Consider the following 41,871-nt stretch of genomic DNA (forward strand, 5'->3'; position numbering starts at 1 on the left):
GCCCGCGGTCGCTGCCGAGCAACAACAAGTCAGCCGTTCCGCCGGCAAGCTCAAGCTGGATCAGGACACCGATTTGTCGCAGCTGCTAAAGATGCGCGATCCGGTGACTAAAACCAGGCCGAGTGAACCTGAAAACTACGCGGCTTCCGCCGCGAAACAAGACCTCGACGGTATCGCGAATCGACACGACCAGTTATTCGAAATCTATGATGCGGATGTGGCACTGATATCCGACATCGATGGCGATGGTTATCACCACGCCATCAACGTCTACTTTGACGTGGATGTCAGTTATGACAGCGCCGCGGTTTACGCCAAGCTTTATCTTAGTCGTGAAGGCGAACCCTGGAGTCAGTACTACACCACCGATCTGTTTACGATTTACGGCGATGATGTAGCCGACGCCTACGAGGTGGAAACCGAACTGCTCGAGGGGTACCCGCCTGGGTATTACGATGTGCTGGTCGAGATTTACAGCCTGGACCATGCCTACATGGTGGCCAGTGAAGTGCTCGACTATTACTACCTCGGCAGAGACGTCATGATCGAGGATCGCTCCTGGGATGAACCTTACGAGGATTATCATTCCCACGGCGCCGGCAGTATCGCATCCCTCCTCTTGTTTTTCCTGATCATCCAGGTCGTGATCGCAGCCAGGGGAGCCCTCGCGTTATCCCCCTGTAAAAAAAGCGAAAAATATAATAAGAAAAGGCTTCCCTGAGCTGCGGTCCATTATCAGTATGTCATCCCGCGGTTAAGCCGCGGGATCCATTCTTTCGCGATGAGATTGAATCAGATTCCGGCTTTGGCCAGAATGACTGCAGGGGGACCATTATTTCGGGACTTCGCGCTGGAAACGTTCACTTAACAATTGCACGATTGCCTTGTAGTCATCTCTGCTGGCCCATCCCAGTGAAATGATCTTTTCCTTGACCTTACCGTCCGTGAGCACAGTCAACGTGACCGAACGTATCGAACCCTCGGCTCGATAAATATTCTCGGCGGGGTAAAAGCTGCCGCAATACAGGCCCTTTTCATCGAGCACCAGGCGGGGTGCAGTCCAACGCTTGCGTGCATAATGCAGCGCCATCAAGCTGGTGATAGCGAATACGATGTAGTGCGGCAACACCGGTGGCCAGGCCCAGACGCCCAGCAGGTAAAGCAACACCGGCGCAAACGCAATATTCAGAGCCATGTGAATCAGGCGAGGTTTACTCGAGTAATAAAGATGCGTTGCCTCGTCACTCATTGCAGTCGCCACCTTAGTTGCTCAAATCCGGCGCAGCCTGCAGGTGTCGGGATATACCTTAATCGCGGGCACCTGGTTCTGGCCCAATTCGCGTTGCAGGTTCTCCCAGTAACGCGGCGTCAGCAGGTCGCCATGGATTTTACGAAAAATCTGGCGTTGTTCCCTGTCACGAATACACAATCCGGCTTCAATTTCCTCTGGAAGGAAAATAATCCCGTCCTCGAAGTACCAGTCAGGTATGTCTTCCTCACCATCGATGCGATCGAGGTTACTGCGTATCTTGACGTCGACGAAGTCTTCCAGCGCGTCGTAGTCGAACAGGTAAACCTTGAGAAAATGGCTGACACCATAATTGCGAGCGTCAAGATCCTTGTTGAAGATATTAGCAGCAGCATTGTTCTTGATGCAGTCACCGAGACTTTCGACGACGATGCGGACCTCTCTGTCGCCGGCATTTTCGAGAAAAACCGGCAGTGGCGTCATGCGCGGTTGTACGATCAGGTACTTGAACACAACCGTATTTGTCTGTAGCGATACGGTGTCGCTCGCTTCGACCAGTAATTCATCAAGCAGACTTTTCGAGAACAGCGCATTTTCGAGTGCAATGTTGAAGTAGATAATGTTGTCGAGCATGCTGCCGGTGCGATTGATTTCGTGCACACGGCTATATTTTTCCTTGACCGAGTCGATGCCTTCGAATTCGCCCCACTTGTATCCGTCGGTCGGGTGATTTCGAATTACTTTCAGGTTATAGGCCGAATTCGGTCCGGCAAAGCCGATTGCAACCGTGCCGCGTTCCCCGATCGCAATTTCGAATACGCCGCCACTGGTCTCAAGCTCCTGCTTGATTTCCTGCATCACGGCAACCTTGCCGACATGGTTGTAGCCGATGGTCGAGTAATTTAGACCGAGGGCGCGATGCGGCATCAGCGAATGCAGATAGGCGCTCAGTTCATGGTAGTAGCGCGTGGTGACATGAAAATTTGCCAGGGTCGAGCTGAACAAGTTGTGCGCGAGATGCTCGTCGAGAATAACCGCGTCGCAATAGATACCTTCCGGACCGTTTAACAGTGCGATCATCAGTGGTGCGAAATCCCCGTCCACGAATTCTATTCTGCCAACCAGATAGGCACCGCGATTACGATAAAAACCGGCATCGATCATTTCCAGGTTTTCGATAATGCTGCCACGACGACTGGCGAAGCGATTAATGCGCCCGGTGATCGCCGAACTATCACTTGAAATATCGCGGTAGGGTATTGAAAATCCGGGCACTTCGTTGAGGATTTGTTCGATCTGGACAGGGTCGACCTGATCCCTGACGGAAAAGTGTTTCAGCAAGGCCACCGGGTACTTATCGTTGCTTTCGGCGAACCCGAGTGATGAGTATTCTACCGGCTTCCACTCGTCCCGATACACGATACGCCGGATCGAGTGCATGAACGCGTAGGCAACGTCGGACTCGTACCGGTTCTCGACCATGCGCCAGAAATGGTCCTCGAGCTGGTTCAGAAAGCTGGCGTCCACGGAAATATTGGGCTGAATCGCCTGCAGGTAGGCTCCCATGCGGTGAATATAAGAACTATACAGCGACAGACGATGACGACTTAACCAAATCGAGGTGCTGTGATGCTGTTGTTCAAACGCGGCCTTGGCCTGGTAGGGCACTTCGAGAAACTCCCGGTAAAACCGCTCAAACTCGCCGAGCACCCAGTCGGCCGTAATCCGAATGCGGTTCTCTCGATTGCTCGCGCCGATCAGTCGGAAAGTGAACTGTTCCAGGTTCATGCCTGCGCTTGTCTTCCCGCCCCGGATCTGCTGTCTGTTTTAGTCGGGAAAATCATCGAAGTGGTTAACCAGGTTTCCGATGCCGGGAATCGACACCTGGATTTCGGTACCGGGTTTCATCGTGCGAGCACCGACCGAGGTGCCACAGCAGATCAGGTCACCGGGAACCAGGGTCTGGTACTCTGAAATCATCGCGACAATTTGCTGCGGGCTATAAATCATGTCGCTAACAGGATAATCCTGGCGGGTTTCGCCATCCTGGATCGCAAGTATATTGAGTTCACCCGGATCGATATCCGTGGTGATACAGGGACCGAGCGGGGTGAAGCTGTCGAAACCTTTACTGCGGGTCCACTGTTGAAAGGCCTTGTCTTCGAACAAAAACTCGATCGCAGTCACGTCGTTGACACAGGTATACCCGAAGATATGCTCATCCGCCTGTGCGGCTGTAATTTCGCGGCATTGACTGCCTATGACGATACCAAGCTCAGCCTCGAAGATGACGCGACCGCTATGGCCGCGTGGGCGATAAATGGTTTCACCAGGACCGATAACACTGGATACCGGCTTCATGAAGTAAAGCGGTGTCGTGGGAATGGCTTGACCTTCCGCCTCGGCACGTTCGTGGAAATTATTCCACAACGCGAGAATCGAATTCGGTTTATAGGGTGCAAGCAGTTGAACTGCGGATAGCGAGACAGTTTCTCCGCTTAACACCGGCTGCTCGAACAGATCATTGCTGCAGATGGCAATAGTGTCGCCATCGAGCATGCCCCGGTGTGTTTTATCATTCCAGTTGAAGCGTACCCAGCTTGTCATAACGTTTTTTCCAAGTCTTTGATCGAGAGGGCGCGCAATCTAACACAGGATTGGCTGAATTTAAATTTGGAATAAGCACGAATAAGCCGCGAGATGAAACCAATGATAAAAATATTGTATATGCATTAATACGATAATTAATCCCGACAATATGACTGTCACCATGGACGCCAGCATAATCTTTGACGTAGAATGCGCCGGTTTTTTCTTCCCTGAAATCTGTGAGGTTAATGATGAAAGTTTGCGTAGTGGGAGCGGGCGCAATCGGTGGCATGATGGCGGCGAAGCTGGCGCAGGCGGGTCACGAGCTGTCGGTTATCGCGCGCGGCGCGCATCTCGATGCGATTCAGACCAACGGTTTGAAATATATTGAAAACGACGCAGAGCTGGTCATTACCGATATTTTTGCGACCGCCGAGATGGCAGAAGTAACCGGTCAGGACCTGGTTTTGCTGGGCGTCAAGGCACACCAGATCGAACCGATCGCCGACAAGCTGATGGGCATGCTTTCTGACACCGGAGTTATCGTAACACTGCAAAACGGTATTCCCTGGTGGTACTTCCAGAAACTACCCGGCGACTACCAGGACCGCATTGTACGCACCGTGGATCCCGACGGCGCCATCGCTGCTGCAATCGATCCCGACCGGGTCATCGGCTGTATCGCATTTCCGGCGGCGACGATCGATGCACCCGGTGTGATCCGGCATATCGAGGGTAACCGGTTTCCGGTTGGCGAGCTCGATGGTTCCGAATCCGAGCGGGTGCAATCGATTTGTTATGCTTTCGTCGAGGCCGGATTCAAGTCATTCGTGCTGCCCGATATCCGCTCGGAAATCTGGCTCAAGCTGTGGGGCAACCTGTCCTTTAATCCGATCAGTGCGCTGACGCACGCAACGCTCGTGGATATCTGCCAGTTTCCACAAACCCGCGCACTGGCGACACAGATGATGACTGAAGCACAGCAGATTGCCGAAAAACTCGGTGCCAGTTTCCGGGTTTCGCTGGACCGGCGTATCGATGGCGCGGAGAGCGTCGGCAAGCATAAAACTTCGATGCTGCAGGATCTCGAAGTCGGCAAAGCCCTCGAAATCGACGGCATGCTGGGCGTGGTGATCGAGTTGGGAGAACAAACCGACACGCCGACGCCCGCGATCAACACGGTGTTCGCGTTGGTCAGCCTGCTCAACAAAACCGCTCAGGACGAAGGAATCAAGATAGTGGGCCAGCCGGCCTGATTAAATTAAATCGATGCTTTGAACGCGGGCATCAACGTGACATCATTAAAGACGTGCCCCGGGCGGCGCGTTTTTTTTTGCAAATAGAATAATCTGGAATACGATATACCAAAATTTTTCCGAGGCGGGGTAGCGAAACGATGAAAATACACGAGTACCAGGGCAAGGAAATACTGCGCGAATACGGGGTTGCAGTTCCCATTGGGAAAGCCTGTTTTTCGGTCGATGATGCGGTTGCTGCTGCCGAGTCAATGGGGGGTGACAAGTGGGTCGTGAAGGCGCAGATCCATGCCGGCGGGCGCGGTAAAGGCGGTGGTGTGAAGCTTGCCGACAGTCTCGACGAAGTCCGCGCGCATGCTGACGATATCCTCGGAATGACGTTGATTACCCACCAGACCGGGCCCGAAGGCAAGGAAGTCAAACGTCTGCTGGTGGAACAGGGTGCGCCGATCAAGGATGAACTCTATCTCGGCCTGGTGGTGGATCGTGCAACCCAGCGCGTCACCGTGATGGCGAGTTCGGAAGGTGGTACCGAAATCGAAACCGTGGCCGAGGAAACCCCTGAATTGATTCACAAGGTCTCGATCGATCCGAAGTCCGGAATTACCGAAGCTGAGGCCGAAGGGCTTGCCAGCAAGATTGGCATTCCCGCCGAACTGGTAAGTGATGCCGGAAAATTGATCCAGGCGCTCTACCAGGCGTTCTGGGATAAAGATGCCTCGCTTGCGGAGATCAATCCACTAGTCGTCACCGAAGACGGCCGCGTAATGGCGCTCGATGCCAAGATGAACTTCGATGAAAGCGCCATGTACAGACATCCGGAGCTCGAGGCGTTGCGTGATCTCGATGAAGAGGATGCGGATGAAATAGAAGCTTCCAAGTTTGGTCTGAATTACATCTCGCTCGACGGCACAATTGGTTGCCTGGTCAACGGTGCGGGTTTAGCGATGGCGACGATGGATATCATCAAGCTGTACGGCGCATCGCCGGCTAATTTCCTCGATGTCGGCGGTGGTGCCACCACCGAGCAGGTGACCGAGGCCTTCAAAATTATGCTCAAGAATTCAAATCTCAAGGCCATCCTGGTTAATATCTTTGGCGGTATTATGCGTTGCGACGTGATCGCCGAGGGCCTGGTTAATGCTGCGCGTGAGGTTGACCTTTCGGTACCTCTCGTCGTACGCCTCGAGGGCACCAACGTCGAAAAGGGACAGAAAATTCTCGCCGACTCGGGTATTTCGGTCATCAATGCGACCACCATGGCCGACGCGGCCGAGAAAGTGGCTGCGGCCGCAGCAGGAGCCTAAGCATGTCGATTCTGATCAATAAAGATTCACGCGTCGTCACCCAGGGTATTACTGGCAAGACCGGCACGTTCCATACTCACCACTCGATCGAATACGCTTATGGCAAGCAATGCTATGTAGCCGGGGTAACGCCCAAAAAAGGCGGGCAGGTAGTCGAAGGTGTGCCGGTTTATGACACCGTGGCCGAGGCCAAAGCCGAAACCAATTGCAATGTCTCGGTGATTTACGTACCGCCCCCGTATGCCGCAGCCGCAATCGACGAGGCGGTTGAAGCCGGAATCGAGGTGGTGATCTGCATTACCGAAGGCATTCCGGTCAAGGATATGATTCTGACCCGCGATCGCATGCAAGGTTCGAGCACGATCCTGGTGGGCCCGAATTGCCCGGGTGTGATCACGCCGGAAGAGTTGAAAATCGGCATCATGCCCGGTTACATACACAAGAAAGGTCGCGTCGGCGTGGTGTCGCGTTCGGGCACGCTAACCTACGAAGTAGTGGATCAACTGACTAAACTGGGGCTCGGGCAATCCACCTGCGTCGGTACCGGCGGTGACCCGGTCAACGGGCTCAAGCACCTCGACGTAATGAAGATGTTCAATGACGACCCCGACACCGACGGCGTTGTCATGTGTGGTGAAATCGGCGGTACCGATGAAGAAGCCTGCGCCGCATGGATCGCAGACAATATGACCAAGCCCGTGGTCGGCTTCATCGCCGGTGTTACCGCGCCTCCGGGCAAGCGCATGGGGCATGCCGGGGCGATTATTGCCGGTGGCAAAGGCACCGCTGATGAAAAAATCGCCGCGCTCGAAGCCGCCGGCGTCAGCGTAACGCGAAATCCGTCGGATATGGGCAAACTGATGCAGGAAGCGCTGCAAAATTAATGTGCCGATGAAAATAACTTTACAGCTGCCGCTTTGGTGGTTTAAGGTTGCGATTGGTATATTGTATACCAGAAAATAATAGATTAAGGCCCGATTCAATTAAGGGCTGGATAATCACGAAAATGGTTCGTCTCTGCGTTTAAAAAGTGGTATACGGATCGGCCCGGGACTGAATACCGGTTTCGGGTAGTCAGGTTTTTACCCAAGGATCTGGCAAAGGGTGTCTCTGAAATCTCCAGTGCAGGGACATTTAGTTTGGATCGCAATCGATCCTTATAATTTTGAGGAGCAATTTAATGTTAAAAACACAACACACTCTCAGGAAAGTGGTCTGTGCGCTGGGCGTCAGTGCCATTCTCGCGGGTATGCCGGTTCTCGGACATGCCTGGGAACCGCAGAAACCGGTTGAATTCGTCGTCATGGCGGGTAAAGGCGGTGGTGCGGACAAGGCGGTCAGGCTGCTGCAAAGTATTATTGCATCGGAAAATATGGCGCCGGTACCGTTTACCCCCGTCAACAAGCCGGGTGGATCGGGTGCAGAAGCCCTGGTTCATCTAAACGGTAAGAAAGGTGACAACCACACCATCATGTTTACCCTGAACAGCTTTTACACCACACCTCTGCGTCAGCCGGGACTTGGCGTCGATATCTCGACTTTTACGCCGATTGCGCGCATGGCCGAAGATACCTTTCTGCTGTGGGTCCATTCCGACCGTGACGATATCAAGGATGTTGCTGATTTTGTCAGGGCGGCCAGGAGCAAGGGTAGCGACTGGATTATGGCCGGAACCGGCAAGAACTCGGAAGACAACCTGTTAACCGATTTCCTCAACACTGCCTACGACCTGAACATGAAATACGTCCCTTACAAGGGTGGCGGCAAGGTCGCGAAGGAACTGGCAGGAAAGAACGCCGATTCGACCGTGAATAATCCTTCCGAGCAGCTGGGCTTCTACGAAGCCGGTACCACCAAGGCGCTGGCGGCATTCACCGATGATCGTTTACCGCTGTTCCCGAATGCACCCACCTTCAAGGAAATGGGCTACGACATGGTTTACTACATGCAGCGTACCGTGGTTGGCGCGCCCGGCATGAGCAAGGAAGCGGCGGACTACTACCGTGATCTTTTTACCAGGGTGTTCAATTCAGCGAAATGGCAGGAATACCGCACCAAGAAGAGCCTGCAGGGTGACCTGCTAACCGGTGATGCGCTGATGGCCTACTGGAAGAGGGAACGGGACGTGCACGAAGCCATGCTAAAGAAAATGGGCGCTATCAAGTAGGCCCTGGCTAAAAAATCAAAAGGTAGATAGGGGGGGCCCGATCATGACAGTTAGAACCGCCGAATTGTTGATGGCAATAATGATGGGGGTCTTCTCTATTTACCTGATGGTTAAAAGCGCCGAGCTTCCGATCGGCTGGATCGAAGAAGAGGGGCCCGGTGGCGGCACCTGGCCTTTTTGGCTCTCCGCCATCATGCTGGCCTCATGCGTCGGGATCCTTTTCAACTGGGTCCGCAAGAAGGGCCCAATCGCTACCTCGACAAAAACTTATATCGAAAGCCATGTGCTTGGTGATGTCGCCGCGGTAGCGGCTGCGCTAATTGTTACGGTCGCGCTGTTCTCCGTTATCGGTATTTATGGCGCGCTACCGTTATTTTTGATCTTTTATATCCGTTTTCTGGGTAAGCACTCCTGGGCGCTAACGGCGACCCTGACCGTGGCGATACCCGTGCTTATCTTTTATTTCTTCGAAATTACCCTGAAGATTATTCTGCCCAAAGGGATTACCGAACCCCTTTTCCTACCTTTGTACAAGATCTTCTTGTAAATGTTCTTTAATCCTGGACTCAGAGCAGAGGCAGTAACATGTTAGAAATTCTAGGACTACTGGCGCAAGGTTTTGTCATCGTTTTTGAACCGCAAAACCTGTTGCTGATAATCGCCGGCTGTGCGCTCGGGCTGTTTATCGGCGCGATGCCGGGGCTCGGTTCGGTCAACGGTGTTGCTATACTTTTACCGCTGACTTTCCTGGTGCCGCCAACCGGTGCGATTATTTTCCTGGCCGCGATTTACTACGGGGCCATGTACGGCGGCGCAATTTCATCGATCATGCTCGGAATTCCCGGCGCCTCGACCGCGGTCGCGACCACCTTCGACGGCCGCCCGCTGGCGAAACAGGGCCTGGCGGACAAGGCCCTGATCGGTGCCGCAGTCGCCTCCTTTGTCGGCGGTTCGATCTCCGTCGTGTTATTTACTTTTTTCGCACCGCCGCTGGCCCACGTTGCGCTGGTGTTCGGTGCCCCCGAAGAGTTCGCGCTGATGATGCTTGCGTTTGCAACCTTTGTTGGCCTGGGTGGCGATGATATTTTCAAGACCCTGTTTTCGATTTGCATCGGCCTGGTATTAAGCGCAGTTGGATTCGATATCATCTCCGGCGAACCGCGCCTGGTATTGTGGGATATCACCGGCTTCCTGCACGGGGTCAATTTCCTGGTGCTCGCGATCGGTATTTACGGCATCGGCGAGATGCTGTGGACGGTCGAAGAACACGCGCTCGGCGGTGGCAAGAGCATGCTGTCGGAAGCGACCGTATCGGTGAAGCGGACCGTTTCAGCGCTGAGAGAACTGGTTGTAACCTGGAAATCAACCGTGATGGGTTCGTTCCTGGGGTATTTTGTCGGCATCCTGCCGGCCGCCGGCGCCACCCCCGGTTCGCTGATGGCTTACGGCATCGCCAAGCAGATTTCGAAAGAGCCGGAAAAATTCGGCGAGGGTGCAATCGAAGGCGTTTGCGCGCCGGAAGCCGCCAACAACGCGGCCAGTACCGGTTCAATGCTGCCGATGCTGACGCTCGGAATCCCGGGCTCGCCGACCACCGCAATACTGCTCGGCGGCATGGTTATCTGGGGTCTGGAGCCCGGCCCGCGTCTGTTTGTCGATCACAGCGAGTTCGTTTGGGGGCTGATCGCGTCGCTCTATGCCGCCAACCTGTTTACGCTGCTGATCAACATCGCCTTTATCCCGGTGTTCATCAAGGTGCTGAAAACCCCGTTTACGATCCTGGCGCCGATCATTTTTACGCTGTGCCTGATCGGTGGCTATGCGCCGACCCAGGACATGCACGACGTCTGGTTGATGATCGTGTTCGGTATCGTCGGTTACCTGATGCGTAAGCTCGATTATCCGCTCGCGCCCGCGGTGCTGGCGATCGTACTGGGACCCCTGGCGGAACCCGCGCTGCGCCAGTCGCTGATTATCAGCGAGGGCTCGTTCATGATTTTCTTCGAACGGGTCTACGCCGGCCCGATCATGGTTGTCGCGCTGATCCTGTTGTTTCTGCCGTTGTTCAAGAAAGCCTACGTTAGGATCCGTAAGCCTCGGGCGGCAGCGGAATAGGTGGTCCGGATCATGTTAAGCGCAATCAACAGGGCCTCACGATGAGCTTAAGTGGCATTGTTCCGCTCGAGCCATCCAGGGGGCTCAAGACCCGGGTCTACGAGGCGCTGCGTGAATTGATCGGGCACATGGATATTTACTCCAGCAAGGATCCGATCCGATTAGACGAGCGCGCCCTCGGCGAACAGCTGGGCGTAAGCCGCACACCGGTGCGCGAGGCAATCTCGCGGCTCGAACAGGAAGGTATCGTCGAAAACATAGCGCGTCGCGGTGCCTTCGTGGTGCGCAAGAGCAAGCGTGAAATACTCGATATCGTCGAAGTCTGGGCCGCGCTCGAAAGCATGGCCGCTCGCCTGGCAAGCAGTCGTGCCAGCGATGATGAGATTTCGCAATTGCGCAAGAATTTCGCTTCTTTTGACGGTGAAGAGGCGCGCGCGCACATCGATGAGTACTCGGATACCAACATCGAGTTTCATCAGACCATTATCAGGCTGGGCCATTCCGAGTTGATCACGCAGATGGCAGACCAGCTGTTTTTTCACATGCGCGCGATTCGCGCGAGCACCATCAAGGATCGCGACCGTGTAGCCCAGTCAATTATGGATCACACTCGCATTATCGAGGCGATCGAAGAACGGGACGCCTACCATGCCGAGCAGCTGGTCAGGGACCATGCGCTCGAACTGGCGAAACATATTGAACGCTATGTCGATTACCTGGATTAACGAATTTTATCGAGCCACCAAGCTTGGCTCCAGGTAACAAACCACGGCCTGGTCACAATGATTTTCGAACCGGCTAATTAAATCAAACGAGGTAGAGAGAAATGTCAACAGTAGCTGAAAAACCACCGGTATCGGATACCGCCACGGATACCCTGAAGGTAAAAACCAAGGATGGATCGGTTATATCCGGTGGTCACCTGGTCGCCAAGGCCCTGAAGGCCGAGGGCGTCGACACCATATTCACGCTGTGCGGCGGACATATCATCGATATTTACGATGGCTGCCTGGACGAGGGTATACGCATTGTTGACGTGCGCCATGAGCAAACCGCCGCGCACGCCGCTGATGGTTATGCGCGCCAGACCGGCAAGCTCGGCTGTGTCGTTACCACCGCCGGGCCGGGTTGCACCAATGCAGTTACCGGTGTTGCCACCGCGTTTCGCTCGGAAAGCCCGATTCTGCACATCGGTGGGCAAAGTTCTTTAAGCCAGCACAAGATGGGCTCGCTGCAGGATCTGCCGCACGTCGACATGATGACGCCGATCACCAAGTTTGCTTCGGGAGTATTCTCAACCGAGCGCGTTGCCGACATGGTATCGATGGCGGCACGCGAATGTTTCAACGGCGCCTATGGTCCATCCTACCTCGAAATTCCGCGAGATATCCTGGACCGTGAAATTCCAATCGAGTCAGCCGTTATCCCCGAACCCGGTTCATACCGGGCATCGGTCAAATCGATCGGCGATCCGGCCGATATTGAAAAGCTCGCGGATATCCTGGTCAAGGCCAAACGTCCGGCGGTGCTGCTCGGGCAGCAGGTCTGGGCATCGCAAGGGCAAGAGGCCGCGATCAGTTTCGTGCGCTCGCTCGATATTCCAGCCTACATGAATGGCGCCAGCCGGGGTATGCTGCCGCAGGGCGATCCGCATCACTTCGATCGCACCCGCAGCGATGCATTTAAAGAGGCCGACGTTATCTTGATCGTCGGTACGCCTTTCGACTTCCGCATGGGCTACGGCAAGCGTATATCCAGCGCGGCGACGCTGGTGCAAATCGATCAGAGCTATGCCACCGTCGGCAAGAATCGTGACATCAGCCTTGGATTAGCCGGCGATCCCGGTTCGATCCTGGCTGCCGTGGAGCAGGCTGCCTCCGGTCGCATCGACGATGGTGCCAAACAGGAGCGCCAGAAATGGATGGCCCGGTTGCGTGATATCGAGGCCACCAAGCTGGAAAAACTGATGCCGATGTTTACCACCGATCAAAGCCCCATTCACCCTTATCGTCTTGCCTACGAGATCAATGAGTTCCTCGGCAAAGATACGATTTACATCGGTGATGGCGGTGACATCGTGACCATTTCCGCACAGGCGGTGCGCCCGCGCAATCCAGGGCAGTGGATGGATCCGGGTGCGCTGGGATCGCTGGGTGTCGGCACCGGCTTCTCGATGGCGGCCAAGCTCGCGCATCCGAACAAGGAAGTTGTCTGTCTCTACGGCGATGGCGCTTTCGGCATGACCTCCTTTGACATGGAGACCGCACAACGCTTTGGCGCACCTTACCTCGCCGTGATCGGCAATAACTCGGCAATGAACCAGATTCGTTACGGGCAACTCGCCAAGTACGGCCAGGACCGCGGCGACGTCGGTAACAAGCTCGGCGATGTACCGTTTTCAAAGTTCGGTGAAATGATCGGCGGTTATGGTGAAGAAGTACACGAAGCCAAAGATATCCAGCCCGCGATGCAGCGCGCGCGTGAAGCGATTGCCAAAACCGGTAAATGCGCGGTCGTAAATGTCTGGGTTGACCCGAATGAATACGCGCCGGGTACCAAGGCGCAAACCATGTACAAGTAACAGATTTCAGAAACAATCGAACGTTTATCAGAGGTAAGTAATGTCGAAGGCTCTAGACCATATAAAAATCCTGGATTTCACCCACGTCCAGTCTGGCCCCACTTGTACCCAGCTGCTCGCGTGGATGGGTGCCGACGTGATCAAGGTGGAACGCCCCGGTGTCGGTGATGCAACCCGCAAGCAACTGGTTGACGTGGAGGGTTCAGACAGTCTCTATTTCACGATGCTGAATCACAACAAGCGTTCGCTGACGCTGAACTCCAAGACGGAAAGCGGCAAAGAGGTACTGGAGCGGCTGGTCAAGACCTGCGACGTGCTGGTGGAAAATTTTGCCCCCGGCGCGCTCGATCGCATGGGTTTCAGCTGGGAGCGTATCCAGGAACTGAACCCGCGCATGATCATGGCGTCGGTGAAAGGATTCGGACCCGGACCATACGAAGACTGCAAGGTTTATGAAAACGTCGCGCAGTGTGCGGGTGGCTCAGCCTCGACGACCGGTTTCCGCGACGGTCTGCCGCTGGTAACCGGCGCTCAGATCGGCGACTCGGGAACCGGACTGCACCTGGCATTCGGTATTTGCGCCGCGCTACTCCATCGTGAAAAAACCGGGCGCGGACAGCGCGTGCTGGCGCCGATGCAGGACGGCGTATTGAACCTGTGCCGGGTCAAGTTGCGCGACCAGCAGCGTCTCAAGGCCGGGCCGCTCAAGGAATACTCGCAATACGGTGAAGGTATTCCGTTTGGCGAAGCCACACCGCGTGCCGGTAACGATTCCGGAGGCGGTCAGCCGGGCCGCATCCTCAAATGCAAGGGCTGGGAAACCGATCCCGATGCGTACACCTACTTCATCACCCAGGCGGCGGTATGGCAGAAAATCTGCGACGTGATCGGCAAACCCGAATGGAAGGAGCACCCGGACTACGCCACCCCACCGGCGCGCTTGCCTCATCTGAATGAAGTTTTCGGTGCCATCGAGGAGTGGACCATGACCAAGACCAAGTATGAAGTCATGGAAATCTGCAACCCGCTGGATATCCCGGTAGGGCCGATCCTGTCGATGAAAGAATTGGCCGAGGAACCGTCGTTGCGTGAAACCGGCACTATCGTCGAGGTCGACCATCCCGAGCGTGGGCCCTACCTGTCGGTGGGCTGCCCGGTCAAATTGTCAGACAACGATGTTGTCGTCGAACGCTCACCGCTACTCGGAGAACATTCGGACGAGATTCTGAGCGAGGTGCTCGGCTACAGCGCGGATGAAATCGCCGCTTTAAGAGAAGCAGGCGCCGTTTAAGCAAAGTGCCCGGCGCGATCACTGCCGCGCCAGCACAAAGGAGAGAGAAATGAGATTAATCGTTCATGGCCAGCAGGCGTATGGCAAGTCTGTACTCGAAGCCATCCTGGACAAGGGGGTGGACGAGGTGGTTGCAGTTTACAGTGCGCCCGACAAGGAGGGCAGGCCGCTGGATCCGCTGAAGGAATACGCACTGGAGCAGGAATTACCCGTTTACCAGCCTGAATCCTACCGAAATCCCGAGATCTGGGAGCAGCTGGCAAGTCACGAAGCAGATTTGTGCGTGATGGCCTACGTCCTGTTGTTCGTGCCTGAAGAGGCGCTTAACGTGCCGAAATACGGATCGATCCAGTACCATCCATCATTGCTGCCCTGGCACAAGGGGCCGAGCTCGATCAACTGGCCGATCATCATGGGCAAGGAAAAAACCGGCCTGTCGATCTTCTGGCCGGACAATGGCCTCGATACCGGGCCGATAATGCTGCAAAAGGAAGTCGATATCGGGCCCGACGATACGCTGGGATCGATTTACTTCGACAAGCTGTACCCGCTTGGCGTTGACGCCATGCTCGAGTCAATCGAACTGGTTCGTGGCGGCAATGCGCCGCGCGAGGTTCAGGATCCCGACGCAGGCAGCTACGAAGGCTGGTGCCGCAAGGAAGACGTCCACATCGACTGGAGCAAGGGCACGGATGAAGTTTATAACCTGATTCGCGGGGCCAATCCGCAGCCAGGCGCCTGGACCACTTTTAACGGCAGCGAGCTCAAGATTTTTGACAGCCGCAAAGCTGACGGCAGTGGTGAACCGGGCAGCGTACTCTCGATCGACGATGGCGGTGCCGTGGTGGCGACCGCGGACGGCGCCATTCGCGTTATGAAAGTTCGCGCCGATGCAGGCAAGGTGCCGGTGCCGGAATACGCGGCATCTGCAGGTCTCGAAACGGGCTCGAAACTGGGCAGCTGAAGTCCGTGCGCTTGCCGTAAAAATACATGAAGACCGGTGTACCGGTCTGAGGATAGAAGCATGAGTGACATCGAAATTGCGCGCGCGGCCGCGGACAAGATTCATATCAATGACGGTGGCCTGATTCAGGGTCTATTCTAAATGCGAGGTAAAGTCGAATGATCAAGAATATCCTGGTACCTCTGGATGGAACAGAACGCAGCGCAGACGTGCTGGATACCGCGATGGTTATCGCCAGGCGGTTCGACGCACACATCAAGGCAGTGCACGTACGAGAACATACCAGTGAACCGTACATGTTCAGTGGTATGCCGGCGGCCTACCGCGAGGAGTTCGCCCGCATGAGTAGCAAGGCCGTGGACTCGGTAGTTGATACGGTACGCGAGCAGTTCAAGAATTTTTGCACTGTGGGCAAAGTCAAGGTAACCCGGAAACCGTCGAAGTCTGCCGGCATAACTGCCTCGTTGCACATTCTTGAAGGTGATGCGGAATCTGTGCTCGATCGGGAATCTCGCCTGGTCGACGTGATCGCGATGTCCCGACCAACGAAACACCGAATCGGTGGACCTGCTGTTGGTCAACTGCACGAATCACTGATGATGCATTCGGGTAGACCGGTGCTGATCGTGCCCCCCGCTCCCGAGTGGCAGGCGCATCGTGTCGAACACGCCGCGATCGGCTGGAACGATAGCGTCGAAGCGAGCAGGGCGCTGGCCCTGACCCTGCCGTGGTTGACGCAAATGAAAAAAGTCTCGGTGCTGGTATCAAAGAAACGCGAAGCGGGTGTCGGTGAAGTAGTCGATTATCTGAAGCAACATGGTTGCAGGGCCGATTATCATGTAATAGGTAAAAAGGGCACCAACGTCGGTAAAAACATGTTGGGTACCTGCGCCGATATCGGTACCGAATTCCTGGTGGTTGGCGGATTCAGCCACACCCGAACCCGCCAACGGCTGTTCGGCGGTGTCACCAGTTACTTGTTGAGCAATACCGATATCATCACCGTGATGGCGCATTGATGCTTGGTTGTGGCGCAATCACATGTTTTTGCTCGCTCCTCCTTGGGTTAAACTTTGCCCCGCTCGACAAGAGCGGGGATACTTGTTAAGCACTGCCTAACTCGAGAGGATTTATATGTCACAGCCTGAGCCCAATTCCGACCCGGTTGACAATCGCAAGCAGCGCCGCCGCGGCAAGACTAAGGGCAGGGTGGTTGATCTTAACGCGCTGCTCGAAGTGCAGAGCCTACTGGGTGACGAATCACGTGCGCGCGACCTGTTGATCGAACACCTGCACAAGATTCAGGACAACTACGGGCATTTGTCAGCCGCACACCTGGTAGCACTGGCCCACGAAATGCGCCTCGCCACCACCGAGGTCTACGAAGTAGCAAGCTTTTACCATCATTTTGATGTGATTCGGGAAGGCGATATTGCGCCACCGTCCTTAACCGTGCGCGTCTGCGATTCGGTCAGCTGCGAAATGGCCGGTAGCGAATCCCTGATCGCCGCACTTGAATCCTCACTAGGTGACGGTGTGCGCGTGCAGCGCGTTCCCTGTGTTGGCCGTTGTGACAAGGCGCCGGTCGCGGTGGTCGGTCAGTACACGGTCGACAATGCAACCGATGACGCGGTTAAATCCGCCGTCGACGCCGGCAATACCACCCAATCCATGCCGGATGACAGCATCGATTTCGATGCCTATCGGGCGAGTGGCGGTTACCAGTTGTTTGACAGGTTGCTCGGCGGCGACATCAGCGGTGACACAATTATCGAGGCGCTCGAGGGCACGCAATTGCGGGGTCTCGGTGGTGCCGGCTTTCCGGTTGGGCGCAAGTGGGGGATCCTGCGCGATCAACCCGCGCCGCGCCTGTGCGCGATCAATATCGACGAGGGTGAGCCGGGGACCTTTAAAGACCGCTTCTATATGCTCTCCGATCCACACCGCTTTCTCGAGGGCATGCTGATTGCAGCCAGGGTTATCGGAATCAACGCCTGCTATATTTATATCCGCGACGAATATCCATCGGTCATTCAGATCCTCAAACTTGCGGTCGATGACCTGGTTAAAAAATCCGGCTACGAACTGCCATTGATAGAAATACGGCGTGGCGCGGGTGCCTACATCTGCGGTGAAGAATCGGCGATGATCGAGTCGATCGAAGGCAAGCGCGGCATGCCGCGATTACGTCCGCCTTACGTTGCCGAGGTGGGACTTTTCGGTCGGCCGACGCTCGAGCACAACTGTGAATCGCTGTTCTGGATTCGCGACATAATCGAGAAGGGTTCCGAATGGTTCGATTCGCAGGGCCGCAACGGACGCAAGGGCGTGCGCAGTTTCTCGGTCTCGGGTCGCGTAAACAAACCCGGCGTGCACCTCGCGCCAGCAGGCATAACGATCAAGGAACTGATCGATGAATACTGTGGCGGCATGCTCGATGGGCACCAGTTCTATGGTTATTTCCCGGGCGGTGCCTCGGGTGGCATTTTGCCGGCCAGCCTGAACGATATTCCGCTCGATTTCGATACGCTGCAGGAATATGGTTGCTTTATCGGTTCCGCCGCGGTCGTGGTGTTGTCGGACCAGGACAGCGCCAAGCAGGCGGCGCTGAACTCGCTCAAGTTTTTCGCGCACGAATCCTGCGGCCAGTGTACGCCTTGTCGGGTTGGTTGCGAAAAAGCGGTCAGCATCATGGAAACCGGCAACTGGGATATCGAGCAGCTGAACGATCTGTCGACGGTGATGGTCGATGCCTCGATCTGTGGTCTCGGGCAGGCGGCACCCAATCCCATACTGTCAGTCATAAAATATTTCCCGCATGAGCTGGGAATCGAGGAGAATCCATAATGGCTGCCAATCCTGATTCTATCTTTGAGGCCATCGAATTCACTTTAAACGGGGCTTCGGTAGAAGGCCTGCCGGGTGAAACCATCCTGCAGGCAGCACAACGCACCGGCACCGAGATTCCGCATCTTTGCTACACCGATGGATTGCGCGCCGACGGTAACTGCCGCGCCTGCATGGTCGAGATCGATGGCGAACGCGTGCTTGCGCCGAGCTGTTGCCGCAATCCAACCCCGGGGATGGTGGTTCATTCAGATAACGAACGCGCGCAAAAATCGCAGAAGCTCGTACTCGAACTGCTGCTTTCCGATATGCCCGAGCAGTCGTATACGCTTGAAAACGAGCTGACTTACTGGGCCGACAAGCTCGAAGTCACGAATCCGAGATTCAAGCCGCGCCATCAACCGGCCGCGGATTTGTCGCATCCGGCGATCGCAGTCAACCTGGATGCCTGTATCCAGTGCACACGCTGCCTGCGCGCCTGCCGCGAGTCTCAAGTCAATGACGTGATCGGCCTGGCACGGCGCGGGCATTATGCAGAGATCGTGTTCGATATCGGTGACCCGATGGGTGAGTCTTCTTGTGTGGCCTGCGGCGAATGCGTTGCCGCCTGTCCCACCGGCGCGCTCAGCAATGCGAATGGGGCGCACCTGATCGAGGCTGACCGTAAAGTCGACTCGGTTTGCCCTTACTGCGGGGTCGGGTGCCTGCTGACGTATCACGTTAAAGACGACGAAATTGTGCGTGTCGAAGGACGTGACGGACCAGCCAATTTCAACCGTCTGTGTGTCAAGGGACGTTATGGTTTCGACTATATCAATCATCCGCAGCGTTTACTCAAACCGTTAATTCGCAAGGAAGGCGTGCCCAAGGGTTTGAACGAATATTTCGATCCGGCTGATCCGTCGAAGATGTTTCGTGAAGTCAGCTGGGATGAGGCCATGCAACTTGCGACGAGCGGACTGAAGCAAATCAAAAATGAACATGGTGGCGCCGGGCTGGCCGGCTTCGGCTCGGCCAAGGGTTCAAACGAAGAAGCCTACCTGTTCCAGAAACTGGTACGCGTCGGTTTCGGCACCAATAACGTCGATCACTGTACCCGGCTGTGCCATGCATCCAGTGTCGCGGCACTGCTCGAAGGTATCGGTTCCGGCGCGGTCTCAAACCAGGTCGAGGACGTCAAGCATGCCGAGGTGTTCATGGTTATCGGCTCCAATCCGACGACCAATCATCCGGTTGCCGCGACCTTTATGAAGAATGCCATCCGGGACGGCAAGAAATTAATTCTGCTGGATCCGCGCAAGACCCAGATTGCGCGTCACGCGACCCACCATCTGCAGTTCAACGCTTCGACCGATGTGTCGCTGCTGAACTCGATGCTGCACGTCATCATCGAGGAAGGGCTCACCGACGAATCTTTCATCAAGGAGCGCACCACCGACTACGAGGAACTGAAGGCCAACGTCGCCGATTTCAGCCCCGAGAAAATGGCGCCGGTAACCGGAATCGACGCCACGACACTGCGCGAAGTTGCGCGCCTGTTTGCAACTTCGAAAGGGTCGATGATTTTCTGGGGGATGGGAATTTCGCAACATATCCATGGTACCGACAATTCGCGTTGCCTGATCGCGTTGTCGATGATTACCGGACAAATCGGTCGCCCCGGTACCGGCTTACACCCGCTGCGTGGGCAGAACAATGTGCAGGGTGCTTCCGATGCCGGGCTGATACCGATGGTTTTTCCCGACTACCAGCGTGTTGACAATGCTGAAGCGCATGCCTGGTTTTCGAAATACTGGAATGCCGAGCTCGACGATAAGCCCGGTTTGACCGTGGTTGAAATCATGCACGCGGTGCTCGAGGGACAGATCAAGGGCATGTACATCATGGGTGAAAACCCGGCGATGTCAGACCCGAACCTGAACCATGCACGTGCCGCGCTGGCGGCGCTCGATCATCTTGTCCTGCAGGACATGTTTCTGACCGAAACCGCGGCCTTCGCCGACGTGGTGTTACCGGCGTCGGGCTGGGCCGAGAAAGATGGCACGGTATCGAATACCGACCGCCGCGTACAACTCGGCCAGGCCGCAGTGCCACTGCCGGGTGAAGCACGCCAGGATCTCTGGATCATTCGCGATATCGGCAAGGGGATTGGTCTCGACTGGGACTATAGCCATGTGTCAGAGGTCTACGACGAAATGCGCGGCGCGATGGCGAGCATCACTGGAATTACCTGGGAGCGCCTGAACGAATCATCCTCCGTTACTTATCCCTGTGCCGACGAAAGCGATCCTGGCCAGGGTGTTGTTTTCGTTGAGGACTTCCCCACCGCCAACGGTAAGGCGAGGCTGGTAGCGGCAAAATCGATTCCGCCGGATGAGCTGCCCGATGAAGAGTTTCCGCTTATTCTGATCACCGGGCGACAGCTCGAGCACTGGCATACCGGTTCGATGACGCGCCGTGCAGCAATACTCGATGCAATCGAACCGGTGCCGGTGGTTTATGTCAATGGACAGGATCTTGAAAGCCTCGGCGTCGAAGCGGGTGCCGAAATCATTGCCAGGTCACGCCGCGGTGAATTGCGAGCCTACGCGCGGCCCGACGGGGCGCTTAAACAGGGCGAGGTATTTATTCCGTTCTGTTTTCACGAGGCGGCAGCAAACCTGTTGACCAACGAGGCGCTCGATCCGTACGGCAAAATTCCCGAGTTCAAGTTCTGCGCGATCAAGCTGGAGGCAGCTTAGCTAATCCTGGTTTGACAGGATTATCTTGCCGAAGTGGCCACCCTGTTCCATCAGTCTGTGGGCATCAGCGGCGTCCTTGAGTGCAAAGCGTGCATCGATCACCGGCTCGATTGTCCCGGCTGCGAATAACGGCATCACTTCCGTTTCGAATTGATGGATGATGGAAGCCTTCTCGGCAACCGGGCGGGAGCGCAGCACCGAACCGATAATGCGTTGGCGCTTGACCATCATGGTGGCAAGATTCAGCTCGGCTTTGATGCCACCCATGACGCCGATCAACATCAGGGTGCCGGCGAGCGCGAGGGATTTCATATTGGATTCAAGGTACTTTGCCCCGATGTGATCCAGGATAACGTCGACTCCGCGTCCCTCGGTGAGGCGCTTGATCTCGTCTGCGAACGACTGTTCACGGTAATCGATGACGTGGTCGGCTCCCTGTGCCGAGACACGTTCCAGTTTGGCGCTTGATGCCGTAACAAAGATCCTGGTTTCCGGGCTTAATGCCTTACAAAGTTGAATGGCTGCGGTTGCAACGCCACCACCACCGCCATGAATCAAAACTGATTGCCTGCCCTGCAGCTCACCGAGCATGAACAGGTTCAGGTAGGCCGTAATATAGGTTTCACAGATGCAGGCGGCCTGCTCGAAGCTGACCGATTCCGGAATCGACATGCAGTGATCCTCGCGTGCCAGCGCGTACTCGGCATAACCACCGCCGCCAACCAGTGCCACCACGCGTTCACCCGGTTTGAAACGGGAAGTGTTTTCGCCACTGGATTCAATCACCCCGGCCACTTCGAGTCCCAGAATTTCAGAATCTCCGGGCGGAGGGGGGTAGTTTCCCTGGCGTTGAATGACATCGGGGCGATTAACTGACGAATTGCTAACCTTGATCAATACCTGGTCTTCAGCGGGTGCGGGTGTTTCGACCTCGCTCAATTGCATCATTTCGGGGCCGCCAAACTTGCGCAACGTAATCGCTTTCATGGGAATTCCTGTATTAACTGGAGATTTGTATTTGCCGGGCAGACGCCCGAATTTTATCCTAATTCAGGCATAGGGTCCTAATCGTTGACCTGATCCACTTAAGGTTATCCATAAAAATTTCCAATATTGCCAAACAGAACCTAGTTTTGTCCCGGCAGCTATATATACTCGACGATGCGGCGCCTTCGGGCGGTTTTTCAGAACGAGAATTCGGGACTTATTTTATGAGCGATCGCGTAGATATTAGTGGTCTCAGCATAGACCGCAGACTGTACGAACTGGTGGATGAAATCTCGGTCGGCACGAGGGTTGAAGCCTCGTCATTCTGGCAATCAATGGCTGACATCGTGGCGGAACTCGGTGCGCAAAACGCAGATTTGTTGCAAAAGCGTAATGATTTACAGACCCGGATTGATGACTGGCATAATGCCAATCCTGCCCCTTTTCAGCTTGATCAGTACAAAGCTTTTCTGCAGGAGATCGGTTACCTGGTTCCCGAGTCCGATTCTTTCAAGGTGACCACTGACAATGTCGACGACGAGATTGCCGTGATCGCCGGTCCGCAGCTGGTGGTGCCGGTCGACAATGCGCGCTATGCACTCAATGCCGCCAATGCGCGTTGGTACAGCCTCTACGATGCACTCTACGGTACCGATATCATTCTCGAGGTCGACGGATGTAAGAAGACTGCGAAGTACAACCCGGTCAGAGGGCAACAGGTTATCCGTTACGCGCGCGACTTTCTGGACCAGGCGGTGCCGCTGGCGACCGGCAGTCATGCCTACGCGGTGCGTTACAAGGTTGTATCGGGAAAGCTGGTCGTGGTCATGGGTGACGGCAAAGAAACCGAGCTCGGCTGGCGTGAATGTTTTGTCGGGTATCGAGGCGAGCCCGAGCAGCCGAGCGCTGTGCTATTACGCAATAATGACCTGCATATCGAGTTGTTGATCGGTGAGGGTTATTTTATTGGCCAGGGGGATCTCGCCAACATCTACGATATCAATCTCGAATCCGCGGTAACCACGATCCAGGACTGTGAAGATTCGGTCTCTGCTGTCGATGCCGATGACAAGGTCAGGGTTTATCGTAACTGGTTTGGATTGATGAAAGGCAACCTCACGGCCGAGGTTGTGCGCGCAAAGGAAACCATCGAGCGCAGCCTGAATCCGGACCCCGAATTTATCGCCCCGGACGGTTCAGCTTTTAGTTTACCCGGTCGCAGCCTGATGCTGGTGCGCCATGTCGGCACGCATATGTATACCGATGCGGTAACCTGTAGCGGCAAAGAGATTCCGGAAACCTTCCTCGATGCGATGGTGACCGCACTCGCTGCAAAACATGATTTGCTCGGTAACGGGCAGTTTAAAAACAGTCGCAAGGGCAGTGTCTATGTTGTAAAGCCCAAATGCCACGGGCCGGAAGAAGTCGAGGCCGCGATCAGGTTGTTTGAAATGGTAGAACAGGCGTTAGGACTGGAACCCGGAACTTTAAAAATCGGCATCATGGACGAGGAGCGTCGCACCACGGTCAATCTCAAGGAATGCATTCGTGCCGCAAGTGAGCGAGTGATTTTTATCAATACGGGCTTTCTCGATCGTACCGGTGATGAAATTCATACCAGCATGGAAGCCGGCGCAATGATCCCCAAGAACGAGATCAAGACTTCTACCTGGCTGCTGGCCTACGAAGACTGGAATGTCGACGTTGGGCTCGCCGCCGGGCTGCCGGGGCATGGGCAGATCGGCAAGGGCATGTGGGCGGCGCCGGACAACATGCGTGCGATGATGCAGCAGAAAATTGCGCACCCGCGTGCCGGCGCCAATACCGCCTGGGTGCCATCCCCGCTTGCCGCATGCCTGCATGCGATGCACTACCATCATGTTAACGTAGCGACTCGCCAGCAGCAACTGACGCAGTGCATGCGCGCCAGTCTGGATGACATTTTGACTATTCCGCTGCTGGGAGAGCGCAAGGTTAAGCAGAGCGAACTCATGATGGAGCTCGAAAACAATGCCCAGGGGATTTTGGGATACGTCGTGCGCTGGATCGATCAGGGTGTAGGATGTTCCAAGGTGCCCGATATCAGTGACACCGACTTGATGGAGGATCGCGCAACCCTGCGCATTTCAAGCCAGCATATTGCCAATTGGCTGCACCACGGTATTACCGATGCGGACCAGGTGCGCAGCGTGTTCGAAAAAATGGCGGAAGTGGTTGATCGACAGAATGATGGCGATCCACTGTATCGCGACATGGCACCAGATTTCGACAACAGCATCGCCTTCCAGGCCGCGCTCGACCTCGTGTTCAAGGGACGCGAGGTCGCGAATGGCTACACCGAGCCGGTACTGCACGCGCGCCGCCGCGAATTCAAGGCAGGGCTCAGGGACTAGACAAGTCCCGGTAAATCCGACTGACCTGGTTGCAGGTATTCCCGGGCAGGTCCCGTATAGCCGGTTCGGCTCTGTCGGTAAACGCGCAGCTTTGCGGTACGCTTTTCGTGCCTATCCAGGCTCGCTTTCAGCCAGTGCCTGAGCTGTTTCAGGCGCCTTGAAAAAGATCGGGATTCCGCAGATGCGACCGGGCCCGAAAAATGATTAAAGTCGATCTCGTTTCTGGTATCGGTCTTAATGTTCAATTCGCTATCCTTATTCATAACATTAGCTTCAATTTGCGGTTTAAGAAAAATCGGTGAAAGGAGCCTGGTTCAGAATATTGTGCACTGCTAAATTTTTATAATATCCCCCAAAAAGGTGCGATTTTGGTGCAAGCAAGCAGATTTAACCCGCCTGGCTATTGATCCGGAGCTTCCATTTTTTGGACGGCAACAACAGACGCGAAGTGACCTATAATTGCATGACGGTCAGGTCAATTTTCTTTATCATTCAGTCAAAGAGCGTCAATTCACGAAAGTCGACTAAGGACCATATCTGGTATTCAATCGAACAACCGAACTCAACCAGGAGACAGGCTTGTGAAAGCTCCCGATAACCAAACTCCCACCTCATCCGTTACCCTTTCCATGCCGATTTCAGAATCGGTTTACAAGTTGGTTGTTGGAATCGAACGCATTGTTCGATGGGTTACAAAGCCTTTTTTCGACCTTACCTGTTCTTGTTTCGATGCCTGGTCTGGTAATAGCGGACACTTGAGATCCGAAATGAACACAATCAGGCCAGAGATGGTATTGAAATACGGGCTTTTTAGCATCGTGTGCGGCACGTTACTGGTCGGTGGATGCGCCGCTGATCCCAACAAGCCGGTCATCGATCCGGAAGGTGTCGATATGGTCCAGTTTGAAGAAGATCGGGCAAAATGCGAAGAGGTTGCGCAACAGGTGGAACAAAAAGCCGGCAGCGAGGCAGTCACGGGCGCGGTTGTGCTGGGTTTGATCGGGGCTATTTTTGGTGACAGCGATACGGTCAAGAAATCGGCCGCCGCCGGCTTCGTTGGAGGGGGTGCCGAAGGTCTTGGCAAAACCGAACTTGAGCGTGCCAGGGTCGTGAAAAACTGCCTACGCGCCCGGGGCTACCAGGTACTCAACTAATCCGCCCGTGATCGCGACAATGGCCGGTCTGTTTAGATGGTAGTGCCATGAAAAAAAACGTTCCTGCCTTAGATGATCTTTTGAATCTGCTTCCGGATGCGATTGTTATTGTTGATGCTACCGGTCACATTGTATTCGCAAATACTTCGGTTGAAGGGCTATTGGGATATCGTCCCGGTGAACTCGTCCAGCAATCCCTGGATTGTTTGATTCCGAAATCCTATCGCAGCGAACACCAGTCACACTTCAAGTGGTTTCGCGAGCACGGTCAGGCGATGGCCATGGGCGACCGTCCATTCGTCTATGGGCTTGATAAATCGGGTAATGAAATTTCGCTGTCGATATCCATAGCGAATATGGATCTTGATAATGAACGCTACTCGATTGCGGTCATGCGCGATATCGGTGAATTACAGTCGGAGATCACCGAGATTACCTTTAGGGCCGAGACTGATGTCTTGACGGGTCTTGGTAATCGTATGCAACTGTCGCATGTTCTGGAAGCGGCGATAGAAAAAAATAATCAATTCAGTCTGTTGTATCTGGATCTCGAGAAGTTCAAACCGATCAATGATAAGCATGGGCACGAGGTGGGCGATAGAGTACTTCAAATTGTTGCAAAACGACTTAAGGCTTTAATCAGGCCACAAGATCAGGCCGTGCGAATTGGCGGTGACGAGTTCGTGTTATTTCTGGACGGTGTGGTCGATGCCGGAACACTGGAACAGCGAGCGACGGCCGTTGCCAAAAGCATAAAGCGCCCATTTCATTTGGGAGAGCTTTCGGGAGCGGTAGGTGTCAACATCGGTGGCGCGCTATACCCACGAGACGGCAACAATGAGCAAGCGTTATTGAACGTGGCTGACCGCAACATGTACCGTGCCAAGCAAAGTGGATTGGCCTACAAGTCCCCAGATTAAAAACATGACTCGATGAGTCTATTGAAAGATGGCTGGCCATAAACATTTGTGGTGAACAGCGCGTTTATTTGTGGACGGACGGAGTCGATAAACTGGTACTTGGGCGCTTTAACCTGGCAACAGGATCATTGGCAGCTAATTGGCCCGGATCTCAGTAGCCTGCGGCATGACCGTCCTTGCGCGGTTCGGAGCCGCCGTGCAGCACGCCGTTTTCCCAATCGATGACGATGGCCTGCCCGCCGCCCCAGGGCGACCTGGCCGGAACCACGTTGTGTCCCCGCGCCGTTAACTCCGCTCGAGTGGTTTCGGGCACCCCGGTTTCGACTTCAAGCACACCTGCGTAAAGGAAGAATCGCGCCGCGTCCAGTGCCTGCTGTATATCCATGCCATAGTCGATCCAGTTGGAAAGGACATAGGTTTGCCCCATCGCCTGGTACTGGCCACCCATGACGCCGAAGCTGAGCACCGGTTTCCCCTCGCGGTAGACCATGGCGGGGATGATGGTATGCATGGGCCGCTTGCCCGGCTCGATCTGGTTGAAGTGGCCTTCCTCGAGACTGAAGGCGGAACCCCGGTTTTGCAGGTTAATCCCGGTCGAGCCGGCCACGAGACCACTGCCCCACGAAGAAAACACGCTGTTGATGAACGAACAGGCATTGCGATCCTTGTCGACCACGGTGAGGTATACCGTATCGCGGTGGTTCGGAAGCGCCGATTCAATCGGATGAGGGAACGCCTTGCCCAGATTGATGCGGGCATACTGGGCTTGCGCAAATTCATCCGCTAATAATTGCGCAACCGGTAGCTCGTTAAATACGGGATCTCCGATGAAACGATCGCGCTCAGCCATGGCAAGCGCAAAGGCTTCGCTCAAAAGCTGGATATGGTCGGCACCCAGGTGGGGCAGCATCGAGACGTCGGTTTGCGCCAGGATGTTGAGCGCCATCAGGGTGGTGATACCCTGGCCGTTGGGTGGGATCTCGAACACTTCGTAGCCGCGGTAGCTGCCGCTGATTGGCTCAACCCATTCGGATTCGTGCTTGGCGAAATCTTCGAGGCTGAACAAGCCGTCATGGACATCGCTGAAGCGCACGATTTCGGCGGCAATTTCACCCTGGTAAAAACCATCCCGACCCTGGCTGGCGATGGTGCGCAAGCTGCGTCCAAGGTCGGGCTGTCGATGAATCGTGCCGGCAGCGGGGGCCTTGCCGTCAACCAGGTAAGCGGCGCTGGCTTCGGGCGTCGCGGCAAGCAATTCCTCGTTGCTTCCCCAGGGGTGTTTGTCGCTTTTCCAGCCGTGAGCGATGACCGGTGTGACCGCGTACCCCTGTTCGGCATAGTGGATCGCGGGCTGCAGCAGGCTTGCAAAATCGAGCTTGCCGAGTTTCCGGTTGGCCTGGTACCAGGCATCGATGGCACCGGGTACGGTGACCGATAGGATGCCCTGTACTGGCATGGTATCGAAACCGCGATCACGAATCGTTGCCGCGGTGGCGGCAGCCGGGGCCCGGCCACTGCCGTTAAGTGCATGGAGTTTGCCGGATGCAGCTTCGTGGTAAAGGATGAAGCAATCGCCGCCGATGCCGGACGAATAAGACTCGACCACCGACAGCACCGCACTCGCTGCGATCGCGGCATCGAGCGCATTGCCGCCATCGCGCGTGACCTGCAGTGCGGTTTCGGTCGCCATCGGCTGGCTGGTGGCGGCCATGGCCTCGGTTGACATAGCGACCGAACGGCCTGGGAGCTGAATGTTACGCATCGGTAATACCTAAAAAATATCGCGCGGCATAGTATAACCGCTTATTTATGCAAAGGCCGCCTCTCGTTGGGGAAAACTTCACGTCTGGTGTACAAAGAAAGGAGGCAATAAAGGGGACGCAGGGGTTATTTTTTAATCCCTACGCCCCTTTTATTTGAATAACTTTCACTGATTACTTGTCGTCGATTAGGAGGTAGACTAGGCAGCAAACCAGCTATTCTGTCAAACCATGTCGGAGAACGATCTCGTAGTTGCCATTGTGATGGCAGACATCAGCGGCAGCAGCGCGCTGTACGATGAAGTTGGGGATACCGATGCGCTGCGCCTGGTCGGCATCTGCCTCGATAACCTGGCGGCCATCGTCGAGCGGGAAGGTGGCACCAGCATCCGATCTAAAGGCGATGACGTGCTGGCCATCTTTGACGATGCCTCCGCCGCGTTCAGGGCGTCACGCGCTATGCTGTCGCAACAAAGCACCGGCCGGACGCTTGCCGTCCATGTGGGGGCAGCCTTCGGCAATGTCATTCGGGCTCGCGACGATATCTTCGGTGATAGCGTGAATATCGCCGCTCGACTCAGCTCGATGGCAAAACCGGGCGAACTTCTCGCCACTGACGGTTTTGTGACGCAGCTTCCGGAAGCCGACAAAAGCCGGATGCACCCGCTCGACACCATCACGTTCAAAGGCAAGGATGCAGCAACCGGGATCTTTGCGCTGCTCGAGGAGGGCGCGCAGCTGCGTACAATGATCGGCAAGTCGCCGGCCATTACCGAAGCGCGCCTGGCAAGGCGTCCAACGTCTGCCGTAACGGTGACGCTGAGTTACGCGAACAAGTCATTTGCCTGCACTGAAAGGATGACCTTGACGATTGGCCGCTTGAGCGGCAACGATATTGTCATCGAACAGCCCTGGATATCGCGAGAACACGCAAAATTGCGGGTGCGACGGGGCAAGGTTGAGCTCTCGGATCAAAGTTCCTCGGGCAGCTTTGTTTCGGCACAGCCAGGTCACGAATTCCTGTTAAAGCGTGAGACCGTGCTGTTAGCCGGGTGTGGCGTCATCTCTCCGGGGGTGCCGTCGTCGGCAGCGGAAGCCGAGGTCATCCACTACGAGGTGACCATCCAGGAGCCCGATTCCGACGCGGTGGATTAAGGCCTTTGGCCGCAGGCGACCGAGCGTTCGGTGTTGCCGAGGTATTGCCGGCGTCGCGTCTCGTCGAACGCGTATCCTCCAATCTCACAGGCCCGTGCTACGCTGAGCTCGTTCCACAGCTTCACCTGTCCATCGTCACCGGAGGTGCCGAACTGCCGCCCGTCGGGGTGCAGCGCGATGCGCCAGCTGGCGCCCGCGTGTGCCGGCCAGGGATTGGACAGTCGCCGCCCGCTGTCGGCATCCCACAGATGCAGGTTACCGCTGCGGTCAACGGCTACCAGGGTGACGCCGTCTTCGAGCCAGGCGATGTCGGTTGCCCCGCCCGAATGACCGGCAAACGCCGCCAGCTGCTCGCCCGTGGCGATATCCCACAACGCGACGACCTCGTCGCTCGATGCCGTCGCCAGGTGTCGGCCGTCCGGGCTGAAAGTGGCGCTCCACAGCACGTTATCGTCTGCCTCGATCTCCTTGAGCAGGGTGTTCTGTGCCGTGTCGAACAGCCTGACCTTGCCGTCCGCCGAGGTTACTGCGATCATGCCGCCGTCCGGCGATAGCCTGGCCCGTGTGATCGGCCCACCGTCGTACGGCAGTACCCGTTGCGCTGCCCCGTTTTCGACCTCCCACAACGCAACCCGGGCATCGCTTGCGGTTACCAGCTCACTGCCGTCGGGCGTGAAATCGACCGACCAGATTGCATCCGGGTCGGCCGCGACCGACCAGCGCAGCGCACCCGTGGCCGCGTCCCACAGGCGCAGCTGACCGCCGCGGTCGGCCGACGCCAACAGCGAGGCATTGGGCGAGAACGCAAGTGCCCACACCTCGCGCTCGTGTCCGCCGAGTAAGCGGGAGCTATTTTCGCGCCCGGGCTCCCATACCTGCACGACACCGATGCTGTCACCCGCTGCCAGCAGGCGGCCGTCGCTGCTGATCGCAAGGCCCTTGGCTTTTGGGCCGGTAACCTCGCGCACCGCCGCCGCCGGATAGGCTTTGTCGAGACGCCACATACGAACCAGCTGGTCTTGCCCGAGGGTCGCCAGCAAACGCCCGTCATGGCTCCCTTCGGCGTCGATAATAGCCCGACTATGCCCACTCGGTGTCGTCCTCAGCAGTTGGCGCCGATCGACGTCCCACAGGCGCACCGACCCGTCGCCGCTGCCACCGATCAGTGTCAGGCCGTCGGGTGCGAATTCGACCCCGCTGATGTGGCTGTCCGGGCCGAAGGCCTGTCCGAGTGAGCGTCCGTCGGGATAATCGAGCACAATCGACTTGCCGTCGGTACTGGTGGCCACCATGCGACTGCCGTCGGGACTGAACACCAGTTTCGACAGGTGACTCGTGTCGGGGCCGCGAATCGGTGCGAAAAGCGGCTCGCGTGACGGCAGCGCCCAGCCGTAGATGTTGCCGTCGTTATTGCCGGCCACCAGTCCCTGTCCGTCCGGGGTAAACTCGACCACCTTGAAGGCGAGGGTGCGTCTGGCCAGCGGCTCGCCGATGGGAATGCCACGCCCGACGTCCCACAGACGCACGGTGCCGTCGCCGTTCGCCGAGGCGAGGGTGGCGCCGCTCGGGCTGAAACAGATGCTCATGACTACGTCGCCGATCTCTCCCAACCTGGTCGACTGCCGGCTGTCGAGGTTCCACAGGCGGATGACGCCGTCGGCGCCGGCCGATGCGAGCCAGCGGCCGTTGGGCCCGAATTCGACGTCCCAGATACCGCCGGAGTGGCCGAGTAAACTCGGGCCGATACGTTCGCCGGTCGCGGTATCGAAGAGTTCGACGGTGCCACCGCGCTGGCCGGTGGCGAGCCGTGAGCCATCGGGGCTCAGCGCGATGACCAGCGTGTCGCCCACGGCTATGGGGCTGCCGACAACGAACGGTCCTCCCCGCTCCAGGAATCGCCGCGCCGCCACCATGGCCACGCGTGCGTCGTAGGCCGGCGGCGTAGTTTCCGCGCGTGCGACGGCCTCGGCCCCCAGCACCAGTGACAGCAGTGGGTCCTTGTCGACAAGCCCATGGGCCACCGCGCCGAGGGCGCCGGCAAACCGATCCCGGGCCTCGGCGGTTGCCATCTCGGCGCGCTGTTCATTGTTTCGGGCCTGGCGGTATTCGATAAGCGCGACTACCGAGGCAACGGTAGTACCGATCGCCAGGATCGCGAGGCCAGCAATGGCGATACGGCGCAGTCGGCGGGATTTTTGTTCCCGCTCCGCGGCCCGGGCCTCCGCCTGCGCCCGGGCTTCGGCGGAGGTATCGAGGAATTCACGCCCGAGGGCATCGAGCTGATCCGGGTTCTTTTCCGCCCATTCGAGCGCGGTCAACAGCGGCGTACCGCGATAGAGCAGGTCCGGGTCGCGGTTGCCGGCTTCCCATTCCGTCGCCGCGTGGCTGATGCGCTGGCGCAAGCGCAAATCGTCGCGCGACTCCTCGATCCAGCCGCGTAACCGCGGCCAGGTGCGCAGTAACGCCTCGTGGGCGATCTGCACGGTTTTATCGTCGACCGTCAGCAACCGTGCCTCGGTCAGGCCTTCGACGACGCGGCCCATGACCTCGGACTGGGAATCCTGCTCGATATCGGCGCGTGCGATCACGCGACGGGTGTCGGATGCGCTCGATCCCGACGTCACCAGACGCAGGAACAGGCGCCGGGTCGCGGCTCGCTCGGCGTCGTCGAAGCGCTGTTCGAAGGTGGCCTCGGCGGTCTGGCTGATCGCGCCGGCGACGCCCCCCGCCTCGTGAAAACCCTGCAGCGTCAGCACGTTATCGCGCCGCCGCGACCAGGTCTCGACCAGCGCATGGGCCACCAGCGGCAGCGAACCCGCTTCGTGACCGGCCTCGTCGATGATGGCGTCCACCAGGATGCTTTCGACGTGCAGACCGGATCGACGCGCCGGTTCGACGATGGCGCGGCGAAGTTCCGCATCGGTCATCGGCCCCACCAGTATCTGGTTGTGCGTAATGTGTTCGGCCAGCCACGGAATTTGTGCGCATTGACCATAGAAATCGGCGCGCACCGCGATGACGATCCGCACCTTGCTGTCGGCCGGGTCGGTCATGGCCGAGATCGCGTTGATGAAGCTTTTTCGCTGCTTTGCCGTTGCCAGTGTAAAAAGCTCCTCGAACTGATCGATACACAACACCAGCGGGCGTTCGATGCCGTCTTTCCAGCTGAGATGCCGGGCCATTGTCGGGCGCTCCAGCAGGTCTTCGAAGGTTATCGTAAGCCCGCCTCTCGACGGTGTGCCGGTGGCCTGGAAATAGAGCTCGGCCATTGGGTCGCGTCCGGGTGTAAACAGCGCGACTTGCCAGCTCTCGCGACCCAGCAGCGCACCGGCCCGGATCGCGGGGATCAGGCCGGCGCGCACCAGTGAAGACTTGCCGCTACCGGATGGCCCGCCAACGGTGAGCACCTGGTGAGTTTGCAGGCGCCGCACCAGATCGTCGATCAGTACCTCGCGACCGAAGAAGAATTGCGCATCCTCGATCTGGTAGGCGGCCAGGCCCTTGTAAGGGCAGGCGGCCGCGACGGGTGCCGCCTGTGTGACAGCCCGGTTTTGCGTCGGCGGCGTATCGGACGCGAGCGTTTCGTGAATGGCAGCACGCCAGGCGTCGATATTAGGGAATCGATTCTCCGGCTCGAAGGCCATGCCCTGCTCGAAAATGTCGTGCCAGGCCGACGGCAGCTTGATCAACTCCTGCTCGAGCGACGCGGCCGGCGGCGGGCGCTGGCCCATGACCAGGTGCCACAACATCGCGGTGGCGGCGTAAATGTCGGCAGCCGGCGTGATCTCCGCAGTGGTCAGGCTCTGTTCGGGCGCCTGGTAGAGTGGCGTACCCCCGACCACGGTCGCATCGCTGCCACGGCTGGCGAGATCCTTGGCGATGCCGAGATCGCCCACCAGGATGCGCTCTTCGTTGCCGACCAGGGTGATCTGGGACATTGTTGATGCCGCGGTTGCGTCATCGGCGTTCACCCCGCGGCGAACCAGCTGGAACAGTATATTGGCCGGTTTAATGTCGCGATGCACGACGCCGGCCTCGTGCAGGTCGGACAGGCTGGAAGCCAGGGCATCCACCAGTGCCATGATGCCCTGTGGGTCGGGAGCGGTTGAATCCTTGTACTTGCGCAGGCGTGGCTCGAGCGTGCCGCGATCGGCGAAGTCCATGACGAAATAGGGGCAGCCATCGTTGAGTCGGCCGATATCGTGGACAGTGACGACGTGGGGCGAGCGAATACGCCTCAACAGGCGCGCCTCGTCGAGGAAACGCGACATAAGTTCCTCGTCGTCGGTCAGCACCTCGTGCAGGATCTTGATCGCAACGAAGGATTGCAGCTCCTCGTCCCAGGCGCGAACGACCACTGCGAAGCCGCCGCGGCCTATTTCATTGCGAACCTCGTAGCGACCGACGTAGGCTGGCAGCTTCATACACGCGTCGAACCACTACAGGTGATCGCTGGCATCGACGCAATGAAAAAGACTGGCATCCAGAATGTTGTGATTCCGGTCCGCCGAAGTAACACAAACGGTAACGGCGCCATCACGAATGCTGGTCGATGCGGCACCCGTGGTGGTGTAGTTCGGATAATCGTCGTGCCGGTGCCATTTTCCCTTCTCCACCCCGAACGTCGTGGCATTTCTGCCAACCTGCTTGATGTCGTATTGCTCGCCCCACCAGACATGCAGATGATTTTTCGAGACATCGGGCTTGAAATTGGCCTTGAAGGTGAGCATCAGCTCTTCTCCCGCCGGTTTTACGTCGAGGATTTTAACCTCGCAGCCGTCCACCGGGCAGGCGTTGGCCATGGGTTCAGAGGCAAGTACGTGGTTGGTGCCGATCAGTGTCGTCGCCATGATAGGAGCGCATATCGCGAGCCGACGGCAGGTTCTGGAGATGCTTGTTTTACTCATTTGGAATCCCTCCTCTTATGAATTATGGATTTGACGCTAGTAGTATGTTCCTAAGCAGTAGAATTATAAACACTCTATTTAACTCAGGCCAAATCAGAAAAGGCCCTTGCCGCCATAGGGGAAGCGCAAAAACGAAGCAATCTCCGGTTTATAACGCGGTATCAAGAGGCTGCTTCGCTACAGCCTCAGCGTTCGCTTCGCACAAGCCGGGCCCCGCTTGCAATGACTGCGGGTCGCGATCAGACATTGAAACCCGGAATATCCCGGGTTTCAGGGCAGGCGCACCATCGCCGCGGCCTTGGCTTCCTCGATGATCCAGTCGCGCACCTGTTGCGCGGATTCGGACAATTCAGTGCGGTCCGACCAGATCAGGTGAAACTCTTCGCTGGTCTTCCAGCTCTGCGGCAGCACCGGCACCAGCAGGCGTTTCTGGATCAGTGAATCAGTGACGTGGCGCCAGCCCATGGCGATGCCTTCGCCGGCCATCGCCGCCTGGATCACGAGCGCGTAATCGTTCAGGCGCAGGCCTTCGCCCTTGTCAACGAAGTCGACGCCGAAGGATTGAAACCAGTCGAGCCACCGGGGCCGGGGACGGAAAGGCTCCTCGAGATGGATGAACTGGTGCTGCAACAGGTCCTCGATCGACTTCGGCCTCGGATTCGATGCCAGGTAAGACGGGCTCGCCACCGCGAACAGTTCCTCGCGCGCGATCGCGGCCGAATCGTACCCCGGCCAGCCGCCACGTCCGCGGCGGATGCCGAGCGAGACGTTTTCGTATTCGAGATCGACATCCTTGTCCACCACCTGCAGACGCAGATCGATATTCGGGTGTGATCGGTGCAACCGCGTCATGCGCGGCATCACCCAGTAGTTTGCGAAAGCGGTCGAGATCGATAATGTAACCAGATGCTCCCCACCGCCGCGGTTGACCTCGCGCGCGGCCTGCAGTAGCCGCTCCAGGCTGAGCGAAACCTCGTTATAAAAACGTTCCCCGGCCTCGGTCAGCCGAATCGCCCGGTGCCGTCGTTCAAACAGCTCCTGCCCAATCGCTGTCTCCAGCTGCCGAATAGCGAGACTCACCGCGGGTTGCGAAACCCCAAGCTCTTCGGCCGCCCGCGTAAACGACAACAACCTCCCGCAAACCTCGAACACAAACAAATGATGCGGCGAATGAATAAGACGGCGCAACTCACGCATAAGTCAGACTCGATGCTCCAAATTACCGTCATCTCGCGGCTCGACCGCGGGATCCAGTGGCGCGAAGACATACACATAACACCGAATCCTGCCGGACCGACGCATCGGATCAAGCCGCGGTATGACCGGGTGGGCCAGGCCGCCTTTCAAGTTCATTGTCACTAGGCGGTGTCACATAAAGCCAGTAAATAAAATTCGACTGCAGCAAAGCGTTATAAGAGATTAACATAAAGTCAGCTTATGTGAATTACGATATTTTTTAGCGGTCACAACCTAAAAACCCGTTGTTATACTGCCAAATCCCAATCGTCATCCCCGCGCAAGCGGGAATGACGGTAACACATAGGCGAGGAGTCAGCGTGAGTCAGGCAACCCAGAGCAGAAGTACTCGTCGCGGGCGGCGCGGTGGCCGCGCCAGCCGCGAACGCACGCGCCCGCAGATCACTGCACCCGCGTACATCAAGCGCCAAATCCCGTTCTACGAATTCCTCAACGAAGAAGGCCTGGTCAAGCTCGAAGAGCAGGCCGACTGGATCATCCAGGAAATCGGCCTGGAATTCCGCGACGACCCGAAAGCGCTCGAAATCTGGCGCGAGGCCGGCGCCGACGTCAAAGGCACGCGCGTGCGCCTCGACAAGGGGGTCGCACGGGAATGGTGCCAGACTGCGCCCACCGAATTCACCCAGCATGCGCGCAACCCCGAGCGCAGTGTAAACATCGGCGGCACTTCGCAAGTGTTCGCGCCAGTCTACGGCCCGCCGTTCGTACGCGACCTCGAGGGCGGGCGCCGTTATGGTGCGATCGAGGATCTCGACAAGCTGTCGAAGCTCGTGCACATGCTGCCGAGCCTGCATCACGGCAGCCTGGTCATCGTAGAGCCCTGTGACCTGCCGGTGTCGAAGCGTCACCTCGACATGGTCTACCTGCACATGAAGAACCATGACAAGCCCCACCTAGGCGCAATCACCGAAAAATCGCGTGCGCAGGACTGTGTCGACATGGCGCGCATCCTCCACGGCGAAGACTTCATGGAACAAAACTGCGTCATCATGGGCAACGTCAACACCAACTCGCCATTGTTGGTCGACAAGGTCGTCACCGAAGCTGCGCAGGTTTACTGCGGCGCCAACCAGGGGCTTGTCGCCGCACCCTTCATTCTCGGCGGCGCGATGGGTCCGGTCACGACCGCGGCGTCGATCGCACAAGCCTTTGCGGAGGCGATGATGGTCGGTGCCTTCACCCAGCTGGTGCGCAAGGGCGCCCCGTTCGTGCTCGGTAATTTCCTGTCATCGATGAGCCTCAAAAGCGGCGCCCCGACCTTCGGCATGCCTGAACCGGTAATCTCCAACCTCGTCATCGGCCAGCTCGCGCGCAGGCTCGGCGTTCCACTGCGCTGTGGCGGCTCGCTAACCGCATCCAAGCTCCCAGACGCACAGGCCGCCGCCGAGAGCGCCGACTCGATGATGTCGACCGCACTCGGCGGCGCCAACTTTGTCCTGCACGCCGCCGGCTGGCTCGAGGGCGGCCTGTGCACCGGCTACGAAAAACTCGTCATCGACGCTGACCGCCTCGGTGCCTACCAGGTCATGCTCGGCGGCCTGCCGCTCGACGACAACGCGCTCGCGCGCGATGCCTATTCGGAAGTAGAGCCCGCCGGCCACTTCCTCGGCTGCAGCCACACCATGGCCAACTACGAAACCGCTTACTACGACGCCGTCCTCTCCGACAGCGAAAACGTCGAAAGCTGGGAAGAGCAGGGCAGCAAAGACATGGCACAGCGCGCCTACGACCGCTGGAACCAGCTCCTGAAAGACTACGAGGCCCCGCCCCTCGACCAGTCCAAAGACGAAGAACTCCAGGCCTACATCGAGCGCCGCAAATCCGAGATCCCCGATGCCTGGTACTGATTACAAGCTGTCATTGCGGCCCCCGAGCCGCAATCCATTACAACGACTCCTCGGAAACCCCACGGGCGAAGCCCGGCCTACTTTCTCGGGCGCATCGAAATGGATTGCGGCTCAAGGCCGCAATGACGGCACATAGTTAAAGAGGACAAACAATGGAATCCCAAGCAAGAGTAGTAATCATCGGCGGCGGCGTAGTCGGCTGTTCGATCCTGTTCCACCTCGTCAAACACGGCTGGAAAGACTGCGTCCTGCTCGAACGCAACGAACTCACCTCCGGCTCCTCCTGGCACGCCGCGGGCCAAATCCACACGATCTCCTCCGACCCCAACATCTCCCGCCTGCAGGGCTACACCATCGAACTCTACCCCGAACTCGAAAAACTCTCGGGACAATCGGTCGGCCACCACCAGACCGGCGGTTTCTACGTGGCGTCGAACCAGACCTGGTACGACTACCTTAAACGCGAACGCTCGAAGGCGCGTTACATGGGCCTCGACCAGGAATTCATATCCATGAAGGAACTCGCCGACCGGCACCCGCTGATCGACCCGAGCCGTTACCTGGCCGCACTGTGGGACCCGCTCGACGGCGACATCGACCCGTCCGGCGTGACCTACGCCTACGCCAAGGCGGCAAAAAAACTCGGTGGCCGCTACCACACGCACGCCCAGGTCATCGAAACCAACCAGCGCAAAGACGGCAGCTGGGACGTGGTCACCAAGGAAGGCACGATCCACGCCGAGCACATCGTCAACGCTGGCGGCCTGTGGGCACGCGAAGTGGGGCACCTGTCCGGCCTCAACCTGCCGGTGCAGCCGATGGAGCACCATTACCTGATCACCGAGACCATCCCCGAGATCGCGGCGCGCGCAGAGCGCCTGCCGGCCGGCATCGACTACGAGGGCAACATCTACTTCCGCCAGGAAGGCCAGGGCATGCTGCTCGGCACCTACGAGCCGAAGGCGACGCCATGGATGGTCGGCGGCACGCCCAACGATTTCGGCCACGAACTGCTCGAACCGCAGCTCGACCACATCGCCGAGCGCCTCGAGCTCGGCTTCGAGCGCATCCCGGCGCTCGCCGAGGCCGGCATCAAGGACATGATCAACGGCCCGTTCACCTTCGGCCCCGACGGCAACCCGATGATCGGCCCGGTGCCCGGCATGAAGAACTACTGGGCCGCGGTCGGCGTCATGGCCGGCTTCTGCCAGGCCGGCGGCGTCGGCAAGTGCCTCGCCGAATGGATGATCGACGGAGAACCCGAAATCGACGTCTGGGCGATGGACATCGCGCGCTTCGGCGATTACGCCTCGCCCGACTACGGCACCATCAAGTCGAGCGAAAACTACGAGCGCCGTTTCGTCATGACCTTCCCCAACGAAACCCTGCCCAAGGGCCGGCGCATGCGCACGACTGCGCTCTATGACCGGCTCACCGCCAGGGGCGCGGTCTGGGGCGACGGCTTCGGCCTCGAGGCGGCACTATGGTTCGCCGACGACCCGGAAGACGCGCACGAGGAACCGACCTTCGCCCGCTCGAGGGCGCATGACTATGTCGCACGCGAATGCAAGGCGGTCAGGGAAGCGGTCGGCATCACCGAAATCGCCAACTTCGCCAAGCACTCGATCAAGGGGCCGGATGCACGCAAGTTCCTCGATTTCGTCATGGCAGGCCGTGTGCCGCAGCCGGGCAGAATTAACCTGTCGCCGATGCTGACCCACAAGGGCAAGCTCTACGGTGATCTCACCATCGCCTGCCTCAAAGACGACGATTTCATGATCTTCGGCTCCGGCGCCGCGCAGGAAATGCACCGCCGCTGGTTCGAAAGCCACCTCGGCGGCTACGACGTGCAATACGAAAACGTTTCGCGCCGCTACCACGGCATCGGCCTGTCGGGCCCGAATGCGCGCGAACTCCTGTCCCGCATCACGCGCGACGACGTTTCTGGCGATGTACTCAAATTCCGCGATATCAAAAGAACCTTCGTCGGCACCGTGCCGGCGATCCTCACCAGGCTGTCGTTCTCCGGCGAACTCGGTTACGAAATCTACGTCGAGCCGGAATACCAGTTGAAACTCTACGAAGAAATTCTCGCCAACAGCGAAGGCCTGGGGCTCACCCACTACGGCCTGCGCGCACTGATGAGCCTGCGCCTGGAAAAGAACTGGGGCGCGTGGACCCTCGAATTCCGCCCGGATTTCACCGCGGCGCAATCGGGCCTCGACGTGTTCATCAACTGGGACAAGGACTTCATCGGCAAGGCAGCGGCACAAAAGGAACGCGACGCCGGCCCCACGATCAAGCTGGTGACGATGACCATCGACACCGACGACATCGACGTCACCCTGGACGAGGCCATCCTGAAGGACGGCGAATGCGTCGGCTACGTAACCTCGGGCGGCTATGCGCACCACGTGCAAAAATCGATGGCGCTGGGGTACGTGCCGGCGGAGCTTGCCGCCGATGGCACCGAGCTCGAGGTAGAGATCAACGGCGAGATGTATTCGGCACTGGTTGTCGAACAACCGCTCTACGACCCCACCGGCGAAAAAATGCGCGCATAAAAAAAAGGACGGAGGGATTAAAAAATAACCCCTCCGTCCCATTTTCTAGGTTGCCAATCCGCTTTCCAGTAAACTAGCACGTCATGATGGATCGATTTCTGCTCGCGCACGGCGCCGGCGAGCCCGGCGACAGGCTCCTCAATGATTGTCTCAATCAACTGGGCGACATTCCGCCCGCGGCCAACTTCGGCTTTTTGTACCTGAGCGACCAGCTGGCCGAGTCAGCCGGGCCGCTGATCGAGCGGCTGAAAGACAAGACCGGCATCACGGCCTGGGTCGGGACCGTCGGCATCGGCATCATCGGCGGCGCGACGGAATACTACGATGAACCGGCGATGGCGATCATGCTGGCCGGCTTCAACGAGGCCGATTATCGGCTGCTGCCGAACCTGCGCGAAGAGAGCGCATCCCTGTCCGCCGGGCTCGCAGACTGGTGCAGCGCCAACGATTTCAATGTCGGCCTGTTGCACGCCGATCCGGCCACGGCAAACCTGCAACCGTTACTGGCACGGCTGGGCAGCGATATTCCGGCCGCGTTTCTGATCGGCGGGATCAGCTCGTCGCGCGGACCCAACGCACAATTCGCCGAGCAGGTTCTGCAGGGCGGCATCAGCGGCGCACTGTTTTCACAGGCGGTGCCGATCATGACCAACCTCACCCAGGGCTGCAGCCCGATCGGGCCGCGCCATGTCGTCACCCAGTGCGAGCGCAATATCATGCACAGCCTCGACGACCGACCCGCGCTCGACGTGTTGACCGAGGATGTCGGCGAAGTCATCGCGCAGGACTGGCAGCAGGCGGCCGGTTATATTTTCGCCGGTATCGTGAACAAGAACTCCGACGTGGACGACTACTCGGTCCGCCAGCTCGTCGGCATCGATCCCGACTCGAAGCTTGTCGCGATCGGTGATTTCCTCGAGCACAACGACGAGATCGTCTTTTGCAAACGCGATGGCAGTACCGCGCTGGAAGACATGGAGCGCATGCTCAAGGATTTGAAAAAGCGCTGCAATTCACCGATCAAGGGCGGTGTTTACGTCTCTTGCCTGGGCCGCGGCAGGGAACAGTTCGGCCAACATTCGGAGGAAGTTCGATTCATCCATACCGTACTCGGCGACTTCCCGCTGGTCGGGTTTTTCGCCAACGGCGAAATCCACAAAAGCGCGCTGTACGGCTTCACCGGCGTGCTGACCCTGTTCGTTTAACGAAGCAGGGCGCCAGTCAGCGTTTACAGGTGATCTATAGAGAAGCGCAAAATTCGGGGGACAGTATACCTGTCTATGCATGACCTGTTCCCCGTTGTTGTCCTTTCAACAGGCAATGATCCTGGGATTATTGCCTGTAGTAATTCCGGGGACAGTATACTAAATTCGTTCGGGTTCGAATGCTTAGGTAAGTTCGAGATAGGTATACTGTCCCCCGAATTCATTCGCTTTATGATCCGTCCGGCGAAAAAATGCGGGGTTAGCTTCATGGCAATCAAAAAGAAAGCGGCACCGAATCGAAGAGTTTCCATTCCAGCGCGGCATGCGAAAGCAGCCTTTCTGAAAAAAGGCTGCCGCATCAAGGTGATCAACACGCACGGCACGCAGGTGGTCGATTGCTGGGCGCTGAACCCCGATAACCTGGGCGAATACATGTCGCTCGAGCATTGCCGGGTGGCGATCGAACGCATGTGCCCGCGCAAGGGCGACGTGATGGTGACCAACCGGCGCCGGCCGATCCTGAAAATCATGGAGGATACCGCGCCGGGCGCGCACGACACCCTGCTCGCGGCCTGCGACCGCTACCGCTACGAGTTACTGGGCTGCAAGAAGTAT

Annotated in this window: 31 protein-coding genes; 22 read left to right on the forward strand and 9 right to left on the reverse strand. The window is 57.4% G+C overall.

Going from position 1 to position 41,871, the window contains the following annotated elements; all coding sequences use genetic code 11:
* A partial coding sequence (locus OES20_14765; protein MDH3635960.1) for a choice-of-anchor H family protein occupies positions 1-721 on the forward strand: 721 nt, incomplete at its 5' end.
* A 111-nt stretch (positions 722-832) separates the two neighbouring features.
* Here the strand turns inward: OES20_14765 and OES20_14770 are convergent.
* From OES20_14770 to OES20_14780, 3 genes are read right to left on the reverse strand one after another with little or no spacing between them, the layout of a single operon-like run.
* Complete coding sequence (locus tag OES20_14770) at positions 833-1,249, reverse strand: hypothetical protein (GenBank protein MDH3635961.1); 417 nt, start codon at positions 1,247-1,249, stop codon at positions 833-835.
* A 21-nt stretch (positions 1,250-1,270) separates the two neighbouring features.
* Positions 1,271-3,037, reverse strand: a complete 1,767-nt coding sequence (locus tag OES20_14775; GenBank protein MDH3635962.1) for a bifunctional isocitrate dehydrogenase kinase/phosphatase — start codon at positions 3,035-3,037, stop codon at positions 1,271-1,273.
* Positions 3,038-3,076: 39 nt separating this feature from the next.
* Complete coding sequence (locus tag OES20_14780) at positions 3,077-3,856, reverse strand: fumarylacetoacetate hydrolase family protein (GenBank protein ID MDH3635963.1); 780 nt, start codon at positions 3,854-3,856, stop codon at positions 3,077-3,079.
* Between the two features lie 233 nt (positions 3,857-4,089).
* On the opposite strand from OES20_14780, the gene OES20_14785 reads away from it, so the two are divergent.
* The 13 genes from OES20_14785 to fdhF all read left to right on the forward strand — a co-directional run bounded on the left by OES20_14785 (position 4,090) and on the right by fdhF (position 21,107).
* Positions 4,090-5,094 carry a 2-dehydropantoate 2-reductase gene (locus OES20_14785; GenBank protein MDH3635964.1) on the forward strand — a complete coding sequence of 335 codons (1,005 nt, stop codon included), beginning with the start codon at positions 4,090-4,092 and terminating at the stop codon, positions 5,092-5,094.
* A gap of 140 nt (positions 5,095-5,234) precedes the next feature.
* The gene (sucC, locus tag OES20_14790) at positions 5,235-6,401 is read left to right on the forward strand and encodes an ADP-forming succinate--CoA ligase subunit beta (protein MDH3635965.1); all 1,167 of its coding nucleotides are present in this window, start codon (positions 5,235-5,237) and stop codon (positions 6,399-6,401) included.
* A 2-nt stretch (positions 6,402-6,403) separates the two neighbouring features.
* Positions 6,404-7,285, forward strand: coding sequence for a succinate--CoA ligase subunit alpha (gene sucD / locus OES20_14795; protein MDH3635966.1), 882 nt, complete (start codon positions 6,404-6,406; stop codon positions 7,283-7,285).
* A 296-nt stretch (positions 7,286-7,581) separates the two neighbouring features.
* A complete protein-coding gene (locus tag OES20_14800) occupies positions 7,582-8,568 on the forward strand; it encodes a tripartite tricarboxylate transporter substrate-binding protein (GenBank protein MDH3635967.1) in 987 nt (328 codons plus the stop codon).
* 70 nt (positions 8,569-8,638) lie between these two features.
* On the forward strand, positions 8,639-9,115 hold the full coding sequence (locus OES20_14805; protein ID MDH3635968.1) for a tripartite tricarboxylate transporter TctB family protein: 477 nt from the start codon (positions 8,639-8,641) through the stop codon (positions 9,113-9,115).
* Between the two features lie 38 nt (positions 9,116-9,153).
* On the forward strand, positions 9,154-10,683 hold the full coding sequence (locus OES20_14810) for a tripartite tricarboxylate transporter permease (protein MDH3635969.1): 1,530 nt from the start codon (positions 9,154-9,156) through the stop codon (positions 10,681-10,683).
* Between the two features lie 41 nt (positions 10,684-10,724).
* Positions 10,725-11,408 (forward strand): GntR family transcriptional regulator, encoded by a 684-nt coding sequence (locus OES20_14815; GenBank protein ID MDH3635970.1) that lies wholly within the window; start codon positions 10,725-10,727, stop codon positions 11,406-11,408.
* Positions 11,409-11,509: 101 nt separating this feature from the next.
* A complete protein-coding gene (locus OES20_14820; protein MDH3635971.1) occupies positions 11,510-13,264 on the forward strand; it encodes a thiamine pyrophosphate-binding protein in 1,755 nt (584 codons plus the stop codon).
* Positions 13,265-13,304: 40 nt separating this feature from the next.
* Complete coding sequence (frc, locus tag OES20_14825; protein MDH3635972.1) at positions 13,305-14,555, forward strand: formyl-CoA transferase; 1,251 nt, start codon at positions 13,305-13,307, stop codon at positions 14,553-14,555.
* A gap of 49 nt (positions 14,556-14,604) precedes the next feature.
* On the forward strand, positions 14,605-15,519 hold the full coding sequence (locus tag OES20_14830; protein MDH3635973.1) for a formyltransferase family protein: 915 nt from the start codon (positions 14,605-14,607) through the stop codon (positions 15,517-15,519).
* A 158-nt stretch (positions 15,520-15,677) separates the two neighbouring features.
* Positions 15,678-16,538 carry a universal stress protein gene (locus OES20_14835; GenBank protein ID MDH3635974.1) on the forward strand — a complete coding sequence of 287 codons (861 nt, stop codon included), beginning with the start codon at positions 15,678-15,680 and terminating at the stop codon, positions 16,536-16,538.
* A gap of 115 nt (positions 16,539-16,653) precedes the next feature.
* Positions 16,654-18,366 carry an NAD(P)H-dependent oxidoreductase subunit E gene (locus OES20_14840; GenBank protein MDH3635975.1) on the forward strand — a complete coding sequence of 571 codons (1,713 nt, stop codon included), beginning with the start codon at positions 16,654-16,656 and terminating at the stop codon, positions 18,364-18,366.
* On the forward strand, positions 18,366-21,107 hold the full coding sequence (gene fdhF / locus OES20_14845) for a formate dehydrogenase subunit alpha (GenBank protein MDH3635976.1): 2,742 nt from the start codon (positions 18,366-18,368) through the stop codon (positions 21,105-21,107). Before OES20_14840 ends, fdhF begins: the two co-directional genes overlap by 1 nt.
* Here the strand turns inward: fdhF and OES20_14850 are convergent, their stop codons facing one another.
* The gene (locus OES20_14850; protein MDH3635977.1) at positions 21,108-22,094 is read right to left on the reverse strand and encodes an NAD(P)H-quinone oxidoreductase; all 987 of its coding nucleotides are present in this window, start codon (positions 22,092-22,094) and stop codon (positions 21,108-21,110) included.
* 224 nt (positions 22,095-22,318) lie between these two features.
* Between OES20_14850 and OES20_14855 the strand changes: the two genes are divergently transcribed.
* On the forward strand, positions 22,319-24,487 hold the full coding sequence (locus OES20_14855; protein MDH3635978.1) for a malate synthase G: 2,169 nt from the start codon (positions 22,319-22,321) through the stop codon (positions 24,485-24,487).
* Here the strand turns inward: OES20_14855 and OES20_14860 are convergent.
* Entirely contained in the window at positions 24,484-24,750 is a 267-nt protein-coding gene (locus tag OES20_14860) for a hypothetical protein (GenBank protein MDH3635979.1), read from the reverse strand. The two genes, OES20_14855 and OES20_14860, sit on opposite strands and share 4 nt — an antisense overlap.
* Positions 24,751-25,254: 504 nt before the next feature.
* On the opposite strand from OES20_14860, the gene OES20_14865 reads away from it, so the two are divergent.
* Both OES20_14865 and OES20_14870 read left to right on the forward strand, forming a co-directional pair.
* Positions 25,255-25,641, forward strand: coding sequence for a glycine zipper family protein (locus OES20_14865; protein ID MDH3635980.1), 387 nt, complete (start codon positions 25,255-25,257; stop codon positions 25,639-25,641).
* Between the two features lie 47 nt (positions 25,642-25,688).
* Positions 25,689-26,561: a sensor domain-containing diguanylate cyclase gene (locus OES20_14870; GenBank protein MDH3635981.1), complete on the forward strand. Its 873-nt coding sequence runs from the start codon at positions 25,689-25,691 to the stop codon at positions 26,559-26,561.
* 151 nt (positions 26,562-26,712) lie between these two features.
* Here the strand turns inward: OES20_14870 and ggt are convergent, their stop codons facing one another.
* Positions 26,713-28,323, reverse strand: coding sequence for a gamma-glutamyltransferase (gene ggt / locus OES20_14875; protein ID MDH3635982.1), 1,611 nt, complete (start codon positions 28,321-28,323; stop codon positions 26,713-26,715).
* Between the two features lie 262 nt (positions 28,324-28,585).
* On the opposite strand from ggt, the gene OES20_14880 reads away from it, so the two are divergent.
* Entirely contained in the window at positions 28,586-29,476 is an 891-nt protein-coding gene (locus OES20_14880) for an adenylate/guanylate cyclase domain-containing protein (GenBank protein MDH3635983.1), read from the forward strand.
* On the opposite strand, the gene OES20_14885 is transcribed toward OES20_14880, so the two are convergent.
* From OES20_14885 to OES20_14895, 3 genes are all read right to left on the reverse strand, one after another.
* Positions 29,473-33,900 (reverse strand): protein kinase, encoded by a 4,428-nt coding sequence (locus tag OES20_14885; protein MDH3635984.1) that lies wholly within the window; start codon positions 33,898-33,900, stop codon positions 29,473-29,475. The two genes, OES20_14880 and OES20_14885, sit on opposite strands and share 4 nt — an antisense overlap.
* A gap of 15 nt (positions 33,901-33,915) precedes the next feature.
* Positions 33,916-34,383, reverse strand: coding sequence for a hypothetical protein (locus OES20_14890; GenBank protein MDH3635985.1), 468 nt, complete (start codon positions 34,381-34,383; stop codon positions 33,916-33,918).
* 270 nt (positions 34,384-34,653) lie between these two features.
* Positions 34,654-35,580, reverse strand: a complete 927-nt coding sequence (locus OES20_14895) for a LysR substrate-binding domain-containing protein (protein MDH3635986.1) — start codon at positions 35,578-35,580, stop codon at positions 34,654-34,656.
* A 359-nt stretch (positions 35,581-35,939) separates the two neighbouring features.
* On the opposite strand from OES20_14895, the gene OES20_14900 reads away from it, so the two are divergent.
* The 4 genes from OES20_14900 to OES20_14915 all read left to right on the forward strand — a co-directional run.
* A complete protein-coding gene (locus OES20_14900; protein ID MDH3635987.1) occupies positions 35,940-37,487 on the forward strand; it encodes a trimethylamine methyltransferase family protein in 1,548 nt (515 codons plus the stop codon).
* Positions 37,488-37,639: 152 nt separating this feature from the next.
* Positions 37,640-40,051: an FAD-dependent oxidoreductase gene (locus OES20_14905; protein MDH3635988.1), complete on the forward strand. Its 2,412-nt coding sequence runs from the start codon at positions 37,640-37,642 to the stop codon at positions 40,049-40,051.
* Between the two features lie 83 nt (positions 40,052-40,134).
* Positions 40,135-41,256: an FIST C-terminal domain-containing protein gene (locus tag OES20_14910; protein ID MDH3635989.1), complete on the forward strand. Its 1,122-nt coding sequence runs from the start codon at positions 40,135-40,137 to the stop codon at positions 41,254-41,256.
* 267 nt (positions 41,257-41,523) lie between these two features.
* On the forward strand, positions 41,524-41,871 hold a 348-nt coding region (locus OES20_14915; GenBank protein MDH3635990.1), incomplete at its 3' end, for an urea carboxylase-associated family protein.

Source organism: Gammaproteobacteria bacterium, from assembly GCA_029862005.1.
GTDB lineage: Bacteria > Pseudomonadota > Gammaproteobacteria.

Bases quoted from the DNA above. Each gene is read 5' to 3' on its own strand.
- OES20_14770 (MDH3635961.1), bottom strand. From the start codon at position 1,249: ATGAGTGACGAGGCAACGCATCTTTATTACTCGAGTAAACCTCGCCTG.
- OES20_14775 (MDH3635962.1), bottom strand. From the start codon at position 3,037: ATGAACCTGGAACAGTTCACTTTCCGACTGATCGGCGCGAGCAATCGA.
- OES20_14780 (MDH3635963.1), bottom strand. From the start codon at position 3,856: ATGACAAGCTGGGTACGCTTCAACTGGAATGATAAAACACACCGGGGC.
- OES20_14785 (MDH3635964.1), top strand. From the start codon at position 4,090: ATGAAAGTTTGCGTAGTGGGAGCGGGCGCAATCGGTGGCATGATGGCG.
- sucC (MDH3635965.1), top strand. From the start codon at position 5,235: ATGAAAATACACGAGTACCAGGGCAAGGAAATACTGCGCGAATACGGG.
- sucD (MDH3635966.1), top strand. From the start codon at position 6,404: ATGTCGATTCTGATCAATAAAGATTCACGCGTCGTCACCCAGGGTATT.
- OES20_14800 (MDH3635967.1), top strand. From the start codon at position 7,582: ATGTTAAAAACACAACACACTCTCAGGAAAGTGGTCTGTGCGCTGGGC.
- OES20_14805 (MDH3635968.1), top strand. From the start codon at position 8,639: ATGGCAATAATGATGGGGGTCTTCTCTATTTACCTGATGGTTAAAAGC.
- OES20_14810 (MDH3635969.1), top strand. From the start codon at position 9,154: ATGTTAGAAATTCTAGGACTACTGGCGCAAGGTTTTGTCATCGTTTTT.
- OES20_14815 (MDH3635970.1), top strand. From the start codon at position 10,725: ATGAGCTTAAGTGGCATTGTTCCGCTCGAGCCATCCAGGGGGCTCAAG.
- OES20_14820 (MDH3635971.1), top strand. From the start codon at position 11,510: ATGTCAACAGTAGCTGAAAAACCACCGGTATCGGATACCGCCACGGAT.
- frc (MDH3635972.1), top strand. From the start codon at position 13,305: ATGTCGAAGGCTCTAGACCATATAAAAATCCTGGATTTCACCCACGTC.
- OES20_14830 (MDH3635973.1), top strand. From the start codon at position 14,605: ATGAGATTAATCGTTCATGGCCAGCAGGCGTATGGCAAGTCTGTACTC.
- OES20_14835 (MDH3635974.1), top strand. From the start codon at position 15,678: ATGATCAAGAATATCCTGGTACCTCTGGATGGAACAGAACGCAGCGCA.
- OES20_14840 (MDH3635975.1), top strand. From the start codon at position 16,654: ATGTCACAGCCTGAGCCCAATTCCGACCCGGTTGACAATCGCAAGCAG.
- fdhF (MDH3635976.1), top strand. From the start codon at position 18,366: ATGGCTGCCAATCCTGATTCTATCTTTGAGGCCATCGAATTCACTTTA.
- OES20_14850 (MDH3635977.1), bottom strand. From the start codon at position 22,094: ATGAAAGCGATTACGTTGCGCAAGTTTGGCGGCCCCGAAATGATGCAA.
- OES20_14855 (MDH3635978.1), top strand. From the start codon at position 22,319: ATGAGCGATCGCGTAGATATTAGTGGTCTCAGCATAGACCGCAGACTG.
- OES20_14860 (MDH3635979.1), bottom strand. From the start codon at position 24,750: ATGAATAAGGATAGCGAATTGAACATTAAGACCGATACCAGAAACGAG.
- OES20_14865 (MDH3635980.1), top strand. From the start codon at position 25,255: ATGAACACAATCAGGCCAGAGATGGTATTGAAATACGGGCTTTTTAGC.
- OES20_14870 (MDH3635981.1), top strand. From the start codon at position 25,689: ATGAAAAAAAACGTTCCTGCCTTAGATGATCTTTTGAATCTGCTTCCG.
- ggt (MDH3635982.1), bottom strand. From the start codon at position 28,323: ATGCGTAACATTCAGCTCCCAGGCCGTTCGGTCGCTATGTCAACCGAG.
- OES20_14880 (MDH3635983.1), top strand. From the start codon at position 28,586: ATGGCAGACATCAGCGGCAGCAGCGCGCTGTACGATGAAGTTGGGGAT.
- OES20_14885 (MDH3635984.1), bottom strand. From the start codon at position 33,900: ATGAAGCTGCCAGCCTACGTCGGTCGCTACGAGGTTCGCAATGAAATA.
- OES20_14890 (MDH3635985.1), bottom strand. From the start codon at position 34,383: ATGAGTAAAACAAGCATCTCCAGAACCTGCCGTCGGCTCGCGATATGC.
- OES20_14895 (MDH3635986.1), bottom strand. From the start codon at position 35,580: ATGCGTGAGTTGCGCCGTCTTATTCATTCGCCGCATCATTTGTTTGTG.
- OES20_14905 (MDH3635988.1), top strand. From the start codon at position 37,640: ATGGAATCCCAAGCAAGAGTAGTAATCATCGGCGGCGGCGTAGTCGGC.
- OES20_14910 (MDH3635989.1), top strand. From the start codon at position 40,135: ATGATGGATCGATTTCTGCTCGCGCACGGCGCCGGCGAGCCCGGCGAC.